The sequence below is a fragment of the Dactylosporangium darangshiense genome (assembly GCF_039537565.1).
Taxonomy (GTDB): Bacteria; Actinomycetota; Actinomycetes; order Mycobacteriales; family Micromonosporaceae; genus Dactylosporangium; species Dactylosporangium darangshiense.
Map to the genome: position 1 here is coordinate 1 of NZ_BAABAT010000067.1, position 46,981 is coordinate 46,981.

43 protein-coding genes and 3 pseudogenes are annotated in these 46,981 nt (G+C 66.7%); 12 read left to right on the forward strand and 34 right to left on the reverse strand.

Annotation, left to right across the window (positions count from 1 at the left end; all coding sequences use genetic code 11):
• Positions 1 to 522 precede the first annotated feature (522 nt).
• Both ABD901_RS53230 and ABD901_RS53235 read right to left on the reverse strand, forming a co-directional pair.
• Positions 523 to 1,560, reverse strand: coding sequence for an IS110 family RNA-guided transposase (locus tag ABD901_RS53230; RefSeq protein WP_345142495.1), 1,038 nt, complete (start codon positions 1,558 to 1,560; stop codon positions 523 to 525).
• Between the two features lie 135 nt (positions 1,561 to 1,695).
• Positions 1,696 to 2,076, reverse strand: a complete 381-nt coding sequence (locus ABD901_RS53235; protein WP_345142498.1) for a winged helix-turn-helix transcriptional regulator — start codon at positions 2,074 to 2,076, stop codon at positions 1,696 to 1,698.
• Positions 2,077 to 2,166: 90 nt separating this feature from the next.
• Between ABD901_RS53235 and ABD901_RS53240 the strand changes: the two genes are divergently transcribed.
• The 3 genes from ABD901_RS53240 to ABD901_RS53250 all read left to right on the forward strand — a co-directional run bounded on the left by ABD901_RS53240 (position 2,167) and on the right by ABD901_RS53250 (position 3,834).
• A complete protein-coding gene (locus tag ABD901_RS53240) occupies positions 2,167 to 3,105 on the forward strand; it encodes a zinc-binding dehydrogenase (protein ID WP_345142503.1) in 939 nt (312 codons plus the stop codon).
• A 36-nt stretch (positions 3,106 to 3,141) separates the two neighbouring features.
• Positions 3,142 to 3,267 carry a hypothetical protein gene (locus ABD901_RS53245; protein ID WP_345142506.1) on the forward strand — a complete coding sequence of 42 codons (126 nt, stop codon included), beginning with the start codon at positions 3,142 to 3,144 and terminating at the stop codon, positions 3,265 to 3,267.
• Positions 3,268 to 3,669: 402 nt separating this feature from the next.
• Positions 3,670 to 3,834 (forward strand): hypothetical protein, encoded by a 165-nt coding sequence (locus ABD901_RS53250; RefSeq protein WP_345142509.1) that lies wholly within the window; start codon positions 3,670 to 3,672, stop codon positions 3,832 to 3,834.
• A 73-nt stretch (positions 3,835 to 3,907) separates the two neighbouring features.
• Here ABD901_RS53250 and ABD901_RS53255 read toward each other — a convergent pair whose 3' ends face one another.
• The 7 genes from ABD901_RS53255 to ABD901_RS53285 all read right to left on the reverse strand — a co-directional run bounded on the left by ABD901_RS53255 (position 3,908) and on the right by ABD901_RS53285 (position 10,739).
• Positions 3,908 to 4,459 carry a GTP-binding protein gene (locus tag ABD901_RS53255; protein WP_345142512.1) on the reverse strand — a complete coding sequence of 184 codons (552 nt, stop codon included), beginning with the start codon at positions 4,457 to 4,459 and terminating at the stop codon, positions 3,908 to 3,910.
• 19 nt (positions 4,460 to 4,478) lie between these two features.
• Positions 4,479 to 4,838, reverse strand: a complete 360-nt coding sequence (locus ABD901_RS53260) for a DUF742 domain-containing protein (RefSeq protein WP_345142514.1) — start codon at positions 4,836 to 4,838, stop codon at positions 4,479 to 4,481.
• Positions 4,828 to 5,265: a roadblock/LC7 domain-containing protein gene (locus tag ABD901_RS53265; RefSeq protein ID WP_345142517.1), complete on the reverse strand. Its 438-nt coding sequence runs from the start codon at positions 5,263 to 5,265 to the stop codon at positions 4,828 to 4,830. The genes ABD901_RS53260 and ABD901_RS53265 overlap by 11 nt, the downstream gene beginning before the upstream one ends.
• The gene (locus ABD901_RS53270; RefSeq protein WP_345142520.1) at positions 5,262 to 7,562 is read right to left on the reverse strand and encodes a sensor histidine kinase; all 2,301 of its coding nucleotides are present in this window, start codon (positions 7,560 to 7,562) and stop codon (positions 5,262 to 5,264) included. The genes ABD901_RS53265 and ABD901_RS53270 overlap by 4 nt, the downstream gene beginning before the upstream one ends.
• Positions 7,563 to 7,990: 428 nt before the next feature.
• Positions 7,991 to 8,572 carry a sigma-70 family RNA polymerase sigma factor gene (locus ABD901_RS53275; RefSeq protein ID WP_345142522.1) on the reverse strand — a complete coding sequence of 194 codons (582 nt, stop codon included), beginning with the start codon at positions 8,570 to 8,572 and terminating at the stop codon, positions 7,991 to 7,993.
• Positions 8,573 to 9,366: 794 nt separating this feature from the next.
• Entirely contained in the window at positions 9,367 to 9,807 is a 441-nt protein-coding gene (locus tag ABD901_RS53280) for a hypothetical protein (RefSeq protein WP_345142525.1), read from the reverse strand.
• Between the two features lie 185 nt (positions 9,808 to 9,992).
• Positions 9,993 to 10,739 carry a response regulator gene (locus ABD901_RS53285; protein WP_345142528.1) on the reverse strand — a complete coding sequence of 249 codons (747 nt, stop codon included), beginning with the start codon at positions 10,737 to 10,739 and terminating at the stop codon, positions 9,993 to 9,995.
• Between the two features lie 172 nt (positions 10,740 to 10,911).
• Between ABD901_RS53285 and ABD901_RS53290 the strand changes: the two genes are divergently transcribed.
• Entirely contained in the window at positions 10,912 to 13,380 is a 2,469-nt protein-coding gene (locus ABD901_RS53290) for a hybrid sensor histidine kinase/response regulator (RefSeq protein WP_345142531.1), read from the forward strand.
• 41 nt (positions 13,381 to 13,421) lie between these two features.
• Here ABD901_RS53290 and ABD901_RS53295 read toward each other — a convergent pair whose 3' ends face one another.
• The 5 genes and pseudogenes from ABD901_RS53295 to ABD901_RS53315 all read right to left on the reverse strand — a co-directional run.
• Complete coding sequence (locus ABD901_RS53295) at positions 13,422 to 13,586, reverse strand: hypothetical protein (protein ID WP_345142534.1); 165 nt, start codon at positions 13,584 to 13,586, stop codon at positions 13,422 to 13,424.
• Between the two features lie 1,144 nt (positions 13,587 to 14,730).
• The gene (locus tag ABD901_RS53300; RefSeq protein ID WP_345142537.1) at positions 14,731 to 15,591 is read right to left on the reverse strand and encodes an amino acid ABC transporter permease; all 861 of its coding nucleotides are present in this window, start codon (positions 15,589 to 15,591) and stop codon (positions 14,731 to 14,733) included.
• Positions 15,588 to 16,232: an amino acid ABC transporter permease gene (locus ABD901_RS53305; RefSeq protein WP_345142540.1), complete on the reverse strand. Its 645-nt coding sequence runs from the start codon at positions 16,230 to 16,232 to the stop codon at positions 15,588 to 15,590. Before ABD901_RS53305 ends, ABD901_RS53300 begins: the two co-directional genes overlap by 4 nt.
• A 10-nt stretch (positions 16,233 to 16,242) precedes the next feature.
• Positions 16,243 to 17,115 (reverse strand): glutamate ABC transporter substrate-binding protein, encoded by an 873-nt coding sequence (locus tag ABD901_RS53310; RefSeq protein ID WP_345142543.1) that lies wholly within the window; start codon positions 17,113 to 17,115, stop codon positions 16,243 to 16,245.
• A 25-nt stretch (positions 17,116 to 17,140) separates the two neighbouring features.
• Positions 17,141 to 17,770: pseudogene (locus tag ABD901_RS53315) on the reverse strand (amino acid ABC transporter ATP-binding protein); the annotation flags it as partial.
• Between the two features lie 62 nt (positions 17,771 to 17,832).
• Between ABD901_RS53315 and ABD901_RS53320 the strand changes: the two are divergent.
• Positions 17,833 to 19,176 carry an IS701 family transposase gene (locus ABD901_RS53320; RefSeq protein WP_345142546.1) on the forward strand — a complete coding sequence of 448 codons (1,344 nt, stop codon included), beginning with the start codon at positions 17,833 to 17,835 and terminating at the stop codon, positions 19,174 to 19,176.
• A gap of 911 nt (positions 19,177 to 20,087) precedes the next feature.
• Positions 20,088 to 20,399, forward strand: a complete 312-nt coding sequence (locus ABD901_RS53325; protein ID WP_345142550.1) for a hypothetical protein — start codon at positions 20,088 to 20,090, stop codon at positions 20,397 to 20,399.
• A gap of 14 nt (positions 20,400 to 20,413) precedes the next feature.
• On the opposite strand, the gene ABD901_RS53330 is transcribed toward ABD901_RS53325, so the two are convergent.
• Entirely contained in the window at positions 20,414 to 21,163 is a 750-nt protein-coding gene (locus ABD901_RS53330; RefSeq protein WP_345142553.1) for an IclR family transcriptional regulator, read from the reverse strand.
• An 80-nt stretch (positions 21,164 to 21,243) separates the two neighbouring features.
• Between ABD901_RS53330 and ABD901_RS53335 the strand changes: the two genes are divergently transcribed.
• The 3 genes from ABD901_RS53335 (at position 21,244) to ABD901_RS53345 (ending at position 24,802) form a co-directional block, all read left to right on the forward strand.
• Positions 21,244 to 21,993 (forward strand): SDR family oxidoreductase, encoded by a 750-nt coding sequence (locus tag ABD901_RS53335; protein ID WP_345142556.1) that lies wholly within the window; start codon positions 21,244 to 21,246, stop codon positions 21,991 to 21,993.
• Positions 21,994 to 22,037: 44 nt separating this feature from the next.
• Entirely contained in the window at positions 22,038 to 22,634 is a 597-nt protein-coding gene (locus tag ABD901_RS53340; RefSeq protein ID WP_345142559.1) for a hypothetical protein, read from the forward strand.
• 713 nt (positions 22,635 to 23,347) lie between these two features.
• On the forward strand, positions 23,348 to 24,802 hold the full coding sequence (locus ABD901_RS53345; protein WP_345142561.1) for an NAD-dependent malic enzyme: 1,455 nt from the start codon (positions 23,348 to 23,350) through the stop codon (positions 24,800 to 24,802).
• Here ABD901_RS53345 and ABD901_RS53350 read toward each other — a convergent pair.
• The 3 genes and pseudogenes from ABD901_RS53350 to ABD901_RS53360 form a co-directional block, all read right to left on the reverse strand.
• Positions 24,787 to 24,973, reverse strand: a pseudogene (locus tag ABD901_RS53350) (hypothetical protein); the annotation flags it as partial. The gene ABD901_RS53345 and the pseudogene ABD901_RS53350 overlap by 16 nt on opposite strands.
• Positions 24,974 to 25,186: 213 nt before the next feature.
• Positions 25,187 to 25,480 carry a hypothetical protein gene (locus tag ABD901_RS53355; protein ID WP_345142566.1) on the reverse strand — a complete coding sequence of 98 codons (294 nt, stop codon included), beginning with the start codon at positions 25,478 to 25,480 and terminating at the stop codon, positions 25,187 to 25,189.
• A gap of 126 nt (positions 25,481 to 25,606) precedes the next feature.
• The gene (locus ABD901_RS53360) at positions 25,607 to 26,359 is read right to left on the reverse strand and encodes a TrmB family transcriptional regulator (RefSeq protein WP_345142569.1); all 753 of its coding nucleotides are present in this window, start codon (positions 26,357 to 26,359) and stop codon (positions 25,607 to 25,609) included.
• Between the two features lie 595 nt (positions 26,360 to 26,954).
• Between ABD901_RS53360 and ABD901_RS53365 the strand changes: the two are divergent.
• Positions 26,955 to 27,125, forward strand: a pseudogene (locus tag ABD901_RS53365) (DUF5999 family protein); the annotation flags it as partial.
• Here ABD901_RS53365 and ABD901_RS53370 read toward each other — a convergent pair.
• The 3 genes from ABD901_RS53370 to ABD901_RS59365 all read right to left on the reverse strand — a co-directional run bounded on the left by ABD901_RS53370 (position 27,109) and on the right by ABD901_RS59365 (position 28,500).
• Positions 27,109 to 28,080 carry a Mu transposase domain-containing protein gene (locus ABD901_RS53370; protein WP_425556852.1) on the reverse strand — a complete coding sequence of 324 codons (972 nt, stop codon included), beginning with the start codon at positions 28,078 to 28,080 and terminating at the stop codon, positions 27,109 to 27,111. The pseudogene ABD901_RS53365 and the gene ABD901_RS53370 overlap by 17 nt on opposite strands.
• A complete protein-coding gene (locus ABD901_RS59360) occupies positions 28,025 to 28,276 on the reverse strand; it encodes a hypothetical protein (RefSeq protein ID WP_380132036.1) in 252 nt (83 codons plus the stop codon). Before ABD901_RS59360 ends, ABD901_RS53370 begins: the two co-directional genes overlap by 56 nt.
• A gap of 95 nt (positions 28,277 to 28,371) precedes the next feature.
• Positions 28,372 to 28,500 (reverse strand): hypothetical protein, encoded by a 129-nt coding sequence (locus ABD901_RS59365; RefSeq protein WP_380132035.1) that lies wholly within the window; start codon positions 28,498 to 28,500, stop codon positions 28,372 to 28,374.
• 67 nt (positions 28,501 to 28,567) lie between these two features.
• Here ABD901_RS59365 and ABD901_RS53375 point away from each other — a divergent pair, with 67 nt between their 5' ends.
• Positions 28,568 to 28,723 carry a hypothetical protein gene (locus tag ABD901_RS53375; protein ID WP_345142572.1) on the forward strand — a complete coding sequence of 52 codons (156 nt, stop codon included), beginning with the start codon at positions 28,568 to 28,570 and terminating at the stop codon, positions 28,721 to 28,723.
• Positions 28,724 to 28,899: 176 nt separating this feature from the next.
• On the opposite strand, the gene ABD901_RS53380 is transcribed toward ABD901_RS53375, so the two are convergent.
• The 7 genes from ABD901_RS53380 to ABD901_RS53410 all read right to left on the reverse strand — a co-directional run bounded on the left by ABD901_RS53380 (position 28,900) and on the right by ABD901_RS53410 (position 37,530).
• Positions 28,900 to 30,459: an amidase gene (locus ABD901_RS53380; RefSeq protein ID WP_345142575.1), complete on the reverse strand. Its 1,560-nt coding sequence runs from the start codon at positions 30,457 to 30,459 to the stop codon at positions 28,900 to 28,902.
• Positions 30,460 to 30,467: 8 nt separating this feature from the next.
• The gene (locus ABD901_RS53385) at positions 30,468 to 31,172 is read right to left on the reverse strand and encodes an ABC transporter ATP-binding protein (RefSeq protein WP_345142578.1); all 705 of its coding nucleotides are present in this window, start codon (positions 31,170 to 31,172) and stop codon (positions 30,468 to 30,470) included.
• On the reverse strand, positions 31,159 to 33,072 hold the full coding sequence (locus ABD901_RS53390; RefSeq protein ID WP_345142581.1) for an ABC transporter permease subunit: 1,914 nt from the start codon (positions 33,070 to 33,072) through the stop codon (positions 31,159 to 31,161). Before ABD901_RS53390 ends, ABD901_RS53385 begins: the two co-directional genes overlap by 14 nt.
• Positions 33,069 to 33,935: a branched-chain amino acid ABC transporter permease gene (locus tag ABD901_RS53395; protein WP_345142583.1), complete on the reverse strand. Its 867-nt coding sequence runs from the start codon at positions 33,933 to 33,935 to the stop codon at positions 33,069 to 33,071. Before ABD901_RS53395 ends, ABD901_RS53390 begins: the two co-directional genes overlap by 4 nt.
• Before the next feature lie 19 nt (positions 33,936 to 33,954).
• Complete coding sequence (locus ABD901_RS53400; RefSeq protein WP_345142585.1) at positions 33,955 to 35,205, reverse strand: urea ABC transporter substrate-binding protein; 1,251 nt, start codon at positions 35,203 to 35,205, stop codon at positions 33,955 to 33,957.
• Positions 35,206 to 35,306: 101 nt separating this feature from the next.
• Positions 35,307 to 36,416, reverse strand: a complete 1,110-nt coding sequence (locus ABD901_RS53405) for a phenylacetaldoxime dehydratase family protein (protein WP_345142587.1) — start codon at positions 36,414 to 36,416, stop codon at positions 35,307 to 35,309.
• Positions 36,409 to 37,530 (reverse strand): carbon-nitrogen hydrolase family protein, encoded by a 1,122-nt coding sequence (locus ABD901_RS53410; protein ID WP_345142589.1) that lies wholly within the window; start codon positions 37,528 to 37,530, stop codon positions 36,409 to 36,411. The genes ABD901_RS53405 and ABD901_RS53410 overlap by 8 nt, the downstream gene beginning before the upstream one ends.
• A gap of 499 nt (positions 37,531 to 38,029) precedes the next feature.
• On the opposite strand from ABD901_RS53410, the gene ABD901_RS53415 reads away from it, so the two are divergent.
• Positions 38,030 to 38,323 carry a hypothetical protein gene (locus ABD901_RS53415; RefSeq protein WP_345142591.1) on the forward strand — a complete coding sequence of 98 codons (294 nt, stop codon included), beginning with the start codon at positions 38,030 to 38,032 and terminating at the stop codon, positions 38,321 to 38,323.
• A 1,038-nt stretch (positions 38,324 to 39,361) separates the two neighbouring features.
• Here ABD901_RS53415 and ABD901_RS53425 read toward each other — a convergent pair.
• From ABD901_RS53425 to ABD901_RS53450, 6 genes are all read right to left on the reverse strand, one after another.
• Positions 39,362 to 40,522 carry a GAF domain-containing sensor histidine kinase gene (locus ABD901_RS53425; protein ID WP_345142594.1) on the reverse strand — a complete coding sequence of 387 codons (1,161 nt, stop codon included), beginning with the start codon at positions 40,520 to 40,522 and terminating at the stop codon, positions 39,362 to 39,364.
• A gap of 927 nt (positions 40,523 to 41,449) precedes the next feature.
• On the reverse strand, positions 41,450 to 41,998 hold the full coding sequence (locus tag ABD901_RS53430; protein WP_345142597.1) for a hypothetical protein: 549 nt from the start codon (positions 41,996 to 41,998) through the stop codon (positions 41,450 to 41,452).
• Positions 41,992 to 43,374, reverse strand: a complete 1,383-nt coding sequence (locus ABD901_RS53435; protein ID WP_345142600.1) for a pyridoxal-dependent decarboxylase — start codon at positions 43,372 to 43,374, stop codon at positions 41,992 to 41,994. Before ABD901_RS53435 ends, ABD901_RS53430 begins: the two co-directional genes overlap by 7 nt.
• The gene (locus ABD901_RS53440; protein ID WP_345142601.1) at positions 43,257 to 44,111 is read right to left on the reverse strand and encodes a hypothetical protein; all 855 of its coding nucleotides are present in this window, start codon (positions 44,109 to 44,111) and stop codon (positions 43,257 to 43,259) included. The genes ABD901_RS53435 and ABD901_RS53440 overlap by 118 nt, the downstream gene beginning before the upstream one ends.
• A gap of 163 nt (positions 44,112 to 44,274) precedes the next feature.
• Positions 44,275 to 45,930, reverse strand: a complete 1,656-nt coding sequence (locus tag ABD901_RS53445; protein WP_345142604.1) for an APC family permease — start codon at positions 45,928 to 45,930, stop codon at positions 44,275 to 44,277.
• Positions 45,931 to 46,403: 473 nt separating this feature from the next.
• A complete protein-coding gene (locus ABD901_RS53450; RefSeq protein WP_345142607.1) occupies positions 46,404 to 46,880 on the reverse strand; it encodes a hypothetical protein in 477 nt (158 codons plus the stop codon).
• Between the last annotated feature and the right edge of the window lie 101 nt (positions 46,881 to 46,981).

Consider the following 46,981-nt stretch of genomic DNA (forward strand, 5'->3'; position numbering starts at 1 on the left):
CTCTCCGCCCTATGCAAACGACGGATCTCTGCCCAGTCCTCCACGGTCAACACCCTCCAAGATCATCAGAACGGAGGGGTCAATATTCAAAAATCCGCTGGGGGTCAGTCTTCAGGAAGCCGCGACAGGGGTCGGTCAAGTCCGACGGCCTGGGTGGGTCTGAGATTGTTTCTCCGTTTTGCGGCATGAGGTTTCAGGCAGGCGGATGTGCGGCGTCGGGGTCAAGGTTGGGCCGCAGGCCCACCCCGTAGGGGCTTGGCCTTGACGCCGACGTCGTGGACGCCATGCTGGCGACGCCGGAAGACGAATGCTTGCGGTGTGGACAGGTCGTTGTTCACCAGGGTCCGAGCGCTGTCGGAGGGCAGGCCGGGTTCGGCTGCCGGTCATCCATTCGCCCCGCGGATCGGGGGCATGGTGGTGTGCGACCGTGACCGGACGGGGTCAATCAAGCGGGCGGCCTCGCCGGCTGCAGCCGGGGGTCAGACACAGAACGACCGCGCGTCCGGTCACGTCCGAACCGGCTCACGCCGCCGCCTTCCGGGCTTGGGTGAGGGCGCGGATGTGCCCGTCACGCAGGCCGTAGAAGACGAGGGTGAGCAGTTTGCGGGCCACCGCGACGGTGGCGATGTTGCGGCCCCGGCGTTCGCCGATGCGGGTCCTGGTGGTGGCCAGCCAACCGGTGTGGGCAGCGCAGTGGGCGGCCTCGACGGCGGCCCACCGCACCAGCGTCGAGCCCTGCTTGGTGATCCGTCCACGATGGACCGTGGTATCGGACTCGCGGTGCCGTGGGGTGAGCCCGGCCCACGATGCCAGCTGCGCCGGCCCGGCGAACCGGTCGACCTCGCCGATCTCGGCGACGAAGACGGCCGCCAGGACCGGGCCGACACCGGGGATCGACTGGATCGCGGTGAACCCGCGATGCCCGACCAGCCGGGACCGCACGGGTTTGGTGAGCGCGTCGATCTCGAAGTCGACGGCGTCGATGAGCCGGCACAGCGAATCGACCCGGCCGCGGAACGCACCGTCCAACGCCGTAGCGGCGAGCAGCTCACGACCGCCCACGCCGAACAGGTCAGACACCGCAATATGCACGCCCTGCTTGGCCAGCACCCCGTGCACCGAGGCCTTCAATCCGCTGCGCAACGCCACCAGTTTCGCCCGATGCCGGACCAGCTCCCGCAGTTCACGGACTGCCGGCGGGGCGATCCACGCCTCCGGCAGCCGGCCCATCCGCAGCAGATCCGCCAGGTCGGCGGCGTCGCGGACGTCGTTCTTCACCCGCCGGTAGGCGAAGCCTTTCACGCCCAGCGGGTGCGCCAGATGCACCGCGGCGCCGGCCTCAGCCAGCACGTCCGCCGCCCAGTACCAGCCGTAGGTGGCCTCCAACACCACCTCCGGGCTCTCCCCGGCCTTCGCGATCTCCAGGCCGAGCGCGACCGGGTCGTTGTCGATCCGGACAGTCTCGAGCCGTTCCCCGGACTCGGTCATCCGCACCAGCACCGACCGGCGCCGGTGCAGATCCATCCCAACGAACTGCCGCCCGTCGTATCCTGCCTGCATGTGGGGCCTCCTTCGCCGTGCGACGTGAGCACCCCGAGCATCCCGCCGGGAGTCACGAGGAGCGAGGCCCCGCTCCTTCATGCCATCAAGTGGTCGGCAACAGAGAGGTCTCCAACTTCGTTTACAGTCCCCGACTCAGTCCCGGTTGGCTGACTCGTACGCGTTCCGTGCGGCGTTAATGTCGCCGATGTGCGTGTAGGCCCACGTGCGGAGCACGTCCATCGCCCCGCCGAGGCTCTGTCCGAGGGGAGTCAACGTGTATTCCACGGTAACGGGGACAGTGGGATGAACGGTGCGGATGATCAGTCCATCGCGCTCCAGACCACGCAAGGTCTGGGTGAGCACCTTCTGACTGATCCCTTCAATCTGTCGGCGTAGCTGGCTGAACCGCAGCGTCCCCTGTTGTAGGGCCAGCAGCACGAGCCCGGTCCACCGCTCGCCGACGCGGTCGAACACTTCTCGGGATGGGCACGACAGCTTGAACAGGTCGTACGTCTCAGGTGACTTGGTTTCCACGAGGTTCCTATACCACGAATTTGTGCCTTCTTCCCAGTCGAAACCACGATTTCGTACGTTGATTCCAACAACGATCAGGAGGAGCGACGCATGAAGGCATTGATCGCAACGGGAGATCCGGCCGCCGCGGTGGAGTTCGCTGACGTCGCAGAGCCGGCTGCCGACCCGACCGAGGTGGTAGTGGAGGTCGATGCGTTCTCAGTCAATCGCGGCGAGATCTTTGCCCTGGACGGCACATATGGCGCGCCCGCCGAACGCGGGTGGCTGCCTGGTCAGGACATTGCCGGTCGCGTCGTTCGGGCCGCTGCCGACGGTTCCGGCCCCACGGTGGGCCAGCGAGTGGTCGGTCATCCGGACGCAGGTGGATGGGCTGAGCGCGTCGCGGTGCCCGTCAGTCGGCTCGGCGTACTTCCCGATGGTGTCAGTGCCGTCGATGCCGCAACGCTACCGCTGGCCGGCCTCACTGCGCTGCGCCTACTGCGCGAGGCAGGCCCGGTGGTCGGACGCCGCATTCTGCTCACCGGCGCCTCCGGCGGCGTCGGCCATTTCGTAACGGAGCTCGCGACGCAGTCCGGAGCGGAGGTCACGGCGGTGACGGCGTCCCCGCAGCGGGGCCAGCAGCTTGCGGCCTTGGGTGCCGCGCAAGTCGTTCAGGACCTCGGTGACGCGTCCGGCCAGTTCGACATCGTGCTCGAGTCGGTCGGTGGCGAGACGTTCACTGCGGCCCTCTCGCGGCTCGCCCCGGGCGGCACCGTTCTGTGGTTCGGCCAAGCCAGCCTCACCCCGGTGACGCTGAGCTTCTTCGACCTCTTAGCGGTCACCCCCGTGACGGTCAAGCATTTCCCGCATTGGATCTCCACTACGTCGGACGGCGAGGACCTCGGGAGGCTGGTGCGGCTGGTCGCCTCCGGTCGTCTGCACCCCGAGATCGGCCGTACCGCCGACTGGACCGAGACCGCTACCGTCCTCGACGATCTCGCTCACCGGCGTATTCGCGGTAACGCCGTCCTCACGGTCACAGCCCGCTGACGGAGAAATCATGGTCCTGACGCTTGGCGCGGCCAGATGAAGTACCAGATCGTCATCGCCGGTTCCGGCACCTGCGTCGACGACCGCATTGGCTCGCTGCTCGGCTCGCCGTGCTCGGCGGGGGCCGCTCAGTACGTCATCATCGAGCGGCACGGAGCTTAGCCTCGATCTACCGACCAAACGGTGACGTTGTGAGATGAGAGGGCATGAGGAATGCCCTGTCGGGTGGCCGGGGGGAGTCTCACCCTCCGGCTCCCATAGATCCCGGTGTGAACCTCTCGGGCTCACCGGGTTCTTGTCATCCTGATCACCAGTCAGTTGTGAGCGAGGCGACGCATGCGCAGTGGGCGAACAGTCCACGCCGCTTCGCGACGGTTCTCGTCCAGTGCTGGAGGGCCTTCTTCTTGCTGCGCAGCCGTCTGTCACCAAGCGACGCTGCGCCGCGCCGGACGGCAACGCAACGTCGACACCCGCGCCGAGGCAATCAGGGCCGCGCCGCGCAGCGACCAGCTCGCCGCACTCCCCGCGGTCGAGCTGGCATTCGGGCACACCGTCACAGCCCTGGTGCGGGTCTTGGCCGAGCTGTCCCGGCAGATCGAAGCCCTCGAAGGTGAGCTGGTCGCCCATTTTCACCGGCACCCGGACGCCGAGATCCTGCGGTCCCAGCCCGGTCTGGGACCGATCCTCTCCGCCCGGTGCTCGCCGAGTTCGGAGACGACCCAGCCGTGATCGTCAGATCGATCCGCAATGTGCAGCGCGACGCCCGGCAGGCTGGACGTGTGTGCCCTCGTCTAGCCACCGATCAGCTGGCCTGCATGCGCGACATCGCATGCCGGACCAGTCCAATCAATGCCTGTTTGCTGGACGACCGATCTCGGGCGTCGCACCACAACAGTGGAACGGATGCAGCCACCTCCAATGCCGAGCGGATCTCATTCAGGGTGTACTGGCACTGGCCGTCGAACCGGTTGACCGCGACGACGAAAGGGATGCCTCGTCGCTCAAAGTAGTCGACGGCGGGGAAACTGGTGTCTAGCCGTCTCGTGTCGACCAGCACTATCGCGCCGATAGCGCCCTGTGTTAGATCATCCCATATGAACCAAAATCGGTTTTGTCCCGGGGTGCCGAAGAGGTAGAGCACAACGTCTGGACTGATGGTGATACGACCGAAATCCAGGGCGACCGTCGTGTTCGCCTTGCCTTCCACGCCTGTCACGTCATCCACCCCGACGCTCGCCTGGGTGAGGACTTCTTCGGTAGTCAGCGGCTGAATCTCGCTGACTGATCCGATCAAGGTGGTCTTGCCGGTGCCGAAACCGCCCGCCACGACGACCTTGACCGCTTTGCGATCCACGTATGTCAGTCCTTTGTGATTAGAGTCTTTCGAGACCAGCAAGAACCGCTTCCAGCAAGGGGAGGGCAATCTTGTGCTCGGCCGGAGCTCCAATGTCTAGATACTGTTGATCGAGAAGCACCTCAACCATTACTTTCGTGATGGCAAGCGGCAGGCGTAGATAGGCGGAAATCTCGGCTATCGAAATCCAGACGCCGCAAATACTGACGATCTCCTGGTATTCTGGTTCAAGTCGCTTAATGTCGGCCGGGCGGGCGATGACCGATGTAGCTAGGTCCAGGTTGATGTTCCGTGGACTCGTCCGGCCATTGAGGAGGACGTATAGCGGGACAAGTTCTGCTGCCGCTCCTTCATCACCGTCCCACATGTCATACGCCATGGCCTGTGCTGGGTCGGAGGTTTGCTGCTGGCACAGCCGAGCGGGCCTCGGTGCCGAGGTATTCGCCAATGCGGGTTACCATGCGACGCATCTCGTACGCGACCGTTCCCATGTCGACAGCCTGCTCGCACATCACCGCCAAGCGCGCGTTCGGCCCAGCAGCGGCGGTGAACAGGATTTGATCGGTGTACTCGATGACGACCTGATCCAGGGCGCCAGTGTCGAGGCGTTTGCCGGTCCCTGCGGCGACGCTGTACATGGACGATGCACCAGCGGCCAGGATCTCGGCGGCCTCCTGCGCCAGGGACGTGGATTTCTGGACGATCATTCCGTCGGTGGACAGTACAAGTGCGTGGGTGACGTGTTCAATCTGTACAAGGTCATTCAGCATCCACGTCAGATCATTTTGGGGGGTTGATGTGGTCACGCGATCCTGCCTTGATCAGCTCTTGTATGTGTTGTGTCATTGGTTGCTGCGTGATCGGTGGTGCGGGCCTGCTGGTAGCGCGAATACCGGTCCCGAGCCTCCTCCGGCGATATCCCGGACGATGGTGCCCCAGTGTTCGAATTTTCGCCCGGCAAGCTGTCATCACGCAGTGCCGGCATGATGTGTTGCTGTGGTTGCCGGCGCGGCAGGTCAGGGCGGGTAGCCGGGCGCGTGCCGGCCGAGTCGGTACTGACGGCATGAGTAACCGTGGACTCTGGGCCCTCTGATGCGTCGGGTTTGCCGTTGGGTGGAGTATCGCTCATCATGCTGCTCGCAAAGTCGGATTGTCGGCCTCTTTCGGCGCGGGTATCGCCTCGCGTCGAGACCGATCCGTTCGCGGCAGTCACGACCGCTGTCGCGGCGTGACGCGGATCGTGGCGACGGGCGGTGCCGTGCCTGGATACTGCGGCCGCGGTCCTGGAGTGGTGGGAGCTGGCGACCGCGAGCGTACTGTCAGGCTCAGGGGACTCGGCGGCGATGAGGTGGTCAGGTACGAGCACGACTGCCGACAGCCCGCCGTATGCCGATCTGCGAAGACTCACCTGGATGCCCTCGCGCCGGGCCAGTTCGGCCACAACGAACAGACCGACCTGTGCCCCGTCCTTGAGCTCCTTGATATCCGGCGGACGCGCGGTGGCCAGGAACTCGTTAACGCGGTCCACGGCCTCCGGAGCCATTCCAAGGCCAGCGTCTTCGATCTCCACTGCCACGCCGTGATGGATCTCAATGCAAGTTACCCAGACCGTGGTTTCAGGATTGGAGAACACCAGCGCGTTGTCGAGTAGCTCAGCCAAGAGATGGATGGTCGCGGTGATCGTCGACCCCACCAGCGCCACGTCATCGGGTGCGTTGCGAAGCGAGATTCGCTTGTAGTCTCGCGTCTCGGAGATAGCCGACAACAGCACCCGTCGCAGTGGCACCGGATTGTTGAATCGTCGGCCGATCTGCCCGCCAGCTAGGATGACCAGGTTCTCAAGGAATCGCCGGATCTGAGTGAACTGATGATTGACGTCGAACAGCTGCGGTAGCAGCTTCTCGTCGCTGCTGCGCTCTAGCTCCTTGATGACCTTGAGGCCGTGCTGCAGCGGGCGCTGGGGGCGGCGGGCGACGCCCATCAGCATTGCGAGCCCGGCCGCCCGGGCTCTCGCCTCGTCCGCGGCGGCGCCCGCAGCGGCATGTAGTGACCGGTTGATGACCGCTGCGACCTGACCGATCTCGTCGCTGCCGTAGTCTCGAGGCGGAAGCTCGACCGCGAGATCGACCGGTTCGCCCTGACGCAGGCGATCCATCATCGCTGGTAGTCGCTGATCGACAATCGTGGCAGCGTCTTCGCCCAACCTCGTCAGGCGGACGGCGAGCGCCTGGTCGACCAGCACTCGCGATGAGCGGACTGCCCACACGATTGCGGCGATTGCTATGAACAGCGCGATCAAGCTTCCGAGCGATGCAGTCAGCAACTGGTTGTTGCCGGTGTGCAGCGTCTGGGCCGAAACCTGGTCGGCTTCCATAATGGTCAAGTTGATCAGCTCGTCGGAGACCTGGCCAGTCACCGCCTGCCAGCGGGCCACGTCAACGGGCAAACCGCGAGGCACGCCGTTGCGCCACGCACCGTTGGCGATGACCGAGTCCTCCGCGCCGACGAGTTGCTTCCACGAGTCGCTCGCCATGATGCGCTCGTACCGCTGACGTACGTTCGGCTGTAGGTGTGGAGCGACGTTAGTCAGAACGAAATGATAGGTGCCAACCTGGCTCACGAACGCGAGGTAGTCCTCATCACCGAGCGCGCGAGCCCGGAACGCCGCCTCAATCGTCGACCCCGCCCGGGACATAAGGTCGCCGGCCCGCCACACGTCGGTTGCCGCGATTCCCTCCTGGGTGCCCGTGGCATCGGGCACCATCCGAGCCTGAGCATCAAAGAGCGCGGTAGCGGCATCGAGCAGCCCGTTGAAGAAATCGTGGGCATACTGCACGCCAGCAGACTTGGCGTCGATCGTCCTTCGTGCGCCCGGAAGTCGGTCCAGGTACTCAGTCACCGTTTTCCATCGTGTCATGATGGATTGCGGAGCGTTGGCCAGCCCTGCATCCGCGACAATGCGCAGTTCGGACAGCCGCTGATCGGTCTGTTGCCGTTGCTCTAGCAGCTCCCGCATGTCTTTCGACGGTTGACTGAGGTAGGCGACAGTCAGTCGCCGCTCCTGCTGGATTGACGCCAACGCGGAAACCGCCGGAATCGACACCTGGCGGACTCCGTTGGCAACCTCCCGGTTATAGAAGCCTTGAAATACAAGGTACGAGGATGCCGCGAGCCACAAAACAAGGGCGACGATACTGGGGAAAAGTACCAGCCGAATGATGCGCCGCTTGATGGACCGCTGCCGACCACTGTGCCGACCCGGTGTCCTCGGTCGATCACGGTTGTCCGAATCGGGCTGTTTGCTCGCGGGATCGGCCTGTTGTTGCCCCAACTCTTATCCAATCCTGGGTAGCCGATGAGGAGCCAGCAGGCGATTGCAGCTGGCCTATACCGATGCAAGTCAGTGCCAACCATGCCGGCTGCCGCACTACCCACTTGGCGCAGTCGGTGCAGGTAGTGCGTTGCCGTGGTCGGACCGCGGAGTCGAGGTCGGCCGCGGCCAGGTTTGAGTGGGGCCACTGTGGCGGCCGGTCATCGTCGTTGCTCCATCGCCTTGGCTAGCGTGGCGATCCCCCGCGCGGTGTGCGACTTGACGGCACCCACGGAGATGCCCATGGCGGCGGCGATCTCACTCTCGCGCAGGCCGAGCCAGTGGCGTAGCACGAGTGCTTCGCGCTGGCGTAGGGCTAGCCGGCGCAGCGCGTCGATGAGGACGCGCTGGTCGTCCTGCATCATGGCGATGCTTTCCGCCGATGCCACCGTCGGCGGGTTGGTGATCGACTCGGTGTGCTTTCGGACCACCTGCATGCGGCGAAGCCGCATGCAGGTGAGGTTGCGAACCACCGAGCGAAGGTAGGGCAGCGCCGCTTCAGGGTCGCGCAGTTGCTGCCAGCGACGGTAGAGCTGGCAGTATGCCTCGGCGACAATGTTCTCCGCGTCGTCGGCTCCGAGGAACGCCGCGAGTCGAAGCAGGGCCGTGTAGTGCAGGTCGAAGAGGCTGGCGAGGGCGGCTCCTCGGTCTACGTCGTGCACGTTGGTTACTCTCGGGTCCGGATCGGTTCTGGACGCACGTGTGGCCCAGGGGCTTGCGGATTGGCGACGGAGTTCGGTCATGTGGGCTGTCCAGGGTCAATGTCACATGGCTTGAGTTGATCTTGGCGGGTTGTCGTGGCGCGGTTGGGGATGTGTCCGGCGTTAGGGTTCCGTGGGTGGTCGACCGGGCGGGGTTGAGTTGGGTCGCCGGCTCGGATTTCGTTGGGGCGTCGTCGGTGTCGTGGTGCGAGGTGGGTGGTGGGGCAGGGCGTGCGAGGTTGCCGCCGCACGTGATGTTGTATTCGTGTGGCGTTAGCGTTGTTTGCTGATGGGAATTACCGGAGTCCGCGGCGCGATTGGCGGAGACGTTGGTTGCCAGACCGAGAAAAGCTCGCCGGTGTCGTCGGAGCAGCACGACATAGTCACAGGGCAAGCTCCACGCTTGTAGCGGTGGGACGCGGTCACTCGAGCTGCCGCGCGATCCCCCCATCGCTTGGTGGGCAAGGCGACTACGACCGGAATGACGCCAGCTGCCTGGCTAGGGTCCGCCTACGACGCTGGAAGCGGCCGTAAATAGGCGAGTTCCGGTGCCTGTGTTCGGAAGGTAGGTACCGGAACCGGCGCTGTTACCAGCGCGCTCGTGCACTCTATGCATGGTGGCTCCGTTGTCGATGGTCCACACCGCGCAACCGTGTCGAGCGCGGCCGACAATATGCGGTCTGGGCTGCTCTGATTGTGCTCACGCTAACACTGACCATTCCTACTTGACAAGGAAAGCCCGACCATGCGTTGCGCGCATGTATTGTCGAAATTGGTCGACAATATGGTGGGGAGTCGCGCGGCAACCCGACAGTCGCCTGGGGCGCCGAGGCGGCTCAGACGAGCCGGACCAGCACCTTCGAGGTCTCCGACAATGCCGTGCCGTCCTTGAGTAGCACGGTGGCCTCGCCGGCCAGGATGGCTCGAGCGGCGGCGTGGGCGTCGATAGGGTCGGACCTGCTGTTCTGTGGATGGTGCGGCGGTCGGACCGGGCCGACGCGCTCGGGTACCGCGTGGTGACGGCGACTGGTTCGGGCCGGTTCGCAGTTGAGGATGAGCTGCGCGCGTTGGAGACACTCGTGATGATTGCGGGTGGATGGACTGGCGATCGGCAGTGGGCTGCTGCCGGCCGCGCAGATTCTGCCCTTCGTTGAGCGGCACCGACCGTCGTGGCCGGTCGGCCGGAGACTGAGGAGAACCTCACGAGCATCTACTGTGACGAGCGGGAGGGCGGCGCAGCGCTCGCCGACCATATCGCCGACCTCGGTCATCGGCATGTCGCAGTGGTCACTCTGCGCAAGAGTGAGTCGTTGACCTCGGCTCATCGGACGGCGGCGACGGTGCAAGCGCTGCGGCGACGTGGTGTTGAAATGGCACGCGTCATTGGTCGTGGCATCGGATGCGGCTGACCGGTGGGTCGATCAGATCCTTGACCGTCCTGGCCCCGAAGCCCAGCTACAACTCACGTCTTCATTGGATCAATGCCGGGCGGTGGCACGGAACCCGCAGCAAGACTATCGGTCGTAGACGGGGCGCCGAACGGGTTGCCCCTCAAGCGGTAGCGGTGTTGGGGCCGGCCTCGGCTGCCGTATGCGAGAGTTCGCTGAGCCTGGCCGGCAGACACGAGATGTTCGAGGTAGCGTCCGGCCGTTGGCCGGCTGATGTTGAGCCGCTGCGCCGCCTCCTGCGCGGAGTGCTCACCGCCGTCCTGGAGGATCTGGTGGACCAGCCGCAGCGTCTCCGCCGTCATGTTCTTGGGCAGATCGTCGGAGCCGTCATGGATGACGCGGAACAGTGCGTCGATCTCGTCCTGACTCGCGGCGTGCGGCGCGGACAAGCGCTGGTCTAGCTGACGATACCGGTGCAGCAGCCGGCTGAGGTCGTCGAGCCGTACGGGCTTGACGAGATAGTGCAGGGCGCCGCTCTGCATGGCGGCGCGGACGGTCATCAGGTCCCGGCGGCCGGTGATGACGATGACGTCGAGGTCGCGGTGGTCGCGACGGAGCCGGGCGGCGAGGTCGAGTCCGTTGGCGTCGGGCAGGTGCAGGTCGAGCAGTACCAAACGCGGCCGGTGATGGCGGGCGGCCTGGCGGGCCTCGGCGGCGGAGCCGACGACCGCATCGACCCGGAAGCCGGGTACGTGTCGTACGAACCGGGCGAGGGTGGCGGCGACGATCGGGTCGTCGTCCACGACGAGTGTGGAAAGCATGGTCGCCTACCTCCCACTGGCGCAAACGGACAGTGCTGGCCGCGCGAACCTATCTGACCGGCCTCTGTTTGCGCCACGCGCCGGCGTGCCACAGTAGCGCGATATGGCGCTCCGTATGGTCACTCGGGTCCCCAGCGGGCGTGGCCAACACGCTGGCGTAGGACGTTGGGCGGTGGGCCTCCTCGCGGTCCTCTACCTCAGCTTCGGGGCGGTTCCCTTGGCGCTCCTGGCCCATTTCGCCTCGTCCCTGGCGAGCGACGCCGTCAGTGACCAGGTTCGGCATCGCCTGACGACCACAGCCGCGACTAGCGCGGTCGTGGTGGAGCAGCGCCTGTCGTCGCTCACCGAGTTGATCGCCGCCACCGCCAATGACAGCGTCCTGGCCACTGCCGTAGCCAGCTTGGGTGGCGCGACCGGGGAGCTGCTGCGGCAGCGGCTCCGGATCGTGGTGTCCCAACCCGGTATCACCGAAGCCCTCATCACCGACCTGGCCGGCCGGACCCTCGCAAGCGAGCCGGACACCCAGTACTTCACCGACGTCAGCCGCACCGACTGGTTCGTCGGCGCGCGGTCTCGGAGCGGCCCATTCGTGTCGGCGGCCTACGTCCCGACGTTCCCGGACGCTCGCCGCGCGGTGGCGGTCGTCGCGCCGATCCGCGACTCGGCCCGCACGACGGTGGCGCTGCTCGCTGTCGCGTACAGCCTCGACGCACTCCAGGACTTCGCCGGCAGGATTGCCACCGCACAGGGCATCGAGCTGTTGATAACCGATCAGACGGGCGTGGTGGTGGCCCGGCCCGACAGGGACGTGTCGTTGATCGTCTCCATGATCGAGGACCGTCGGGTGTCGATGGCGCTGGCAGGGAAGTCGGCATATGTGCGCGAGCAAACCCCGCTGGGTTGGCAGCTGTCGGCGACCGAGCCGGTGGCCCGATTGGGCTGGACGGTCACCGCCACTGTCGATGAACACCGTGCGCTGTCCCCGGCGCGCCAAATCAGATCGGCGGTCCTAACGGTCAGCGGAATCCTCGCCGGGGTACTCCTGGCCGGGCTGGGTCTGCAGATCTGGTTGGCGGCCATGCGCCGGCGCGCCGAGCGTCGACTGCAGCAAGCCCGGGACGAGGCGGTCCGCGTCTCGGAGTTCAAGTCGCGGTTTCTGGCCACGGTCAGCCATGAGATCCGTACGCCGATGAACGGGATCCTCGGGCTCACCCGGCTGCTGCGCGACACCCGGCTGGACGAGGAGCAGCGCCGCTACACCGACGCGACAGCGGGTGCGGCTGAAGGGCTCCTGGCAGTGGTCAACGATCTGCTCGACCTGTCCAGGATCGAGGCCGGCCGGTTCAGCCTTGCGGTGGCGCCGTTCGACATTCGCAGGCTGTGCCGGGAGGCGGTCGAACTGCTCGAGCCGCGTGCCCGGAGCCAAGGCCTCGCGGTGGACACGACAGTCGACGGCAACGTCCCCGAGCGGCTCGTCGGCGACGCGACCAGGATCCGGCAGGTGCTGTTGAACCTCGTCGGCAATGCGGTCAAGTTCACGCCGGCGGGCCGGGTCAGCCTGTCGGTCAGCGCCGAGGCCGTGGGCGGCGAGGGGCCGGTGTGGGTCACGTTCTCGGTGCAGGACACCGGACTTGGACTCACGGACGAGCAGCGTGCCCATGTGTTCGACCGCTTCGTCCGCGATGCCGACGAACGCCTGGAAGGCGCCGGCCTTGGGCTGACGATCAGCAACGAACTGGTGGCTCTCATGGATGGCCAGATCGGCCTGGAGAGCGTGCCCGGCGTCGGCAGCCGGTTCTGGTTCCGGCTGGCGTTGGATGGCACTCATCCGGCGATTGCGGATCCCCCGACACCGTTGCCGATCGACAGCATCGAGCCAGTGCCCGCAGGCCAGTTCGGTCGCGTGCTCGTCGCCGATGACGACGACGTCAACCGCCTCGTCGCCCGGATGGTGCTGCGCCGTGCGGGGTTCAAGGTGGATGTGGTCGGCAGCGGCGCTGAGGCGATCGCCGCCGCGCGGGCTCGCCGGTACGACATAGTTCTGCTGGACCTGCACATGCCCGGTCTCGACGGTATGGCGGTCAGCCGAGCGATTCGTTCGCAGGGGCCACCCGACTCGCGGGTGCCGCTCGTGGCGATGACGGCATCGGCGACCGCGGCGGACCGGGAGCGCTGTCTGGCCGCGGGCATGGACGGGTTCGCGGCCAAGCCGATCGACTGGGAACATCTCGTCACCGAACTCCGGCTGCGGGTGTGGCGCGGCGATGGGACGCTGTCGGCCGATGAAGCAACCGAACTTTGCTGGGATGAGCAGGCGCTCACCGACCTGCGCCGGTGCGGCGCGCTCGACGAAGCGGTCGAAACGTTCGCGGCAACCGCACCGGTATCGGCCGAGCGGATCGCCGCAGCCATCGGGAGCGGCGACGTGGCATCGGCCGCCGAGTTGGCGCACCGGCTTGCCGGCTCCGCCGCCACCGTCGGGGCAGCCGGACTCGCCCGGCGTTGCGCCCGGCTCTCCGACCGGGTCCAGGAGCAGGACCGGCAGCCCGACGAACGGCTGGTGGCCGAGGCCGCCGCGCTCGGCCAGGCGGTCGCACAGGCGCTGACCGCGCTGGATGCGCACCGCCTGCCGACCGCCTGACCGCATCACCGCCGGGTGCCGGTTACCCAGCCTGCGTCTCGTCACGCGGGCTTGGCCAGGTAGTCGGGTTTTCGATTGTTCAGTTCGGGGCCGAGGGCGGTGTTGGGCGTGGTGTGGTGGTTGCGCCAGCGGATGTAGACGCCGATCACGGCGTCCTGCTCGGCGTGGGTGCGATGGTCGGTATGGTTGAGGGCGAAGCAGCGCATCGAACCGTTCGTCTCAAGCGATTACGTTGGGGTGTTGGCTTCGTCAATGCCGCGTGACGTGGTGGACGTGGCGGTGGTGGCGGCAAGGCGGAGGCCGCGGCGGTCGGGTGGAAGTTGCCGCCGCACGTGATGGTGTATTGAACCGCCCCGGGCTTGGTGGTGGGGCAATCGAGCCTTAGGAGAAGATCGAGTCCCCACCACCAAGCCCGGGGCGGCTCACAGTGCCGTATGGCTCCATCGTTTGCCATGGTCGGACTGCGGAATGAGGTCGGCCGGGTGGTGGGGCCACCACGGCTGCTGGTCATCGTCATGGCGCCATCACCTTGGTCAGCGTGGCGATCCCCCGCGCGGTGTGCGACTTGACGGCCCCGACGGAGATGCCATCGCGTTGGCGGTCTCACTCTCCCGCATGTCGAGCCAGTGGCGTAGAACAAGCGCTTTGCCCTGGCGTCCGGTAGTCGACGCGGCTCCTCGAGGAGAACACGTTGCTCGTCTTGGACCATGGCGATGGTTTCTGCTGACGCCAACGCAATCGAGTCAGTGATCGGCTCGGTATGCTTTCTGGCCACCTGCAGATGGCGAAGCCTCATCCGGGTAAGGTTGCGCACCACCGAGCGGGAGATAGGCCGGCGCCGCGTCTGGGCCACGTAGCCACTGCCATCGGTAGTAGAGCTGGCAGTACGCCTCGGCGACGATGTTCTCCGCGTCGTCGGCGCCGAGGCGTACCGCCTGTCTGAGCAGGGCGGTGTAGTGCAGGTCGAAAGGACAGCGAGAGCCGGTTCCCGATCCAGGTTGTGCACGTCCGCTACGGTCGCGTCCGGATCGTTTCGGGACGCACATGTTACCCACGGACGCGCGGATGGGCGGCCGAGTTCGGTCGCGGTGGGGGTTGTCCAGGGTCAATGTCACCCAGCTCGGGCGAACTTGGCTTGGGTGGTGTTTGTGGGGCGGTTGGTGTGCGTCCGGCGTTCGGCGTGCGGTTGTCCGCCGGACGGTCCGCTGTCAGCGGACGTCGGAATAGCGCCGAGGGCGAGAGCGACGGCGGGCCGCAGGAGCCGGCGGCGATGACCGTTCTACGAGATTCGGGTCATGGAACTCCTTCCGTCATGGTGCGAGGGTGTAGGGGTGTGCACTGACAAGGCCGTCATCGGGTCACCGCTGGCACAGTCGCTAGTTCGACCCCAGCGCGGGCGACCGTGTGCAGGCCATACCGTCGCCGCTGGCGCCGCTCCAAGAGCCGCGCAAGACCCGACAGCGCAAGGTTGACGAGCATGAAGAGCACGGCGGCCACCATGAGCGCCTGCAACGCCGATCGGGTGAAATACTGGCCGACGATCGTGGCACTGCGCAGCAGCTCGACGTATCCGCCCAGCACGTAGGCCAGCGCGGTGCCCTTGAGCAGGATGACGAGCTGACTGACCAGGGCCGGGCTCATGGCGCGGATCGCCTGGGGCAGAATCACCAGCCGCATCGCCGTGAATGGGCTGAAGCCGAGGGCAAGGGCGCCCTCCGACTGTCCACGCGGCAACGCGAGGACGCCCGCTCGAACGATGTCGGCGATGACCGCCATGTTGTACACGGTGAGGGCGAGGGTCAGGAACCAGAAGTCCGACAAGCGCAGCCCGTAGGCGGGCAGCACGAGCGACGTGAAATAGAGCAGCAGTAGCAATGGCACGCTGCGAAAGAACTCGGTGAGCACGCGGGCCGGCCAGCGGATGGCCCGCGTGGGGGCGAGCAGCGCAAGCGCGAGCAGGATCCCGAGGCTGAGCGACAGCATCATGCCGGCTGCGGCAGCGCGAACGTTGTTGAGCAGCCCCTCACCCAGCAGGCGCCACAGGCCGGGTTCGGTGAAGGGCTCCCAGGCTCGTGTGCTGAGCTCACCGTGTGCGGCGAGCCGAGCGACCGCGACCCACCCCAGTATGACCAGGAGCGCGTACCCGCCGACTTCCAGGACGGCGGTGCGCCGGCGGGCCTGCGGCCCGACCACGTCGTGCAGCAGGTTCATCGTTGGAACGCCACCTTCTTCTCGAGGTATCCGACGCCCACCCCGAGGATCAGCCCCAGCAGCAGGTAGACGACTACGGCAGCGGCGAAGACGACGAACGTCTGCGCTTCCTTGGTCGCGATTTCGTCCGAGACATACGCGAGCTCGGCGACGCCGACGACCGCGGCGACCGAGGTGTTCTTCATCATCGTGATCAGCACGTTGCCCAGTGGTTGCACGACGGATGCGAACGCTTGCGGCAATGCGATGTGGCGCAGCACCCGCCCGGGACCGAAACCGAGTGCCCGGGCTGCCTCCAGCTCACCGCGGGCTACGGTGTTGATGCCGCCGGTGAGGGTTTCGGCGACGAACGCCGCGGTGTACAGCACCAGGGCGATGACCGCTGAGGCGAACAGCGGATAGATGATCCCCACGAGCGGAAGACCGAACACGAACAGCACCATCTGCACCGGTAGTGGGACGTTGCGAAACATCGCCACGTAGCCCGCCGCCGTGATGCGGGCCGGTCGGACCGCGCTCATCCGGAGCGCGGCCACGACCGTTCCCAGCACGAGGGCTCCGATCCAGGACAGTATGGTCAGCAGCACTGTCGCGCCGGCCGCCTGCCCGATCTCCCCCGCGTGCTTCCACAGGACGTCCACGACGCGGTCGCTACAGGGCGATCTTCGGCGGCGCCGGCGTGCGGTGCGTTGCCGTGCCGACCGTGGCCTGGTACGCCTTCAGCCATTCGCCGCTGGCGAAGATTTTGCTGAGGAAGTCGTTGAGGTAGTCGTGCAGCGCGCTGTCGTCCTTGGGGAAGCCGATGGCGTTCTCCTCCCCGGCCAGGTAGCCATCCACCATCTGAAATGCGTCCGGGTTCTGCGCAACGATGCCGAGCAGGATTGCCTCGCCGGTGACGACCGCGTCGACCCGCTTCTCCTTCAACGCCTGGGCACAGTTGCTGTAAGTTCCGAACTTGACGATCTGCGCCTTCGGCTGGATGGTCGGCAGTAGGTCGGCGGACTTGGCGCCGGTTACGGTGCAGACCTGCCGGTCGGCGAGGTCGGCCGCGCCCTTGATCGCCGCCTCCCCCTTGCGCACCATGATGGACACACCGGTGTCGTAGTAGGGGCCCGCGAAGCCGACCTGTTTCCTGCGCTCCTCGCTGACGGCGTAGGTGGCAACGACGATGTCGACCTTGCCCTGCTGGATGAACGCCTCTCGGTTCGCGGTCACCGTCTCGATGTACTCGATGTTCTGGTCGCTACCCGTGATGTCCTTGGCGATCATCTTGGCGATCTCGATGTCGAAGCCCTCGATCTTGCCGGACACCGGGTTCTTCAGCCCGAACAGCGGCTGGTCGAACTTCACTCCGACGATGAGCTTGCCGCGCTGCTGGATCTTGTCCATGGTGGTGCCGGCGGCGAACGTCTCGCTGGGCCGTGCGGCGGTGCCGGTGTCGGACTTGCCGCATCCGGTGGCGCTGGCCGCGAGGATGAAGGCGACAACGGCGAATAGGGCCGCTGCGCGGATGTTGTGGCGCATGGTGGCTCCGCTCCAATCGAGAGAGTCAGTAGGCTGAAGTAAGAAACTGTCGGGCGCGGGCGGTGGACGGATTGGTGAAGAACGTCTCGGGTGTGGCGGTCTCGACGACTGTCCCGATGTCCATGAACACGACGCGGTCGGCGCACTCCCGTGCGAAACCCATCTCATGGGTCACGACGAGCATCGTGGTGCCGGACTGTGCCAGCTCCCGCATGGCCGCCAGCACTTCCCGCGTCATCTCAGGGTCGAGCGCTGAGGTCGGCTCGTCGAATAGCAGGACCTTGGGCTGCATGGCCAACGCACGAGCGATTGCCACGCGCTGGCTCTGCCCGCCGGAAAGCTCAGCCGGGTAGGCCCGCGCCTTGCCAGCGATCCCGACCCGCTCGAGCAGGTCGAGCGCCCGTTGCTCGGCGACCCCTTTGGCCAGCCCGAGAATCCGGCGGGGTGCCAGCGTCACATTGTCGAGCACCGTCTTGTGGGCGAACAGGTTGAACGACTGAAACACCATGCCGACCTCGGCGCGGAACCGGTACAGCGCACGCCCCTCCACGGGCTGGGGAAGCCCATCGACGACAATCTCGCCAGAGTCGAGGGTCTCCAACCGGTTGATGCACCGGCACAACGTGGACTTCCCCGAGCCCGACGGGCCTAGTAGTGCTTTGTTAGGTGCGGCGTGTCGTGGGGTCGCTGGGGCGGTGCGGGTAGTTTCATGCCTTGGTGACCCCTGACGAGCTTTCGGTTGTGCGGCAACGCTTGGAGGCGTTCGCGGCGGAGGTGTTCGCGCCGTTGTCCCGGTCGGATCAGCGGGTCAAGGGTGTGACGTATCTGCGTGGGCTGTTGCTGGATGGGCGGCGTAAGTCGATGCAGCCGATGGCGGAACGTCTTGGGGTCGATCATCAGGGGTTGCAGCAGTTCGTGACGACCTCGACCTGGGACACCGCTGCGGTGCGAGCGCGGCTGGCCGCTCGGGCGGTCGAGCTGATCGAGCCGGTCGCGTGGGCGATCGATGACACCGGGTTCCCGAAGGACGGCACCGGCTCGCCCGGCGTGGCCCGGCAGTACTCGGGCACCCTCGGGAAGGTCGCGAACTGCCAGATCGGGGTCAGTGTCCACGCGGTCACCGACACGGCGTCGTGTCCCCTCGATTGGCGGTTGTTCCTGCCGGAGTCGTGGGACGTGACCAAAGCCGGACCGGCGGCGGTGAAGGCGGCCAAGGCCCAGCAGCGCAAGCGGTTGACGAACGCCCCGCGGGCCGCGGCACCGGCCGCGCCCACCGCCGTCGAGGTCGATGTCGAGGCGGTGACCGAGGCGGCGCGACGGCGGCGCAGCAAGTCCGCGGTTCCACAGGGTGAGGGCCACCGTCCGAAGTGGATGCTGGCGATCGAGATGATTGACGGGCTCGCTGGGCACGGGTTACGGCCACCGCTGGTGGCCGCGGACTCCGGATACGGCGACAGCGGCCCGTTCCGGGCCGCGCTCGACGAACGTGACATCGCCTACAACGTCCAGGTCAAAGGCGAGACCCTCGCCCACCCCGCCGACGCGACACCGGCGCCGCGCGCACCCTCCGGGCGCGGCCGGCCACCGTCCCGCACCCGCCCGGACTACCCCTACGACGCGCTCAGCGTCGCCCAGCACATCCAGAACGCCGGCCGCGCCGTGACGGTCACCGTCTCCTGGCGCGAGGGCAGCAAAGGCACCCTCACCTCACAGTTCGTGTTCCTGCGCGTCCGCCCGGCCGGGCACCGCATCACCCCCGACCCCGACGGCAGCCTGCCCGAACGATGGCTGATCGCCGAATGGCCCGACGACCAGCCCGAACCCGTCACCTACTGGCTGTCCAGCCAACCCGCCGACACCACCCCCGCCGACCTGATCCGCACCGCCAAAATCCGCTGGCGGATCGAACACGACTACCGCGAACTCAAAACCGGCCTCGGCCTGGACCACTTCGAAGGCCGCTCCTGGACCGGCTGGCACCGCCACGTCACCCTCGTCACCGCCGCGCACCTGTTCATCACCATGCTTCGGCACGACCCAAAAGCGGATGCGCCGGCCTGACCCTCTACAAGGTCATCCGCGAACTGCAACAGCTGCTCGCGACCTGGACCGGCGCATGCCCCACCTGCCATAGACCACTGAAACGGTCACGCCGCTACAGACATCGACAAACCTAACAAAGCACTACTAGGACCACGACGACCTCGCCCTGCCCGACTGTCAGGTCCACAGACCGGAGCGCGTACAGTTCGCCGAATCGCTTGGTCGCCGCCCGAACCTCGACCAACCCCTGCGGCTGACCATCGTTGAAGGCGGAAAGCGTCGACCCATCCGTCGGCATGTCACTCCCTGGCGTCTAGGTTCCAGTGGGTACTGCCAGGAAAGTTAGCCACCGGCGGACGCTGTGGGAACGTGGCTGGACCGCATATCCACGCGCGAAATGCACGTAATCCACAAGGCCCGTAGCGGGTAGGAACCGGCCCGTTCTGCGGATCCCGCCCACGATGACCCACGTCGCCGTCCATACCGAGACGCTGGGCGGTGACGCCGTGCGTTGGCTGGTGCCCGTCGACGGCAACCGTGAGGTAGGTGTCGACAGGTCGCAGGTGAACTGCCTCCCCACCGCGCGCACGGCCGGGGACGCGCTTGGCAACCGGCACGTCCCCAGCCCCAAGTCACATCTGAGGCAGTCCAGGCCTGCCTCCGCGCGGCCACTGTGACGCCGGTCGGCGCTCACCCGAGCGGGTGCTGCTGCGTTCGGCGGTCACCGCCTGCTCCGCGAGCGCCTTCGGAGATCAGGCGGCTGCTCGGTGGCCAGTCCCATTCCGCTCGTACCGCCGGCTACCACAGCGACGGCGTTGTCGAACCGTGTCATGCCGGCGTCCCTTCGGTCGGTGCGGTGAGGTGGTCGAGCAGCCAGTCGACGGCCGGGGTAGGCACTCGGGCTGGGCGTTGCCGAGCAGGTGGTCGCCGTGGTCGACGCACCGGTACTCGCCACGGGACGCCAGCCGGACCAGCGGCTCGCCGTTCGTCACGCCCGGGATGACGTCCTGCCCGCCGTCCAGGACCAGCAACGGCGTCGCGAGCCGCGGTGCGAGTCCGTCGAGGTCGATCTGGCCGGCGAAGCGGCGGGCTGCTTCGCCGCTGCCGGCGCGCTGGGCAAGCCGTTACGCGAACGGCGGCCGAACGGTCGGATCGGCCGGCCGGTCTGGATGGACCTGTACGCGGCGGATGGGCCGCTCGTCGCTGTGTGCATCCGGCGTCTCAACGCACCAACGTTGTAGTGCATTACGAATCGTTACGGACCTGGGGCCAGCCGGGACTCGATTAACTGGGCGACGACCTGGGCCGCGTGGGCAGCGCGAGGTGGGTCGAAGGACTCGGTGGGTCCGCTGAGGGTCACCGCACCCACCGGTCGTGTGCGTTGGCGGATGGGTACGGCGACACCGGCCAGGCCGGTCTGGAACTCGCCACGATCGATAGCGTAGCCACGGCGTCTGATCGCGTGCAGCTCGCTCAGCAGGAGTGGGCGGTTGGTGATGGTCGATGGCGTTCGGGCGATGAGGGCGGTTCGGTCGAGGATGTTGTCGACCACCTCGGGAGGGCTGAACGCGAGCAGGGCCTTGCCTGCGCCTGTGCAGTGCGGTGGGAAGCGTCCGGCGACGCGGGTATCGAGTCGGGGACGATGTCTGGCATCGATCTTGAGCAGGTAGATCACGGTGTCGCCGTCCAGAACGGCGAGCTGAACTGTCCAGCCAAGCGCGCCGTGCAGGTCGAGTAAGTACGGGCCTGCGACGTCGAGAAGGGTGAGGCCGGCCTGAGCGGCCTGAGTACCGAGCTCGAAGAGCCGCAACCCCAGGCGCAGGCCCGCAGGTCCTTCGGCGAGCATGCGCTCCGCGACGAGCCTTGCGACGATCCGGTTGCATGTCGCTTGAGGCAATCCGGTTGATCGGGCGAGGTCGCGGCGATTGGTGATGTCGGCCTCCGCGACGGCGTCGAGCAGCGCCAAGAGCCGACCGATCATCGAGGACGGCGCGTTGCGACTCATTGAGTGATTCTCGCATCGCGTGGGCGTCGGTCCGACCCATAGGGTCACGGCCCGACACGCTTCACCACAGGAGGATCGACATGCAGGCACCTGGCGTCTACGTCATCACCGGTGGCACCCGCGGTATCGGCGCGGGCGTGGCCCGAGAACTGGCTGGGGTGCCGGGGCGGGCGCTCGTGTTGGGATACCGCAGCAACCACGAGCGTGCACGTGATGTGGTCGCCGAGCTCGACCGTCCGGAAAGCCCGGTCCGGGCGGTGCCATGCGATGTCAGCGACCCAGCACAGGTGAGCGATCTGTTCGCCGCCGCTGACGAGATGGGCAGTCTGATCGCGATGGTCAACAACGCGGGCATCCTCGAACAGCAGTGCACCTTCGACCAGATCGGACCCGACCGGTGGTCCCGGATCCTCGGCGTCAACGTCATCGGTCTCGCGTGCTGTTGCCGTGAAGCGGTGGTCCGGATGCGCGGCAGCCATCTTCCGAATCGCGCGATCGTCAACATCTCGTCCAAGGCAGCGGTGCTCGGATCGCCTAATGAGTACGTCGACTACGCCGCCAGTAAGGCCGCGGTAGATACCCTCACGCGCGGTCTCGCGCTCGAGGTCGCCCCCCACGGTATACGCGTCAACAGCGTCCGGCCTGGGATCATCGACACCGAGATGCACGCCACTGGCGGCGACCCGGACCGAGCCCGGCGCCTCGGCCCGCAGCAGCCCCTCGGCCGAGCCGGCACGGTCAAGGACGTTGCACGCGCCGTGACCTGGTTGCTGTCGCCGGATGCCGCATTCGTCACTGGTACGACGCTTGACGTGACTGGCGGACGCTGACCAGCGGTGACTGGCCGTCATCGCCCGCCGGAGAGACACGAACGATGATGAACTCGGACGCCGCCACGCTGGTCAGCGTTGTTGGCACGACGCTGAACGCGATCTATGCCTGGCCTCAGGTCACCAGGGCGCTCGGCAGCGTGGCAGGTGTCTCGCTGGGCACGGTGCTTGTCGGCTACATGTCCCGACTCGCCTGGGCTTGCTACGCGCTAGTTCGCCACGACCTTGGCCTGCTGGCTGGGCAGATTCCACCACTCGCGGCTCTTCTCGTGCTGATGGTGATCTTGATTTGTAAACGACCGACGCTGCGGGTTCGGGTGCTGATCTCATTCGGGCTGCTCAGCGTCGCGATCCTCAGCGTGGCCCACAATGTCCCGCTACTGACCGGCGTAGCCGTCACCACCGCAGCGCTCGCCGCCGTGCCGCAGCTGCTCACCCCGCGAACGGACGAGGGCGTGGCCGGGGTGTCGGCGCGCACATACGTTCTTGCTGCCGCCGCAAGCGCCTTCTGGCTCACCTACGGGCTCCTTGCCGGGGACCCAATGATTTGCCTGCCTCACGCCGTGGCCCTTCCGACCAGTACCCTCGTCGCCATCCGGACCGCACGCATGCGCAGACGCACGACGCCAAGTCCGGAATGATGACGCTATGGCCTTAGAATTCCTACCAGAAGTGATCTATAGCCTTTCGTCCTTTGTGGATGATGATCGCGGATGTCGATCCGTGAGGCGCCGTGAGCAGCCGCAGTGGATCGTGCCCGACGGGCTGCGGCAGCGCATAGAACCATTGCTGCCCAGGCCTGTGCGCAATCCTCGGCGTCCCCGGGGATCAGGCCTGCACCAAAGTAGTCGCGGCAGACGATCCGGAACGCGCTGAGGTCTTGAACGACCATCCCCCTACAAGGCCGCGTACGGAGACGGTCCGGTCAACGCCGATACCCCGAGATCTGCGCCGTCGCCGCTGGAACCCGCTTCCAGGCCAGGGCGAGCGCGGCGGCGGTCACCACGGTCGTGGCCCAACCACGTCGCAGCGCCAGTTCCTGTACCGATGTTCCTCAACCCGGACTTGTGGGCCAAGCGAACCAGTTGCGCGGCCCCTCAGGGTCACCTGCGGGAACTGGACAGCTGGGCGCAGCACGAACCGCATCTGTGCGCGTTCGCCACCCTAGCCGGGCTGCCACACGAGGCATGGCAGGCGAATTTCGCTCGTGTGAGGCGGCTGCACCCGCGGCATGTCCAGGAGGGGCCACGGTGCAATCGGATTGCGGCCTCGTTCGGGTCACGCTGGCAGTGAGGTAGTTCATGGTGGCACCGGCCACCGCCGGACGGGTGATTGCCAGGGTGAAAATGGTGGTGTGACACCTGCCGCACACAGACTGCCCAGCGCCGGGTTTTCCATCACCATCCGTGTCTCCGTCCGCGCCGACGCCTCCGCGATCGGCCGCCTGACCACCTCGGTCGGCGAGTCGGGCGGCATCGTCACCGCGGTCGACGTCGTCGACTCCGACAGCAACAACGTCGTGGTCGACCTGACATGCGACACCGCCGACTCCTCACACGCCGAACAGGTCGTCGCCGGCCTCGAGAAGCTCGACGGCGTCGACGTTCGCAAGGTCTCCGACCGCACGTTCCTGCTGCACCTCGGCGGCAAGATCGAGGTGGCGCCGAAGGTCGCACTCCGCAACCGCGACGAGCTGTCCCGCGCCTACACCCCCGGCGTGGCCCGGGTGTGCCTGGCCATCGCCGAGAACCCCGACGACGCCCGCCGGCTCACGATCAAGCGCAACACCGTCGCCGTGGTCACCGACGGCTCCGCGGTGCTCGGCCTGGGCAACATCGGGCCGTATGCCGCAATGCCCGTCATGGAGGGCAAGGCCGCCCTGTTCAAGCGCTTCGGCGGGGTGGACGCCTGGCCGGTCGTGCTCGACACGCAGGACACCGACCAGATCATCTCGATCGTGAAGGCGATCGCGCCGGCCTACGGCGGCATCAACCTCGAGGACATCGCCGCGCCCCGCTGCTTCGAGATCGAGGAGCGCCTGCGCGACCAGCTGGACATCCCCGTGTTCCACGACGACCAGCACGGCACCGCGATCTGCGTGCTCGCCGCGCTCACCAACGCCCTGCGCGTCGTCGGCAAGCCGATCGGCCAGGTCCGGGTCGTGGTCAGCGGCGCCGGCGCGGCCGGTACCGCGATCATGAAGCTCCTGCTGCGCCAGGGCGTCGGCGACGTGATCGCCACGGACCGCCCCGGCGCGCTGCACCGCGGCATGACCGGGCTCTCGGCCAGCTGGCAGTGGCTGACCGAGCACACCAACAAGGACAACTACTCGGGCAACCTGCCCGGCGCGCTGCGCGGTGCCGACGTCTTCATCGGGGTGAGCGCCCCCAACCTGCTCACCGGCGCCGACATCGCCACGATGGCGCCCGGCGCGATCGTGTTCGCGCTGGCCAACCCCGACCCCGAGGTCGACCCGCGGGAGGCCCGCGAGCACGCCGCGATCGTCGCCACCGGCCGCTCCGACCAGCCCAACCAGATCAACAACGTGCTCGCGTTCCCGGGCGTGTTCCGCGGCATGCTCGACGCGCAGGCGCGCGAGTTCACCGACGCGATGGCCCTGGCCGCCGCGCAGGCGATCGCCGACACGGTCGGCGAGGACAAGCTCAACCCGACCGTGATCGTGCCCAGCGTGTTCGACGCGCGGGTCGCGCCGGCCGTGGCCGCCGCCGTACGGGCTGCCGCGAAGGGCCCGCAGCGCGACTCGATGCCCGACCGCGTGTTCCGCGAGGCGGCTCAGACCCAGGAGTAGGGTGGCGCCAGCTGGCGGATGGCCTGTGCGTCGACGTCGCCGTGGGCGACGATGACCGCAGGCCCCCACTGCAGTACTGAGCCGGCCGCCGAGCACGTCGACCACCACCACACCGCCCTCCAGCCCGGCGTGGTGCAGCGCCACCGCGGCGACCGCGCACGCGCCGGAGCCGCCCCGGCATCACAACCGCGGAGTTAGTCACGGCGAAACCGCCGCACCGCGTTTGCGCTCACGGTCGAGCTGCGCCGTTGCATGACGGTACGAACCATCGACGGGCCATTCCAAGGGATCCGGGACAGCGAAGACGAGCGAGGGTGTCCATGATCCACGCCGACACGTTGACGGATGCGGCGGATCGCCGAACCAACTCGGCGGTGATACGGGCTACTGTGCTGTGAGCTTCCTGGCGAGCTGCCGCGCCGCGCAGCGCAGGATCGAGGCGGTCGTGCGGACCGATCGGGCAGCGGCATGGCTACGGTCACGGCACGTCGTTCGGGTTGCGGCGCCGACGGTTTTGGTTCGCCGTATCAGCCGGTAGATCTTCACGACCGCGCTGGCCAGCAGGCCGGAGTCGGTCGGGTAATTCACATCGACCGACACCACGGTGGTATCGGCGCGGACCTTTCCTTCACCACCCTGGGCCTCGACCGATGTGGTGAGGAGCTGCTCGCTACGCACAGCGACGGCTTGTTCCCCGCACCGGTGGCTACGGATCCCTTCCCTCGACAGGTAAAGCGATCAAACAAGGGCTGCCTGCACGATAAGCCGGGGTCAGCCCCGACCGCCGCAGACTGAACGGCAAGCTCAGGTTGGCGTGCTTGCCGCCCACAGCTGGTCGAACAGACCCGACTGAAGATCGGCGTACTCGCTACTGTCGATCATCATGGCGAAATTCTCTCGTCGTGAGGAGATCACTGCCACCGACTCGGAACCGATCATCATCGTCATCGTGAATGTGTGTTGCGGTGGGGCGAAGCGCACCTCGCGCAGGTCCCGCGCGTTTGTAGGCCAAACCTTGTCGGTCTCCTTCTCAGGAGAACGCACCACCCGGAGAGTGATGCCGCGATCACGGCGCTGGGCGATGTACTCGTCCATCGTCGGCCGGCCTGGAACCTGGAGCAGGTCAGCCATGGACAGAATCCCTTTCAGGGGAACGCCCCAGGTCAGCGTCTCCCACAGGGCAGCCGTGATGCCAGCATGGCCTTCGAGATATCGCACACGAGGTCTGGACGTCTGGGTACTCATGACGGCCTTGAGGCGTGGAACAAGCTCCTTCAGCACGTTTCCCCGTTCGCGCCACTCAGTGAGGAACTGCTCCGGGTCAGTTGCGCGCAAGACCCCGCGGCCACGGCCCGCCGGCTCTCCCGTCGGACCGATCTCAGTCACCGTTACCAGCCCTCGCCGAGACAACCTGCGCACGACGTCGTAGGCACTGGTCCGGCTCACCTGAGCCGCCTCGGCGGCCCGGGCGACGGTCGGGTTGCCAAGCTCGAGTACGGCGAGGTACACCTCAGCCTCCTTCGGGTCCAGGCCTGCCTGTTCTAGTTCCTCACGCACGACTCCTCCCCCACCCTCCATATTGTCGACTAGTCTCGACGATATCATGCGCTCTTGCAAGTGCTCCGAAACGCCCTGTCAACTACCCAAAATCGGTGTTAACGTGAAGGTAGTCAGAGATCCCGTCCCACATGATGTCGGCAATTCTCGACACAGTCGAAGTGGGGCGGCGATCGACAAAGGAGCCACAATGCAGACAGCGGACGACCCAAGGAAGATCACCGTCACAATAGTCCAGGTGCCCACCTTCCTTAGTGTCGAACAGGCCTTCGGCAAGGTGGCGGAGTGCCTCTCCGCAGGGTCACAGGAACGGCACACGTCAACCAACCCCCGCAGACATCCAACGAAACTCGCCACCTCAACCCGCAGATTCGCTCTGCAGCACGGTGACGCCGACAGCCCCCATGGTGACCTCAAGCTAAGCGCGGAACGCACTGCTAACACCGCCAGGTTCCGGTACCTACCTTCCACGCGTAGGCACCGGAACCTGTCTATTTCCGGCTGCTTCCGGTGTCGTAGGCGGACCCTAGCCGGACAACTGGTGTCGTGCCGGTCGTAATCGCTACAGCCGAGCTAACAAGATCGAAGTACGGAAATGTGTCAGCATCAGCCTTCTTGCCCACCAGCGATGGGGAACGACCGCACGGCAGCACGTGTGGTCGCACACCACCCGATACAAGGGTGGAGCTTGCTCTGCAACGGTGTCGTATTGTTCGAGGACACCGGCGAGATTCTCCCGGATCGGCGGATCATCCACCCTCACCGAGCAGCGTACGCCGGCGCAGGAGTACAGCTCTCCACGCCGGATAACAGGTGTCCGCCAATCCAACGGCCGCCATCCGTGAGGGAACTGTCGCTCTCAGCCTCTCGGCAATGACGGGTACCCGCTGGCGGGTGGCCTCACCCACATCGGCGAGAGTCTCGACTTCCTCGGCTGGCGCATCCCCCTCGCCGCCGTCGCGGCTGGGAAGCGGATAGACGTTGCCGAACAGCGCGGCCGGGCCGTGCAGGTGCGCGCTGGCGCCGCCGTCCCCGGTCGGTGGTGGCGGCGGGTCGGTCTCCGCGCCGGCGCCGAGGATGCCCTTGATCGTGCGGTAGGAGGGGTCGCCGGCCGCGATCGCCTTGGCGCAGGCCAACTCCAGCCACTCGCGGCCGTGTTTGTCGGCCAGGCCGAGCACGCCCTGCGCTGAGCGCAGCCGGAACAAGGCCCCGACCTCCAGCAGCGCGGCAATGGCCGCGCTGGCGGCGGGGCCGATCTCGCCGACGCGGCGGCGGCACCATGCCGGGGTCCGCATCGCGAACGCGATCTTCTCCGGCGGGTAGTGCGACATGTCGGTGCGTTTGCCGTTGTCGGCGCGGCCGTGCGTGGCGACCAACTGTCCATTGTGGAAGACCAGCACGGTGGTCCAGGTCTCCCGGGCGTCGAGGCGTTGCCCGATCAGCCGCCACGGCACCGAGTACAACGCTTGCCCACCTTGATGTGGTTGTCCGGGCCGACCTTGCCCGGTCGACCAGGTGGCCAGCACGAACGCACGCGCCGACAACGGCTGCAACGCGCCGGCCTCCACCGCGGCGAACACCGCAGCCGGAGCGGCGCCGTCCAGGGGCCGGCGGGCCCGCTGCCCGGCGACGTCGGTGCACCAGCGCACCGCCGCGGCCTGCATCTCAGCCAGGGACGTGAACTGTCGGCCACGCCAGAACGAGTCCCGCACGTGTGGCATCGGCCGCTCCACCCGTGGCTTTGTCGCGGGGTTTGCGGGCCCGGGCCGGGTCGACCAGCAGCCCGTAGTGCTCGGCCAGCTCGGCATGCGTGCGGTTGAGCTTCGGGTCGTACAGGTCAGCGTGTTCCACCCCGGTGGCCAGGTTGTCCGGAACGATCCGCGCCGGCACCCCGCCGAGGAACCGGAGCGCTTCCACGTGTGCCTCGGTCCACGCTCGCTGGTCCATCCGCAGCACCGGCCGCATAAACATGTGCCGCGAGTGCTACAGCACCAGCACGAACGCCCACACCGTCACCCGCTTGCCACCGACCGGATGCCCAACCGGCCGTAGTCGACCTGCGCCTCGTGCCCCGGCGGCGGCGTGTCGCCAAGGACCCGCACCTCTTCCCGGCGGGTCTCCTCCGGCAGGTTCGCACGCACCCACCGGCGCAACGACGGCCTGCAACGTCCCGGTCGACAAGCCCCCGGCCGTGGTCCCAGCCGTGACGTGAATGCGTTACGGGAACGGCGGATCCGGACGGCGGAGCTGTTCGAGACCGCTGGTTTTCCAGACCAAGCCGGGCAGAGCTACAACACCGCCGGCCTGATCGCGTTCCTCACGGAGCTGCGCAAGCACCTACGCGGACCACTGATGCTGATCTGAGACGGGCTGTCCGCCCACTGATCCAAAGACATGAAGCGATGGCCTCCGGCGGCCGAGGAGAAGCCGCCGGAGGCCACCAGCACGGTCCGGTGACCATGCCCACAAGCCGGCCGACAAGCAGGGCGCCGCGATGCAACCCGGTCCGCGGCCGGCGCCTGCCGTCACAAGAGGACGTCTTATCGCTGCCCGGGCGCCTGTAGGAACCCACCGACCGACGCCTCGAACGCTCGAGCCGCACGCAGAACTGTTGGCTCGTCGAACTGCCGGCCCACCAGCATCATGCCCACTGGCAGCCCGTCAACAACGCCAGCGGGGACACTGATCGCCGGGTGTCCGGACGTGTCGAACGGCGCGGTGTTCGTGAGCATGTCGATAGCTCGACGGACACGTTCGGTCACCGGCGCATCGGGCGCGGGGAGCCGCGTAGCGCGCATCGGAATCGTCGGCATGCACAGCAGATCCACCTCGCCGAACGCCCGGTCGTAGGCCGTGCGTAGCACTGGCGACAGGTTCTGCGCCTTCGCGTAATGCGTGCCGGCGAAACGTTCGATCATGTACTGCCCGAGAAGCGCGGCGTACTGGACGCTTGGCGACACGTCGGCGAAGTGCTCTCTTCGTCCGTTTGCGTAGGCGCGCATCACCGACGGGCTGTACCGGCCCCGGTAGTTCCTCCCATACCCGTTGCCGTGAATCATCTGCCATACCGCACCGTCGGTCACGATGACGCTCCACAACGCCATCCCGACGTCCCGGTGTTCGGGTATCGAGACGTCCACCACCTTGGCGCCGGCGGCGGCCAACACGTCCGCGGCAGCGCGCACCGCGTCGTCGACCTCGGCCTCACTTGTCGGCTGTCCAAAGCCCTCGCGCAGCAGGCCGACTCGCAGCCCGGACACGCCGTCCTCGATGCCCGCGGTGTAGTCCCGTGCCGCCGGAAGCCCAGCCTGCCGGGGATCCAACCCGTCCGCGCCGGCGATGACCGACAGCAGCAGCGCGACGTCTGCCACGGTCAGCGCCATCGGGCCGAGGTGGTCGTGCGTCAACTCGATAGGGAACGCCCCGGTGTATGGAACTAGCCCGTAGGTGGCTTTCAGGCCGACGATCCCGGACCAGCATGCGGGCATCCGGATCGACCCGCCCTGGTCGCCACCGATGGCCATGTCGGCCTCGCCGGTCGACACCAGGACCGCACTGCCCGAGCTGGAGCCTCCACTGCTGTGCTCGGTGCTCCAGGGGTTGCGTACAGGGCCGGACGCCGACGTATGGCTGCCGCCGGATAGGCAGAGATCTTCGCACACGGAGGTACCGACAATCGTTCCTCCGGCCGCGAGGATCCGCCGGACGACGGTGGCGTCCTCGTCGGCAATGTATCCTTCGAGGGTCTTCGAGCCGTTGGCCATCGGCAGGCCGGCAACTGCCACGTTGTTCTTGATGACGACCCGCCTGCCGGCCAGCGGTCCCTCGTCGGACTCGGTGATGTTGGCGCGTGCCGCCCACGCCCCGAGCCGGTTCTCGCCGGGGGACGGCCAGGTCCACGGTCGGACCGCCGCCTGCGGTGCGCGTGCGGCCCATGCGGCATCCACGATCTCGTAGTTCGCCAGGCCCTCGTCGATCAAGTCGCAGAACTCTGCCAACGCTTCGGCGGTCAGCGTGAAGCCGAAGCTGTCGGCGATTCGGCGCACGATTTCAGGGGTAGGACGCTCTAAGGCCATTGTCGGTCTCCGGTCTGGCTTCATGTGAATCGTCAGACGCCGAGGAACTCGTGCTGCAGGTCACGGTCGCTGAGAAGGTCATGGGCAGGTAGGTCGCGCACGATCTGCCCTTTGTCCATAAGGTACGCATGGCTTGCGATCTTGGCGGCGAAGTCGAGGTTCTGCTCGACGAGCAAGACTGTGATGCCCCGCTCGGTGTTGATCCGACAGACGGTCTCGGCGATCTGGTCGACGATGGAGGGCTGGATGCCCTCGGACGGCTCATCGAGCAGAAGCACTCGCGGGTTGGTCATCAGAGCGCGCGCCAGTGCGAGGATCTGTTGTTGGCCACCGCTGAGCTTGTCTCCGCGCTGCATGCGCTTGTCACGCAGTACCGGAAACTCGTCGAGTATCTGCTCGAGCGCTTGTGGCCACCCTTTCGGCCGGGTCGCGTAGGCCGCGACGCGTAGGTTGTCTAGGACGCTGAGCTCCCCAAAAATATCCCGCCCTTGCGGCACGTATGCGATGCCGCCACGGGCACGCTCATGCGTCCGGGTTCGGGTCAGGTCACGACCGTCCAGACTCAGCTGACCCCGCATGACTGGGACGATGCCGATGATGGCCTTCAACAGCGTGGACTTGCCAACGCCGTTGCGGCCGAGCACGGCGATCATGGCACCGTCGGGAACGGTGAGCGATACGTCGTCCAGGATCGCCGTTCGGCCGTAGCCGGCGCGGACTCGGTCAATCCGTAGCATTGCCCGCCCCCCTTCCCAGGTAGATGTCGAGGACCCGCTCGTCGGCCCGCAGCGCTTCTATGCTGCCGCTGGCGAAGACCCGGCCCTCATGAAACATGGTGACCGGAGCGCCAAGCCGACGGACGAACTCCATGTCATGCTCAACTACAATGACGGTCGCAGTGCGGGCCAGATCATGGATCAGTGTGACGGCTCGGAGCGTCTCCTCGCGGGTCATCCCACCTGTGGGTTCGTCGAGCAGCACGACCCTGGGGTAACTGGCCATGACCATGCCGATCTCGAGCCACTGGTGCTCGCCGTGCGACAACGCGCTCGCCGGCTTGTCGGCCTTGCCGGACAGTTGTAGCCACGCCAGCACAGCCGCAGTCCGCGTGTTCGCCGCGTCGACATCATGCACGGCGGCATACGCGGCGAGCCAGATGTTCTCGAATACCTGCAGTTCGTGGTACAAGCTCGGCACCTGCAGCTTGATACCGATGCCTCGACGGGCCCGCTCGTCCGGACGTCGCCTGGTGATCGGCTCGTCGCCGAGCAACACCTGTCCCGATGTCGGCCGGTACCGACCGACCAGCAGGTTGAAGAACGTACTCTTGCCCGCGCCGTTCGGCCCGATCAGGCAGTGCACGCCGTTCGGCGTGACGTTCAGCGAAGCGCCGTCGAGCGCCATCACTCCGCCGAATTCCTTACGCAGGTCAACCGCGGTGATCGCGCTCGCCGCGCGGGGCGCGCCGCCGAGCGCGCCTTCGGCCGCCGCCGAACGGTCGGCACCGCTCCTGTCCAGCAGGCCGGGCATCTCACCGTCGGCCGTGGCGGCCGCGTCGCCGTGTGCGGAACGAGGGACGGCAAAGGTGGGCAGTACCCGACGGGCAGCCGCATACAAAGCCGGCAAGGCACCTTCAGGAAGGGCCAGCACCACAGCGATGAGAACGGCTCCGAGGATAATGGGGGTAGCTGACCCACCGCCGCCACCGAGCGCGTCTGACAAGCCCTGGACGACGGCCACCCCGACGAACGCGCCGAGCAACGATCGTCGGCCGCCGACCAGCACCCAGATCGCGACCAGCGATGCCTGCTGAAGACTGAACACGCCAGGGCTGATGAAGGTGCCCCACGCCGCGAAGAGTCCGCCTGCAAGTCCGGCAACCGCGCCACCGATCACAAACGCGAGCAACTTGTAGCGCCGGACGTCGTAGCCCAGCAGCTGCGTGCGCAGCTCGTTCTCGCGCAGTCCCGCGAGGATCCGACCGAACGGCCGACGCAGCATCAGATGTATGCCGAAGGTTACGACAGCGGCGACGGCGACACTGACGAACAGCAGCCCGTTGGGGTCCAGCACTCGACCGCCGTCGCCGCCCGGCAGTAGTAGCGGAGGGACCCCGACGACGCCGTTGTAACCGCCCAGCAGCGCCTCGCCGATGTGGTAGCTCGGGTCCGCCGTGGTGGACATGAATGTAAAAAGCACGAGCGTGACAGCGAGGGTGATGATCGCGACGTAGACGTCACCCACGTTGCCATAGAACATGAAGTAGCCGAGCGCTGCGGCCGCGAGCGCGGCGACGAGCACGCCGGCCGCGAGCGCGCTGAGCGTCTCACCAGTTCGCCCCGATACATTGATGCCCACGATCGCGTACGCATAGCCGCCGACACCGAAGAGCGCGCTCTGTCCAAAGCTGAAGATGCCTGCGTGGCCCCAGACGAAGGTAAAGCTCACCGCGAGCAGGCCATAGATGACCCACAGGCTCCAGGACTGAGCTTGGAACGGGGCGATCACACCGGCCAGCGCCCCTCCCGCGAGCGTGACCCCCGCGACGCCAGGCAGTTCGAGAGGTATGCGCTGCCACCAGCGTCGACGTGCGGGCTCAAGGCGCGAGGACCGCTCAGGAACGACACGCAATGTCACGTCCTCCTCCCCCGACGTCCCGAAATTCCGGTCGGAAGGAACCGCAGAAGCACGATGGCCACGACGAGTAGAGCCGCTGTGCCGAGGACTGACGTGGTCAGGTTGGAAAGCACCGAGTTGACGCCACCGAGCAGCCCGGATGCGCTGACTGTTCCAGAGAGCACTCCCGGACCACCGACGACGACCGTCATGAAGGCTCGACCGACGTATGCCTGCCCCATGCTCGGCACAACCGCCGTCATGGGCGCGAGCAGTGCGCCACCCGCGCCGCTGAGCATCGCACCGAAGCCGAAGGTGAGCATGTTGGTCCGGCGCACGTCGACCCCGACCGCCGACGCCATTTGCGGCAGCGTCGCGGCGGCGCGCGCCATCGTCCCGTACCGGGTACGGGTCAGCACTAGGTAGGTCAGGGCGAGCATCGCGACCGCCGCGATGATCAACGCCAGCGAGTACTCCGAGATGGAGTACTCGCCGACGCGGACGCTGCCCAAGGGCGTAGGAATGCCGCGACTGGCCGGACCGTAGATCAGGACCATGACCTGGGTAAGAATCAGGCTCAGTCCCCACGTCGCCAGCATCGTCGCCGGCATCCGGCCGTACAGGCGGCGGATCAGCAACCGCTCGACCAGCAGGCCGACCGCGCCGACGCCGAACGCCGCCAACAGCATCGCTACCCACACGTTCACCCCTACCCGCACGGCGGTCAACGTGAGGTACGCGCCGAGCATCAGGAACTCACCGTGGGCCAGATTGATCACACCCATCATCCCGAAGATGACCGCGAGGCCCAGCGAAATGATGATCAGCAGAGCGATGTTGCTGAGCAGCGAGACGCTGAGGCTGACAAGTTGGTCGAGTTGCATACTGATCCCTCTACCTGACCTACGGCAGGAACTGCTTGTTGGTGTTCGGGTTCTTCTGAAGGTCGCACACCGACTTCTCGAAGGCGGGCGGCACATTGGCCTCTGTTTCGAGAATCTTGAAGCCATGCTGGTCGTTGGCCTCGGCAATGGTCACGTTCTGGGTCACGTGATGCGAGCCAGGGTCGAGCGAAACCTTGCCGCTTGGTGTGTCGATCGACAGGCCCGACTCCAGGGCGGCGATGACCTTGTCCCGGTCGAGCGAGCCCGCCTGTCGCACGGCCGCCGCCCACAGCATCCAGCCGTTGTAGACGGTCACCCCGGAGTTGGCCACATACGGGTAGTCGCTGCCGTAGGCCGCGTGCCACTTGGCTGTGAACGCCTCATTTGCAGGGCTCTTGAGCTCCTGGAAGTACGGGAACGCGACCGTGATGCCCTTGCTCTCGTTGGGGGCAAGCACGATGTGTTCGCTGCCATCGCCGAACGTCGACGAGACGATCTTCATGCTGGTGTTGAGGCCGGTCGAGGAGAAGAGCCGGTAGAACGCCGCGTGGTTACCGCCGACCAGCAGCGACACCACCACATCAGGCTTCGCGGCCTGCAGCTTGTTGATCACCGGCCCGAACTCGGAACTCTCCAGCGGGATGTACTCCTCGCCTACGATCTTGGCGCCGGCCTGCTCAGCGTACTTCTTGACCCAACCGGCCGAGATGTGTCCGAAGTTGTAGTCGGCCGCCACGATGTACATCTTCTTGCCGAAGTGCTGGGCGGCGTACGGAATCAGCGGAGCCAGCTGCTGCGACGGGACGGGGCCGGTGTTGAAGACGTTCTTGTCGCAGACGCCGCCCTCGTAGAGCTGGTTGTAGAAGTACAGAGTCTTGGACCGGTCCGCGATCGGGCGGATCGCCTCCCGGGAGGCGCTGGTGATGCCGCCCATGAGCACAGAGACTTTGTTCTCAAGCGTGAGCTTGTTGGCGTACTGCGTGTACATGGCGTTGTCGGATTGCGAGTCGTAGCTGATCAGCTTCAACTGCCGGCCCAGCAGACCACCGCTGTCGTTGATGTCCTTTACTGCCAGCTTGGTCGCGTCGATGTTCGGCTTGCCGAGGACGTTAAGCGGCCCGGTCGCGTCGAGGATGCTGCCCACGGCGATCGGCTGGTCCGAGGCTGTCTCGCCGGCAGGCTTTGCACTGCAGCCAGCGGTAATCAGTAGCAGCACCGCCGAAGCGACGGCTAAGAGTCCGAGGCCGAGCCGGCCATGTGGTCTTTGCATTGTACGACTCCTTCTCATCGATTCGAAGCAAGAGCTAAGCTGCCGTCACTCGTGTGACGGCGGTGTCTCGAGCTCCCTCTAGGGTGATTTTCTGATTTTGGTTATCCAATTGCGGGATTGGCGGTGATGTCGCCACTTGGCTCCAGATGTGCAGCGAATGGCAGCAGTCCCGTGCCGTCGGCACAGTTGAGGTATTCGAAGAGGGTCCCGCCCGGCATGACGAACAGTTCGTGCCACGTCACGACATCTCGGCGGTCGCCGTATTGCCGCTTCATCGCGATGGCGTGCCGATAAATCGCCAGATGGGTCTCGTGCGACGAGGACCAAGACTCGAGGGCTGCAAGGGAGCCGAACACCGCCTGTATCGAGGTTTCCCTCCTAGGCTCGCCGGTGTCGGAAAGATTCGTCATACGGCGGAGATAGAGGCACCCGGAGTCCGGGTTGCCTTCAAGGTAGTCCATGCCACGGTCGAGCTTCACCTGTAGGTTGCGCTCATAGTCTTCGGCCTGTTCGGGTTCAGACTCGTGCCAGAACTGACCGGACCGCAGAATAGTGAGGTTATTCGGCACCACCACCGACACTCGACGCCCCGCTACACTCCGGCGGACCGACGGCAGAGAGGGGATCGTTGCACCCTTCAGCTCGTCGATCGCGGACAGTGGTATACGGTCTCGGGCTGCCCCAAAATAGCCGTTTGTCGTGATTGGAACGATTTCCGCATCCGGGGTGCGCCCAAGCCCGATCCGATATTTCGGGTCGGAATAAATGGTTTCATGGCGGTCATACGGGCATGCCAGATGTTCGCGCCAGTAGCCGACATCCTCCGTGACTCGGGCGGGGTCATCCCACCAGGTCCGCCAAGCCGAGGCTGTCGTCCAGGCAGCGTGATCACTCATGGATGTCCAGTAAGCGACGACCACCGTGGTCGGTCGCTGCGCCTCATCCTTACAATGCATGACCTCGTGCGCCGATGGGCCATTGGGCTGGCTGAACCACCGCCGCATATCATCGACGAACGCCGTGGCCTTCGAGCCGCCGAGCGGAGCGCCCTGCATACCAAAGTAGTCACTGACCAACACGGGTACCGGGTGGCGCCATCGCAGTGAATATCGAGGTGCTGCGGGGACATGCCGGTCCGGTTGCCGCGCGGCAATGCTTCGCTCGTACGAGACATCGAAAAACGATCGCGTAATTTGCTGTTCGTTAACCATGGTAGTCACCGACAGCCGACTCGGTGGATTCCGGCTCCGCGGACCCGTCCCCAGAGTTATCGTCCTGTCGCCGCTCGGCAGGCTGGTCGCGGCGCGCTCCGTCAGCCCTCGGACGGGCTGACGCCGCGCTCTGACCGACAACGGTCAGCGGTATGTGCCGGGTGCTGTTCATAGTCAGCTGGAACACATCAAAGCGGTTGTACGTGCCGACGATGTCATGCGCCAGCTTGAGCGACACGGCCTCTTGGAGGTCGAGCTCGGCGTAGACAATGCCTTCTTCCCCGACAAGCGGTCCGGCAATCACTTCTCCACGGGGGCCGACGACGAGCGAAGCCGTTGGGGTGCCGGTCAACAACCGGGCGATCTCATGATCACCCTGAGCGACGCGGTCCAGTGCCGCCGCGTCGAGTGCCGTGGCAGCAACGACCGTGAACACCTTGCCCTCAAATGAGTGTGCGGCTGCGCGAAGGCGGATGCTGTCCACGAGGTCGTACTCGGGTTTGCCGTCCCGCTGCTCGAACGGCCATGCCGGCGGATAGCTTGCGATGTGGACTTGCTCGCCCTGGGCCAGCAGGGCATAGCGCGCCAGCGTGTTGGTGTTCTCGCCGCAGATGAGCACTCCAAGGGACCAGCCATCGATCGGCACTGGCCGTAGGTCGTAACCATCCCCGTGTGACCACGTCAGCCGCTCATACCAGGTGGCGACGAGCTTGCGGCGGTGGTTGACGAGATCGCCGCGCCGGTCGAAAACGAGATTGGTGTTGAACACCTGAGCCGTGCTGTTCGGCGCCAACTCGTTGATACCGATTGACAGTGTGACCTCGAACCGCCTGGCGATGGCTGCGAGCCGTTCCGTGTGCGGACCGGGCACCCTTAACGAGGACGCGACGAGGTCCTCGTAAAACGAATGCTGCCCAACGGCTGGGACAACTCCGCCCCACAACGGGTATCCGGCGATGAAGCTCTCGCCGAATGCAACAAGATCAGCGCCGTGCCGGGATGCTGTTGCGACCAGGTCGGCCACCTTGTCGATGGTCTGTTCGACGTCAAGGAAGACGGGCGCAGCCTGGACGGCCGCCACGGTGATCTTCCTTCGACCGCGTTCCCCACGCATGTTGGCTCCTTGCCGCCTGCCCGCCGTCACATGTTGTCGAGATTAGTCGACATATGATCGAGCCGCCTCCTCAATGAGGCCAACGCTAGCACCGCCCGCCGCGCTACCACAAGGCATACACAAAGGAACGCGGTTCGATCGACACTGTCGAGACTGTTCGACAATATGCCGCGCCCTTGCCATGGGGAGGAACAGACCAGCACCTACGAACGTCGTGGATAGACGTCTTCCAGATCGCGACCTACGACCGCGTCGCATCTGGGTTTATGGGGGCTCGCGGTGGCAGATAAGGATGCAGACGATGGTGACGAACGCGGCGATGTGGTTGGCGTATTGGTTGTAACAGCGGAGCAGGCGCCGGTAGCGCATCAGACAGGAGTGCGTTCGTTCGATCGCCCGGCGGCGCCGGCCCAGGCACGCGGGGACGCGACCCTCTCGCGGCGATCGCCACGACGACGCACCTCCGCGCACAGCAACTTGTGACGTAGGCCTGGTCCGCGTGCAGCTTGTCGGGGCGGCGGTAGAGCGGCCGACGGCGGACATGCCGTCCAGCAGTGGCAGAAGCATCGCCACGTCGGGTGAGTTCGCCGCGGAGACAGCCGTGGCCAACGGCAACCCGCCCGCCGAGCTCACACGCGGCATGGATCTTGTTGCCAGGCTTGCGCAATCGACGGGGCCCGGCCGGTCAGATCGCCCCGTTTCAGCCCGACTGGATCGAATCGATCACGGCCCGGGACCGGTCGAGCTCGTCGAGCGCCCGCAGCTGCTGCAATGTCGCCAAATGCAGCGCTGACCATGATCCCGCAGCGTTCCACGCAGTGAACCGACGGTGCGCCCTGGCCCGGGCGACCCGAACTTCACCTCGAACAACTTCCACCATGAACACCCTGGCTGGGTCGCATAGCAGATCGCGGCCTAACGCCTGGTTGTCGACCGCCGACGATCATCACCCTGCGCTGTACCGGCGCCCAACGGGATCAACGTCGCGGCGATCCCTACAGCGCATCAGGACACCGCCGCTCCACATCGAACACGAGGGCCGAGCCTCAATCCCGCCTCGACGTCAGCCCCGGAGTGAGGCACGGCGTTAGCCTCGATCCACCGATTGGCCCTGGGGTGCGCGTGTCGCCGAGTACCGCATCGATACATGCTGATCTGGTGGTCGGTGGGCGTGATTGACTCGCCGGGCGCTCCGGCGTGCCGCGCGATGGTGTGGCCCGGGGTGGGCGGTTGGTCCGGGTCAGGTTGTGGCGGGCGGTGCGTGGACTCGGTCGACGAGGGTCTTCCAGGGTTGCTGCCGGGGACAGCGGGCGGGCAGGTGCAGGATGAGACGGCGGGCTCGGCGGGCCAGCCGGGCCGGGATGGTGATCAGTTGCGGGCGGATCGTCGCGGCCCAGGCGGTGGCGTAGCGGAGGCTGGTCAGGCAGCCGGCCGCGCAGCAGGTTGTGGCTCATCGCGGCCAGACTCAACCAGGCGGCGTTGGCGGCGAACCGGCCCGGAGGCAGATGCGCGAGAGGTCCGTCGATGAGGTCGGCGAAGACCTGTTCGACAACGGCGTGACCGCGGTGGGTCAGGTCAGCGTCCACCGTGGATTCGATGGTGTCGATGAGGAAGGCGTGATACCGCCACAGCGGGAACAACGGCTCCTGCCTTCGGGAGCGAGGTTGCGTTCCTTGACCCGGCGAACGACGAGGCGGGCGGTGACCTTGTGGCTGCTGGACTCGAACGCGGCGTAGGCCGTTTCGGCGAGCTCGGCCTCGGCGATTCAGCATCCGGTGTCCTCGTCGTAGACGGCACCGGGGTAGCGCACCGAGGTCCGCGCCTGCGATGATCAGTTACAACGTTCGAGGGGTAGCTCGACCTGAATGTGGGTGCCTTGACCGGCAGGGCTGCTGATCATGATTGTTCCGCCCAGTGCTTCGACCCGATCGGTGAGTCCTGTGAGGCCGGAACCACGTGCTGGGTCGGCGCCACCGACGCCGTCGTCTCTGACGGACAGGTGCAGACGACCAGCCCAGACTGCGGCCGTGACGTGCACGAGCGAAGCGTGAGCGTGTTTGGTGGCGTTTGTGAGCGCTTCGGCGACGACGTAGTACGCCGCTACCTCGATTGGCTCGGGGAGGCGGCCGTCCAGGTCGAGGCTGAGGTCGACCGCGATGGGGGACCGGCGCGCCAGCGTTCGGAGTGCGGGTCGCAGGCCGTCCTGGGACAGGATCGCTGGGTGGACGCCGCGCGAGATCTGCCGCAAATCGTCTAGCGTGCCCGTCAGTCCGCTTGTCACTGCGGACAGTAGCTCGCGCACCTCGGACATCTCAGGCGGGAGGCTCGCCTCGGCCTCACGCAGTTGCAGCGCTAGCGCGACGAGCCGCTGCTGGACGCCGTCGTGCAGGTCTCGCTCGATGCGCCGTCGGGCCTCGTCGACGGCGATCACCACACGTGCCCGGGAGGCCGCCAGGTCAGTGCGGGCCTGAGCGCTGGCGATGGCGATGGCGATCAGTTCGGTGTAGTCAGCGAGGCGCATCTCTGCGTGCTGAGCCAACAATTCGTGACGCGTCGTGGCGGCTATCACAACACCCCACAGGCGTCCGTCGACGAAGATCGGGGCGGCGGCCGATGAGCGGATGCCTTTCGCGCGCACGACCGCGGCGATCGGGCCGGGAGCGTCTGCGTAGTTGTCCATCCGAGCGGAGCGGCCACTGCGCGACACCAGCGCCGCAGCATTGCGACCCTCCAGCCGCATGTTCGTCCCGACTGGGAACAGTGTGCCGGATCGGCTCCAGGCTGCCACCGTGGTCGCCGTGCCGTCGGCCTCATAGCGGACGATGTTCGCGGTGTCGGCACCGACGAGCTGCCCGAGTTCTTTGGCGGCCGCGTTGAATACTGCAATTTCAGGGGCGCCGCACGCGACAAGCACAGCGATGCGCTGCAACGCGCTCTGCGCTTCGGCGAACTGGGCGAGCTCGCCGGACCCACGCTTCACCGACGGTTTCATGATCCTCAACCTGACTGACGTTGCGTTGGGCATTGTTCGTGGGAAGGCATCGCCCCGGCGGCCGCCGGGGTCTCGGCAGCGACCGCCGCCGTGGGGATCCGGCGGCAGTCGTCGAGAGCGTGTGCTGCCACGGACTCGCGCACCACGGGGATCCTGCGAGCTGGCATGGATTGGCTGGTGATGCAGAGTTCGGCCAGTACCACCGTGAAATCGGGTCCGCGGCGGACTCTCCGCAGACGCCGACCGGTTTGCCCGCCTCGGTGCCCGCGCTGGGAGGTATCGGAACCTCGCGGTGTTAACAGTGCGTTCCGCGCTTAGCTGCAGGTCATCATGGGGGCATTCCTGTGACCCTGCGGAGTGGACCTCCGCCACCTTGTCGATGGTCTGTTCGACACCAAGGAAGACGGGCACCTGGATTGGTGCGACGGCGATCCTCCTTGGGTCGTGCGCCGTATACATGGTGGCTCCTTTGTCGATCGCCGCCCCACCTCGACTGTGTCGAGAACTGCCGACATTGTGTTGGGATGAGTTTCTCTGACTTGCTTCACGCTAGCACCGATTATGCGCATTTGACAGGCCATATCCGGGCATATGCAGCGCGGACCAAATCGTCGAGACTGGTCGACAATATGGGGGTATGTATCCGTGGCTGGGGTACGTGCACGCCGCCGTCGCGGATGGCCGCCTCAGCGGCCAGGGCCGTGCACACTCAGCGCAGGACACGTCTACGCGCAATAGGGTTGCCGGGCAGCAGCGCGGTGATCGCGGTAGCGGTGGAGGCGGCGGCCAGCACGTCGCCAGCGGCGGCGGTGTCGTGCTGCCCCCGCCGCGGCAAGCAAGCCGGGCACCCCGCGGAACGTCGTGGTGATGAGGTGGTGGTGAACATGGACACCTCCCAACGGCGATAGACGGCGGTCAGGCAAGGACTCAGGCTGGCAGTGCCGGCAGAGTGAGCACGGCCCACCGACGGCCGCCGCCGTCAGCGACAGGGTGGAGCAAACCGGCAGTGGTCAGGCGAAACAGGACCCGCTCGAAGCCGACCGGCAGCATGCGCGCTCGCAGCGAGCGGGCCTGGGTGTGGACGGGGTCCAGGTCGACGGTCAGATCCCGGCCCACGTCGCCGGCGAGCAGGTCAGCGACCGCTCCAGCGTGGCTGCCGCAGCGGCGCCACGCCTGGCTGCGCCAAGCGGCACGGTAGGCCATGATGTGGCTGGCCGGGTCGGGGTGGCCGGTGTCGCTGAGTTCGGCCGGATCGAGGGCGGTGGCCAGGTCCGCTCCAGTCAGGATGGTCCGGCATCGCTGGTCCGCGGTGCGGTCGACCACACGGCAGGTCCACCGGTCGTGGCCGGTTAGCATCTCGGCCTGGACGAGCTGCCCGGCGCGAACACTATAGAGATCCTGACCAATGGCGTCGACGGAATCGCGGTGGCGCTCCAGCGGGTCAAGCACCCGCAGCGGAGCGGTCAGGGTCAGCACGCGATCGCGTCCTTAAGTTCGGCCCGCTTCGGCGCCGGTTCGCGGGCGGGCGGAATCGGGACCGGCCGGGCCGGTATCTGCGGTGGCCGCATCACCGCGACGTAGTCGGTGACGAACCGGTGCACGTCATCGAGCGCCTTGCCCGGCATGCAGATGATGTGCGCCCAGTCGCCCTCGACCGCGAGAGGCCAGGTATCGAGGAACGGCTCCGGCGGGCGCGGCAGTACGACGGTGAACGCGTGCTCGTGCCGGCCGGCCGGGATCCCGGCCGTGGTGAGCCAGTCCACCGCCGTGCGGGCATTGGCACGGGACACCTCGGCCCGCCGGTGCAGCACATCCGGACTGAACTGCTGCAACGCCCACCACAGCATCAGCGGGGTGTGCCCGGACCGGGAGCCGTCCATGGTCAGGTCCACCGAGCCTGTGTAAGTGACGGCATCGACCGCGTCCGCACAGGCGGAGCGGCGGATAACCAGGATGCCGCACGGCTCAGGGGTGCCGAGGAACTTGTGGCCGGAGATGTTGATGCTGTCAGCGCCGTCGGCAAAGTCGAACCCCGGCCGCGTTGCCGGCGGCAACCCGGCCAGCGCCAGTCCGGCCAGCGCGGCGTCGGCGTGCACGTGCCGAGCCTCACTCGGCACACTGGCGGCGTCGAGGGCGAGGTGGACGCGACCCACGTCGTCGATCGCCTCGAACATCGTCGTGCCAATAGTCGCCACCACCACCGGCACCCCGCCGCGCCGACGGCGGGCCACCACGGCGGCGAGTTCGGTGTAGTCCATTTCCCCACCCGGCGACGCCGGCACCGCAACGAACGGGATCCGCAGCTGGTGGGCGACCTTCCGCACGCACGTGTGCGCCGCGGTCGACGCGTACACCACGACCTTGCGGAAACGGTCACGCGCGTGCAGCAACGCGTGGCGGATCGCAGCCGTACTGCCCGACGTGACCAGCCCGGTGCGGTCATCAGTGGGAGCGCGCAGCAGGCCGGCTACGCACTGGACTGCTTCGAACTCCTCCTCGAGCGTGTGGCTGCGGAAGCCGTTGGTCGGTCGGCCGGGATAGCCGACGTTGTTCGCCGACCGCCGCAACAAGTCGACCAGCGGGGTGATGTCCAGGTCGGTGGAGTTGGGAAACCCCAGGTCGTTGCGGACAGCGTCGTCCAGGCGCCGGCGCAGTGCGCCCAGCCGCCGCCGTGCTGCCAAGACGCCACCGTTGCTGCTGGCAGCGGCGCGCGATGTGGTGGCGACGCGGGTGCTCACCGCAGCCGCTCCCAACCCCAATAGATCATCCGGGCCAGCTCGCGCATCTGGTGCCAGACGTGCGCGTCCGGGTGTTCGACCGGGATCCGGTTCAAGCTCGGCTCGTACTTCCACGCGAACGGCGCGAATCCCGCGGCGGTGTGCAGTGCCACGCTGGAGCTGCGCTGGACCGCGCGGCGGCCGTCGGCGCCGAGGTGGCGCACCACCATCCGGCCGCCGTCGATGCACTGAATCATGCACAGGGTGGGTAGATCGTCGGCGTGATCGACGGTCGGGGAGTTTCTCGCCCACGACCCGGATCCGGGTGGGTCGTCCAGGGATGACAGGGCGACCCCGAAGAACTTGGCCGTGCCCAGTTGCGCCGCGGTCCAGTCCGGGTCCGGATCGCTGACCAAAGTCTCACGCAGGTTGAACCCGGGCGTTGCCCAGCCGGTGTGCACCTGGCCGACGAGTTGCTGGAGCACGTCGACCGGGTCGCCGGTCAGCCGCACTTTCGGGTAGTACCGGCGGTCGATACGCAGCGGCCGGCCCTGCTGATCCGGCGGGATCCAGAACAGCAGCGCCACCGCGTACGGGCCGATCGGCCGGCCACGGAACCGCCGGCCGAATGCCTCCAACGCATGGAGCTGGCCAAATGCCCTGACCCGCTCAACAATCGCGGCCCGCAGCCCGATCACCGCATCGCGATTGGGCAGGTACGCGTCGTACCAGATCGGGATCTGCGGAAACAGGTCCTCAGCTGGCGGCATCAACGATTCCGGATGCTGCACGAACTCCGGCGGTGGCGCGAAATGGACCTGCCCTGCAGTTCCGTCTTCGGTGAACGGCATGTCGGGTGTCGGCGGCGCCACGTACGTACGCTGGCCGGGCGCGTCGGTTCGTCCCGTCACGTAGCTGTCGGCATGGGAGCGCGCAGCGGACTCCCACGCCGACGGAGCGGAGACCACTCGCAGATGGCCACGGTATCCGGGGCCAGCGCGGTGCCCGCCTGTTGGGCCTGGATAGCGTTGTGCCTCAGCCACGGATCGCTCCTAACTGGGTGTCGATCTCTGTGCGCGGATCCGGCTGACCTCGGCCGATCCCGGCGTACCGGACGGGATCGACGCCCTTGATCCAAGCCCCGTACAGCAGTCCCGCAGCCACGACGGCCGCGGCGCACGCCGGGATCAGCAGCTGCCACCCCGATCCCGGGTCCAGTTGCAGCAGCAGCGACTGGTTCAAGGCGATGATCGCTGCCAAGACCGTGCCGGCGACCGCCCCGACGATCGGCAGCACGGTGCGGATCCACACCGACGCCGCGCCGCCTGCGCCGCTGCGGAACCACAGCACCGCCGCGACGGAGACCAGCACCAGCATGGCCAGGATCGCGAACGCCGCCCCGGACGACAGCCAGACAAACATGTCCTCCATCGGGTTCGCGCCAGCCAGCTGGAACACGGCCAGCGCCGCCGCGACCAGGCCGCTTTGCACCAGCGACGCCGGCCACGGCGTGCCCTCGAACCGACCACCGGTACGGCCGACCCGGGCCAGGAACCTTGGCAGCACCCGCTCCCTCGCCATCGCAAACGCGTACCGGTTCGTCGTGTTGTGGAAGCTCAGCATCGAGATGTAGACGCTGCTGATCAGCAGCAGCCCCATCACCGTCCCGGCCGTCGCGCCCCAGTACCGGCTAATGATGTCGAACGGCAGCGCGCTGGTCGCCTCGGCGACGATCCGGTCCGCGCCGGTCCACACTGCCAACGACCACGCCACGACCGTCAGGAAGCCGGTCAGGAACACCAGCGTCAGCACGCTGGCCGATACCACCGATCGCTCGTCCTTGATCTCCTCTGAGAACGCCGGCCCGGTCTCGAACCCCACGAACGCTGCGACCCCGAGGGCAAACGCACCACCGATCTGTCCCTGGTCAGCCCACAACGCGGATACGGTCAGCGGGCTCGTGGTGATGTGCCCGTCATGCGGGTGCACGAACGCCGCAATCGACATCATCGTGATCACCGCCAGCTCGACGATCGTGATCCCGGCGACGGTGTACTGGCCCAGGGTGTAGCGCAGCGTCCCCACAGCTGCGAGCAGCAGCCAGGCCACCCAGGCCCACACCTGCCACGATTCAGTCCCCGCAAAGTCGGCCATATTCACACCGAACAGCCCGAGTAAGGCGATCTGCAGCGCCGGATACGACACCAAGGCGATGAACCCCCCAGCCACACCCCACCGCGGGCCGAGCCCGACCGCCATCGCCGCGTACGCCGCGCCGGCATGCCGCTGCCGGTACGACATAGCCAAGAACCCCACCGACAGCAGCCCCAGGCAGACGCCGATGATCGGGAACGTCAACGGGACACCGACCACGCCAGTCACGGCGTACGTCGTGACCACACCACCGACCACCACGGTCAACGGCGAGGATGCACCGACCTGGAACTGCCACACCGCAAACGGGGACACCAGACCACGCACCAGGCCCGGCTTCACGGCGCCGGGCAACCGCACAGCCCGAGCAGCCGCGCTCATCCCGGCACTCCCGCTGACGCGCCTGCCGCCAGGCCGTACAACACGGCTGTGGTCGGACAGGTCAGCGAGGTGCACGCCGGTGGGTGCGCGGCGAACTCGCCGCGGACGATCGGCACGACGGTCACGGCGAGCGGGCGCATCGACCCGGGCCGCCAAAACCGCGCCGTAGCCTCGGCGCGGCGGCGTGCCCGCTGCTGGCTGGTCGCGAACCGCGAGAAGTCGTGAACCACTCCGGCGCGCGACAGGGGCCAGTCGCAGCGGACCGCAAACCCGACGTCGTCGGGCGAACGCCGTCGCCGCCGCAGCTTGGCGGACATCAAGCGGGCCGGTTGCGCGCCGAGGAGCGCGTTCAGCCGCACTCTCAGCTTCGTAGTGGTCGTAGTCGTGGTCGTCGTCAAGGAATCGAACTCCGCAGCTAGGTCGGCCGGCTGAGCAAGCAGCAGGTTGGTGGGGGTGGTCCCGGCCCTCGGGGGGACGTCGGCCGGGACCACCCCAATTGGGCGGCGACTACCCTTGGCGGTGAAGGGTGTTGCAAGTCCGCCGCCTGACCGTCCGGACCCGTAGCAGAGCGTCCGGACGCGCACACCGCCAAGAAACGTCATCGGTAAACCGCGACCACCGCTTCGCGATCAGGTTTGTCGGTCTCGGCGAGCATCCGACGACAGGGCGGGCAGGATCCAGCGGACCTTGTCACGGGCGTCGACGCCGAGCAGCACGTTGTACTGCGCGATCGTCTGCCAAAGCACCCAGCCGAGCAGCAGGAACGACGGGATCGATGCGATGACCCGCTGCCACAGGTTGACCTGCGCCGAGACGGCCTTGTGCCGGGCGAAGTAGCACACGACCGCCAACGACGCGGCGACCATTCCGGTGACGGCGGTGACCAGAGCGGCGCCGGCGCCAGCGGTGAACAGGTTGACCGGGTTGAGGGTGCCGAACTCGATCTTCCCACCGGCCGGGTGCATGAACATGACCACCGCGAAGATCAACACGATGATGATCTCGCCGTAGAGCAGCACGTTGAGGATCTGTCCGACAACCTTGATCCTGGCGAGACTGAGCAGCGCGATGATCGCTCCTGTTGCTAGGTGGTGGCGACGTTGCAATGCAGCTCCTACCGGCCGCAGCGCCTCATCCGCGCCGGCAGTCACGGCGGACGTCGCCATGGGCAACATCGACATCCGCCTCCACCAAGCGGCTCCGCGTG

Coding starts and splice junctions, on each gene's coding strand:
- ABD901_RS53230 (WP_345142495.1), bottom strand. CDS start 1,560: ATGCAGGCAGGATACGACGGGCGGCAGTTCGTTGGGATGGATCTGCAC.
- ABD901_RS53240 (WP_345142503.1), top strand. CDS start 2,167: ATGAAGGCATTGATCGCAACGGGAGATCCGGCCGCCGCGGTGGAGTTC.
- ABD901_RS53245 (WP_345142506.1), top strand. CDS start 3,142: ATGAAGTACCAGATCGTCATCGCCGGTTCCGGCACCTGCGTCGACGAC.
- ABD901_RS53260 (WP_345142514.1), bottom strand. CDS start 4,838: ATGGCGTATGACATGTGGGACGGTGATGAAGGAGCGGCAGCAGAACTT.
- ABD901_RS53275 (WP_345142522.1), bottom strand. CDS start 8,572: ATGACCGAACTCCGTCGCCAATCCGCAAGCCCCTGGGCCACACGTGCG.
- ABD901_RS53280 (WP_345142525.1), bottom strand. CDS start 9,807: ATGCCGATGACCGAGGTCGGCGATATGGTCGGCGAGCGCTGCGCCGCC.
- ABD901_RS53285 (WP_345142528.1), bottom strand. CDS start 10,739: ATGCTTTCCACACTCGTCGTGGACGACGACCCGATCGTCGCCGCCACC.
- ABD901_RS53295 (WP_345142534.1), bottom strand. CDS start 13,586: ATGCGCTGCTTCGCCCTCAACCATACCGACCATCGCACCCACGCCGAG.
- ABD901_RS53300 (WP_345142537.1), bottom strand. CDS start 15,591: ATGAACCTGCTGCACGACGTGGTCGGGCCGCAGGCCCGCCGGCGCACC.
- ABD901_RS53310 (WP_345142543.1), bottom strand. CDS start 17,115: ATGCGCCACAACATCCGCGCAGCGGCCCTATTCGCCGTTGTCGCCTTC.
- ABD901_RS53330 (WP_345142553.1), bottom strand. CDS start 21,163: ATGAGTCGCAACGCGCCGTCCTCGATGATCGGTCGGCTCTTGGCGCTG.
- ABD901_RS53335 (WP_345142556.1), top strand. CDS start 21,244: ATGCAGGCACCTGGCGTCTACGTCATCACCGGTGGCACCCGCGGTATC.
- ABD901_RS53340 (WP_345142559.1), top strand. CDS start 22,038: ATGATGAACTCGGACGCCGCCACGCTGGTCAGCGTTGTTGGCACGACG.
- ABD901_RS53370 (WP_425556852.1), bottom strand. CDS start 28,080: ATGCCACACGTGCGGGACTCGTTCTGGCGTGGCCGACAGTTCACGTCC.
- ABD901_RS53380 (WP_345142575.1), bottom strand. CDS start 30,459: ATGAAGCCAGACCGGAGACCGACAATGGCCTTAGAGCGTCCTACCCCT.
- ABD901_RS53385 (WP_345142578.1), bottom strand. CDS start 31,172: ATGCTACGGATTGACCGAGTCCGCGCCGGCTACGGCCGAACGGCGATC.
- ABD901_RS53395 (WP_345142583.1), bottom strand. CDS start 33,935: ATGCAACTCGACCAACTTGTCAGCCTCAGCGTCTCGCTGCTCAGCAAC.
- ABD901_RS53400 (WP_345142585.1), bottom strand. CDS start 35,205: ATGCAAAGACCACATGGCCGGCTCGGCCTCGGACTCTTAGCCGTCGCT.
- ABD901_RS53405 (WP_345142587.1), bottom strand. CDS start 36,416: ATGGTTAACGAACAGCAAATTACGCGATCGTTTTTCGATGTCTCGTAC.
- ABD901_RS53410 (WP_345142589.1), bottom strand. CDS start 37,530: ATGCGTGGGGAACGCGGTCGAAGGAAGATCACCGTGGCGGCCGTCCAG.
- ABD901_RS53425 (WP_345142594.1), bottom strand. CDS start 40,522: ATGAAACCGTCGGTGAAGCGTGGGTCCGGCGAGCTCGCCCAGTTCGCC.